Source organism: Kitasatospora sp. GP82, from assembly GCF_029892105.1.
Classification (GTDB): Bacteria; Actinomycetota; Actinomycetes; order Streptomycetales; family Streptomycetaceae; genus Kitasatospora.
On the sequence record NZ_JARZAJ010000045.1, the window covers coordinates 1 to 52,375 of the forward strand.

Below are 52,375 nucleotides of genomic sequence, written 5' to 3' on the forward strand. Positions count from 1 at the left end.
CCTTGATCAACTCTCTTGGTCGAAAGTTGATCTACCGGGGTTCCGTTGTGTTCAACCCCCTTGACTTGCCGCCTTCAGCGCAAACTCAACGGCGTTGACTCCAGCCGTAGATCGTGATCACGGATGGGAAGGTCAGGCCCGGGACGCTCCGAGGAACCGCAGCACGGCCAGGACGCGGCGGTGGTCCGCGTCGACCACGGGCAGGTCAAGCTTGGCGAAGATGTTGTTGATGTGCTTCGCCACGGCGCTCTCGCTGACCACCAGCGCCTGCGCGATGCCGGCATTGGAGCGCCCCTCGGCCATCAGGCCGAGCACCTCCCGTTCGCGGGGGGTCAGCCGCGCGAGCGGGTCGCTGTCGCGCCGCAGCAGCAGCAACTGGGCGACGACCTGCGGGTCCAGGGCTGTGCCCCCGTCCGCCACTCGCCGGACCGCCGCCACGAAGTCGGCGACATCGGCAACCCGCTGCTTGAGCAGGTAGCCCACACCGCTGGTGTTCGCAGACAGCAGGTCAGCCGCGTACCGCTCCTCCACGTACTGCGAAAGCAGCACCACCGGCGTCCCCGGCCAGCGCCGACGGATCTCCATCGCCGCCCGCACCCCCTCGTCGGTGAAGCCGGGCGGCATCCGGACGTCGATCAAGGCAAGTTCGGGCCGGTGCTCCGCCACTGCCGCCAACAGCCCCTCCGCGTCGCTGGCTTCCGCGGCGACCTGGAACCCGCCCATCTCCAGCACCTTGATCAGGCCGACCCGCAACAACACCGAATCCTCGGCGATCACCGCGCGCACGGCAGCTCCGCGGTGATGGTGGTGGGCCCGCCAACGGGGCTGCTGACGTGGAAGGCCCCGTCGAGGGAGCCGACCCGCTTGGCCAGCCCGGTCAGCCCCGTGCCGGCGGCGGCGTCGGCACCGCCCAGCCCGTCGTCGGTAACGCGCACTCGCAGCACCTCGCCGACCTGACGGACTATCACCTCTGCATGCATCGCGTTGGCGTGCTTCGTTGCATTGGTCAGCGCCTCAGAGATCACGAAGTACGCGACTGACTCCACGTTGGGCGCCACCCGCTCCTCCAGATTGACCCGCAGCCGCACCGGCAGGGGCGTGCGGGCAGCCAGCCCGGACAACGCCGCGTCCAGACCTCGGTCTTCGAGCACGGCCGGGTGCAGCCCCCGCACCAGGTCATTGAGTTCGGCGATCGCCTCCTTCGCCTCCAGGTGCGCTCTCGCGATCACCTCGCGGGCATCACTCGGCAGGTCCGGGCGGGTGGCAATGGCCAGACCCAGGTTGACCGCGAGAGACACCAACCGCTGCTGGGTGCCGTCGTGCAGGTCACGCTCGATCCGGCGGCGCTCCGCGTCGACGGCCTCGATCAAGTCGGTCCGGCTCACGGCCAGCTGATCGACCCGCTCCTGGAGCCGCTGCGCCCGGCTGGGCCCGAGCAGGACCAACGCCAGCCGCGCCTCGGCCCGGGCTACTGCCCGCGCGGTCCAGGGCAGGGCGCACAGGAGGAGGAGTCCAGCCGCTGTGTAAGCCGGCAGCTGGGTCAGGTAGCCGAACCAGTCCTGGCGGATTCCGGTTGGCAGCGCCCATGACCAGGCGTAGGCGATGACGCCCGCCAGGCACGCCGCTGCCACTGCGAGCACCAGCAGCTCCAGCAGCGCGAGCAGCGGGCCCAGCAGGAGGTGGTAGCCGATCTTGCGCCAAGGCCGCGTCGCCGCGAGCCACCGGGCGGTCGAGGCCCACGTCCATTGTTCCGGCGCGGTGGGGGTGAGCCGGGGGACGTCCACGCCGATGAGCACCCGGTAGCGAGCCCGCTGAACGGCCGTCAGCACCGGGGTGCCGAGCAGGACCAGGGCGGCCGACATGGAAACCGTAAGGAGCCAGTTCCCCGTCCTGGCGGTAGTCGCCGCCGCCCAGGCCCACACGGGCACCAGCGCCAGGTGCGGCAGCACACCAGCGGCAAGAAAGCCGGTGTCCCGCCGCGCCCGGAGGACCGTGCGTCTCAGTCCAGCTGGAATCGTCATGGCACGACGCTAGGGCACCGCAGGAGGACGGTGCCATGAAACCTGTACCCGATCTCATGGTGAACCTAGTACCAGCTGTAGATCTTGATCTTGGCCTGTGGGCGGACAGCATCTCGGGTCGGTAGGTCGGCTTCTGCTGGCCGCTGGCAGGTAGACCGGGCCCGGTGGAACAGGCACTATGCCCCGGTGCGAACGCGGTGGTGATCAGCGCCAGTTCGCCTCCCGCGACGAACTGGCCGCGGCCATCGACACCTTCGTCTTGGCCTACGACGAACACGACGCCAAGCCCTACCGCCGGACCTACGACGGCAGCCCACTCAAAGCCGCATGAACCCCCGAAGGATCAACGCGGCGCTGCACTAGGACTGGAAGGCTACTTCCGGATTGTTCGGCGAGGGGCCGTCCAGCAGCGAACTGTGGATCCCCTTCAGCGTCTGGTCGAAGAACGCCGTCACGTACTCGCGGGTGATCACCACCCCGCGTTCCGGGGAGAGGGGCCCCGTCGGGAACCCGGCCTGCTCCTGAAGCACGTCCAGGTCGGAGAAGCTGAAGTGGTCGGCGCCGGCGACCGTCAGCCACTTCTTGTAGCCGCCGAGGGCGGCCCAGGCCCGCCCCACGATGCCGTCGCCGCTGCCGGGCGTGTGGCCGTCGCTACCCAGCATGAGGAAGGGCCGGTTGATCTGGCCGGGCATCGGGACCGGGTGGAAGGTGCCGTCCATGTCCACTCCGGCCCGTACTCGCGGGTCGGCGATCATCGTGGCGGCCGCCGCCGCTCCGCCGAGGGAGTGTCCGGCCATGCCGATCTCGTGCTTGTCGATGAGGTGTGCCAGGCGCCACGCGGTGTTGCCGTGCGTCAACTGGTCGATCACGAAGGACACGTCCCGCCCGCGGCTGACAGCTTCGGCGTCGAAGTCGATCGTTTCCGGGTGGTCGCAGATCGCGCACGGCGGCGTCTGGCCGTTCGCCAGCGTCTCGCCGCTGTCCTCGTAGGTGTGGCCGACGAGCGCGACGACGTAGCCGTGACTGGCCAGGTCGGTCGCGAGCGAGGTGAGCATCATGCGCGGGTTCTCGGACGCGGCTGAGAGGACCACCAGCGGATGCTTGCCGCGTTGCGGCCGCGCGCCGTCGAAGGCGTGAGTGGTGACGCTGGAAAGGGTCTGCGGGGTGACGCCGTAGCTCGCCGGCATCTTCCGGCGCTCGGTGATTCCGGCTGCCTCGGCGACGGTCATGTAAGGGGCCGGAGTCCCGGTCCCGGGGACGGCGGGGTAGACCATCGTGACGGTCAGTTGGCGGGGGCCGGACGACGGCACCCACGGGTCGAGGCGGCTCGTGTCGGTGAGGTGGATGATGTCCTCGCCGGCGGCGTAGGGGCCGATCGGCGCGGGGAGCGTGCCGTGGAAGGACGGCGTGGGCGCGGTGGCCGTGGCCGTGGCCGGTGCGGTGTCGAACGCGTGCGTGGCCACCGGTGTGGCCGACGGTGTGGTCGTGGCGGCGAACCCGGCGCCGGTTCCGGTGATGAGGGCGGCGAGCGTCAGCACCGCGACAGCGCTGATACGGCGATTGCGTTTCATGGGATCGACGCTAGGACACCTCGACGGGGGTCTGCCATGAGCCTGGCACCCGAATCCATGGTGGCACCAGTGCCACCGTTGCTGATTCTGTAGTCGGACAAGAGAGGCGCGTTGACGATGCCGTTCTCCTGGGTGAAGGCGGCGATGAGGGACTGTCAGGCGATGTTGTTGACCGCTGCCCACCCAGCCCCTGCCCAGCCCTCATGTCCACCCCCGGTGACGCCGACCCCGCCTACGTGCTCACGCAGAGATTCGTCCAACAGTGCGTCAGTTCGGGGCTGGGAAGAGGGATTCCTGGGTGGCCTGGTAGCGGTAGGACTCGGTGCCGGTCTGGATCAGGGTGCAGCGGAAGGTGATCCGGTCGGCGATGGCCGCGCAGAGGCGGGCGTCGCCGAAGGTCTTGTCCCATTCGGTGAAGGGTGAGTTCGTGGCGACCGCGGTGGCCTTGCGCTCCTCACGCTCGGTGAAGATATTGGAACAGCAGTTTGGCTCCCTTGCGGTCAAGGTTGAGGTAGCCGAACTCGTCCAGGCACAAAAGGTCGATCTTGCTGTAGCGGGCGATGACAGAGAACAGGCGGCGGCTGGCGTCGGCTTCGGCGAGCTCGTTCACCAGCGCGCTGGTGGTGGTGTAGCGCACCGACAGGCCGGTCTCGGCGATGGCGGTGCTGATGCCGATCAGCAGGTGGGACTTGCCGGTGCCGGAGTCGCCGATCAACACCAGAGGCCGGCCTTCGCGGACCCAGGTCGGGGACTTCAGGTCCGCGACGACCTCGGGGGTGATGTTCGGGTTCTTGGAGAAGTCGAAGTCCTCCAGCCGCTTGGGCCGCGGGAAGCGGGCCAGCCGCAGCAGCCGCTGCTGGCGGCGAAGGTCGCGATCGGCGAGCTCAACCTGCAGCAGGTCCAGGAGGAACTGCTTGTAGGTGGCCTGTTCCCGCCGGGCGGTGGCGGCCAGGTCGATGAACCGCTCGCGGAACGCCGGCAGGCGAAGCTGCCGGCATGCCTCGTCGATGAGCATGTCCTCCGGGTCACCGGGCAGGGAAAGCCTGCGGCCGGGGACTTTGCCGGTGTCCGGCTCGTCGTCCTGGTCGGTGACGGTGATGGTCGGGATCATGCGCCGTGGCCTTTCTGGGTCTGGCTGTCGCGGCCGGCGACCGGGCTCAGCAGCCGGTCGTACTTGCTCATGTCGGGCAGTGCCGGGCGTGGGTCGGGCGGCAGACGGCGGGCGTGCAGGGAGATCACCTGGGCCCCGGCGCGAGCGGGTGGGGCCGTGGAGCCGTCCGCGGCCTCTTCATCGGCGCCGGCCAGGAGCTCCGCGTCGTCGGCGTCGGTGCCCTCCATCGCCTTGCGGGCCTCGATGGCGACCAGGTCGGTGGAGACCGACCCGATGCGAAGGCAGGTCTCCATCGCCGCGACCAGCGCCTCCGGCGGGAGCTGGCGGTGCAGCAGCAGCACCTCGATCAGCATCCGGGTGCCCTCGCGGTCGCCGGCCTTGTGCTTGGCCGCGGCCCAGAACGCCTCGTGGACCTTGGTGAAGCCGCCCTCCGCGCGGGCCTGCGCAAGCGCGGAGGCCCCGGCGAACGCGCCGGGCTTGACCAGCAGGATCTCCAGGTAGTGGTCCAAGAGGTCGTGGTAGGTGTAGCGGCGCGTCAGCCTGGGATGGCGGGCGACGACCTTGCGCCCGTCGAACACCCACAGCTCGTTCGCCCGCAGCTTGACACGCACCTTGGTGCCGATGAACTTCGCCGGTACCGAGTAGTAGCACTGCCGCACCGTGATCCGGGAGTTGCGCGCGACCGTCGGTGTCAGGTCGATCCCGCAGTCGTAGCCGTCCGCTGGCAGCGGCCGCAGCCGGTCCCGCTCGGCCTCGAAGTCGAACCCGATCGAGGTCGGTCGGCCGTGGATGTGCCGTGCGTCCTCCGCGACGTCGATCGCGGCTAGACGCTCGTTCAGCTCCGCCAGCGAGTCGACCGCAGGAGGCGGGACCAGGTGCTTGCGGCGGAACCGCCCGCCCTCGTGCTCCACCCCGCCCTTCTCGTGGGCACCGTCCTCGCCGGGCGCACAGTAGAACGCGGAGAACTGGATCTTCCGTGAGTTCAGAGATTCTGAAGTGTAGGCCGGGCGAACCCACGGAAGCCTACGTGCTATTGGGGTATGGCGAGGCCGAGTTCGGTCCGGAAGAAGGCGGGACTGCTGGGTCGGTGTCCGCGTACTCGTTGAAGTGCAAGCCAAGTACAGATGAACGTGCTCAGCGAGATGGCCGCCAGGGCCTGTGTGTGGTTGTGAGCAGTCTTCGGGTTCTGTCCTCATCCGGCGGGCGAAATCCGGTACGACGGAAGGATGGACAATGGCACAACACGGGCAAGGACGCCCCGACCCGATGGGAGCCGTAGCGTGAGTGACGACCAGTCCGCCGCAATCGCCGCCATGGCGAGCATCGGAGAAGTGCTGTCGTGCATCGGGCCCACCCGCGGGGACGCTGTCGACTGGAGTGCGGCGGAGAAGGTCCATGGAACGTCGTTCCCGGCCGACTACCGGGCTTTCGTCGCAGCCTTCGGCAGCGGTTCGATCGAGGAGATGGTCGGTGTTCACATCCCCGCCGTCACTTCGAACGAGCTGCAGGTCATCGCGGTCTCAAGGCTCTCGGAGGCAGCACTCGCGGACTACGCGGTGAACCAGTGGGCTCCCGCAGAGAGGGGCCGGCACCGGCTGGAGGACCTGCTCATCTGGGGGGGAACAGTCGCGGCCGACACCCTGTGCTGGATCACGACGGATCCGGACCCGGACCGATGGCCGGTCGCGGTGTATTCGCGCGGGACCCTCGAGTGGTCGGTGTACCCGTGCGGCATGGCCGAGTTCCTACTCAAGCTCCTGCGCAACGAGTGGCAGCCGTGGCCGATCAGCGACGACTCGCTCCAGGACGTGGTGAACCCGCGCTTCCTGCACGACAAGGACGAGGCGGCGGGATGGGAGTCGGGCAACAACCCCTGGGAGTAGCTGATCCGTTCGGTGACATCCCCTCGGGGTGGGATGTTGAACAAGGCCGGGCCTGTTGGGGTGGTGGCCCCGGTCCGTATCTGCCGGTCGCCAGATACGGACCAATGAACCGTGCTGCCAGCGGGGCGTCGAAGTGGCTGCTCAGGGCTTTCTTTCGGTCTGTTCTGCGGCAGACTCGGAGGCTGCATTGGCGTAGCGGAGGCTGGCCCTGGCGCTGAGTGCGAAGACGTGGGCGAGGTGCAGGGGGTCGGCTCCGGTGGCGGCGGCCTCTTCGAGGATGCGGTCCTGTCGGAGTGGGTCCAGACCGACGGGCAGCCGTTTGACGAGGCGGTCGAGCCAAAAGGTGCCGACTGCTGTCGTGGTGGTCGCCGTGTTTCGGCTGGTCAGCAGGTGGGGGTTGGTGCTGTTGGGCCAGCGGCGGCGACGGTAGGCCAGGTAGTCGGCGATCGCCTCGGCGGTGTAGTCGTCCAGCGGCCGGTCGAATCCGTCCGGGTCGAGGCGGCGGCCGGCCAGGTCGACCTCGTCCAGTTGGAGCGCACGGATGCGCCGGGCAGGCAGTGCGTGGACGCCCGCGAGGGCGACGACCACGCGCAGGGCGGGATCTTGCCGGGCAGCGAGGGCGACGGCGTCGACTTCCTGCTTGGTGAGCGGAATCGGCACCGATGCGTGGTTCTTGCCGGTTGTCACCCCTCGCATCGGGTTGGCGAAGACGAGCCGTTCCTTCTTCAGCACGTTGAACAGGCTCCGCAGGGCACTGGCCTCGTGCACCCGGTTGGGGCGGTCGGCCAGCCAATTGGTGACGTCGCCGCGGGTGACCTGACGCAGTGTCGTGTAGGTTGACGTCCGCTCGCGCAGGAACGGCCGGACCAGCCTGAGCTGGGTAACGACCGTGGATCGGGAGCGAGGGAGCCGGCGCCGGGTGCCGTTGCGCGAGATCGCGACCCAGACGTCGACCTCGGCCCGTATCCCGGCAGGAAGGAAGTCCAGGCGCCTGTCGCACCAGGTCTGCAGGGTGTCGGGTCGGTCGTCCAGCAGCACGTCCAGGTCCTCGAAGACCTCCAGGACGTGGTTGGAGGGGATCGCATTGTGGGTGAGTTGGGCGATCGTGGAGGCTCGGATCGGCTCACCGATCTCGTGAACCGCGCAGAGGATGCGGATCCCCCTGCGGACGGAGCCGAGCGTGCGCGGAGGCCAGCCTCTCAGCTCGGCGATCCGTGCGGCGCGCGCCTCCAGGACGGCGGACAGTTCCGGGTCCAAGAGCGGTGCCAGGCTGCTGACTCCGCGCAGGTCACGGGCCATCTCGAACAGCGGCAGCTGCCTCCAGCGCGACCGCACGGAGTGCAGCCGCCGGTCCGGTGGCCCGTCCACGGTGTTCTGCGGACGGGGCGGCAGGCCGCCGCGAGAACGCAGGGTACCGATGATGAACAGCTGGTGGCCGGTGCACGCGGCAACCGTCAGGTCGACGCGCGTCTTGTTGTCCGGCCCGGCGATCAGGCTGGCCTGCCGACGGCAGAGCCGGCAGACACCGTCCTGGACGGCCACCTTGCGGTCGCAGACCTCGCAGTGATCGCCGGTGGCCTTGGCGACGAAGCCCCAACATGCCTTGCAGCGGGGGCGGTCGAGCCATCCCCAGCCCAGGCAGTCCCGGCAGCTGCGGGTCGCCCAGGGACGGCGGCGACGTATCGGCGCGCTCACAACGGCGGCCCGGACCGGCCCAGACGGCGACGAAGCACGAGCGAGCTGCCGCCCACCACCTTCCGCTCGGCCTGCTCATCCACGTTGTCCGGCTGGCGGTGGTCGATCGGCTCGGGAACCAGGAGGTCAGCGGGCGTGCACTGCAGCACCGAGCAGATCACGTCCAGGTCATCGAGGCGGACGGTCAGCGGGCGACCCGACCACAGGTACGACATCTTGCCCGCCGAGATGACCAGCCCGGCATCCGCGAGCATGCGCTGCAACTCGGACGCCTTCCAGATGTCGCGCTGGGCGGCGACCATCCGTAGGTTCCACTTCACCGTGTCCTCCCGAAGCGTGCGGCGGCCCGCTGGCCGGCCCGGACCCACGCGTCCTCGACGTGGGATTGCTCGACGTGAACGTAGATCATGGTGGTGTTGAGCCACTCGTGGCCGAGGATTTCCTGGATGGCCACGACGTCCATGCCGTTGCGGTAGAGGTCCGAGGCCGCGAAATGCCGCAGGACGTGCGGCGTCAACTGGCCTATCTGGTGCGGGAGATGGCGCGCGACAGCCTCGGCAAGCCCGGACCGCAGCCCGTCGTCGGTCACCGCCCGGCTGGAGCCGTCGCCGTAGCGGCGCTCGGGGGGAAACAGTGGGGCCATCGGGTCCTCGGCCCTGTCGTCGAACTCCCAGCGAGGGCCGGTGACCCACCACTCCAGCAGGTCCCGCGAGCCGTTGATCAACGGAACGAGCCGCTCCTTCTTCCCCCGGCCGACACTGCCCTTGCCCTTGAAGAGGATCTTGCCGAACCGGCCAAGGTCCCACCGGACGTCACCGATTCGCAGCAGGCACAACTCCGAGATGCGCGGGCCGATCAGACTGGTCAGGCGGGCGGCGGTGTAGTTCCGCGCGGCCGGCGCATACTTGCGCGCGGCCTCTATGTCCGCCCGCCACCCGGAGAACAGCCTCGTCGCCTCATCCGCCGAGGGCGGGATCCGCAACCGCGAAGCGGTGCCGCCACGAGGCCGGTTGACCTCGTCCAGCGGCGACTCGACGACCGTGCCCGTGGCCGCGTGGATCGCCGCCTTGTGCCTCAGCTCCAGGAACTCGAAGTAGACGGCAAACGCGGCGACCTGGCGGACCTTGGTGCCCGGTGCCGAGCCGCGGCGGTGCCGGCCGAAGTACCGGTCCAAGTCCTGCGGCTGCATCTCCCACAACGGCCGGCCGAACCACTCCCGCAGCCCGAGCACCCCGCCGACGTCTGCACGGATCGTCTCGTCCAGCACCCCGGCGGAAGCGCGGGCGAGCACGAACTCCGCCAACAGGTCCTGCTCGAACGCGGCGACCGCTTCGGCGGACTCCAGTCGCAGATCGGGCCGCAGGTCGCGCACGACGGCCAGCGCCATCCGTCCTCCCCTTCAGCTTTCAGGCGGCCTCACCATAACAGCTGATGAGACTTCAGGAATCCTGAGGGATGGACGGAATTCACCAGCGTGGGCGCAACCTCGATAGACCTGCAGATCAGGCGACTGCCGAGGCCACCAGAGGGCTGGATCGGATCAACGAACCCACGGGAACATGGACATACCAGGACTTGAACGACGCCCACCGCGCCGACTCCAGCCTGGAGCGGCCGAACAGCACCTGCTTGACCGCCGGCTTCAAGTTGTCGTAGCGGATGTGCACCGACGGCACCCCGCCCAGCACGGTGAACGCCTCGACGTGGCCTTCCAGGAACGCCTCCTGGGACGCTGTCGCGTAGACCCGGTGCACCGCCTTGCCCGAGTAGGAAAGCCGCAGCGTGAACAGCACGCACTTGCGCCGCTGCCCGGCCAGGTCCAGCCAGAAGTCCGCGAAGTCGACCTCCGCCTCCTCGCCCGGCCTCTTCGCCTGCGGCACCATGCCATCGAGATGCCGTCGGCCCTCCAGAGCCTCCGCGCGGATCTGCGGGCGCCGCTTGGACACGTAGTCCCAGACCGTGGTCGAACGGGCCAACTCGAAGTCGTGCTCCGCAGCCAGACGCTCCATGATCCGCGGGATCGTGTGCTTCTGCTTCGCCGGAGCGTCCAGGTCCTCGCGCAGCATCGCGTCGATAAAGCCCTTCACCGGCTCCAGCACGCTCTTGCGCGGCGGCGGCGCCTTGCGCCTCGGTGGCACCGGCGACTCCAGCGCCTTTCGCACCGTGTTCCGCGAGACCTTGAACCGAGCGGCGAGCTCCCGCCCCGACAGCCCCTGCTCGCGATGAGCCTGGCGGATCCCACGTGACCTGTGCACCAGCGGTCTCCCTGACCTGGACCGTGATCAACAGGCACAGCGTGACGGCCAGACGGCGCAAACCTCCACGATTACTCCGAAAGCGGCATGTTCCACACCATCACATCGGCTGGCTCCCGATCTCACCGGAGAACCCCTGGCTCCCATTCACCCCGAAGCCGTGGCTCTATTTCACCCCGGTAAAAACAGAAGCGCCCTCCGCGTTGCAGCGCGTTGCACAGACCCGACCGGCGAGGCGGGAGCGCTGGGAACTTCAAGGACGTCAGTCCTCCCGCGCGTTGACCATCTGGAGCGCTTCCATCCCGATGAACGCAAGGAAGCCGAAGGAGATGGCGCCCCATACCATCCATTCCTGACCGGAGGTGCGGCGCAACAGGAGTACCCCGGTGCCGAGGATCAGCATCCCCATGACGCAGAAGATGATATGGCGGTGGTAACTGCGCGGCGGGTCGTAATGGTCGACACCCACAAGGGCCGGCTCGACGAGCACGGCATCGGCTGTCAGGTAGCCGCTGCCCCGGGCCAGCCGCGATGCTATACCCCCAGCGGTCACACGGAAGCTGGCGAACCGGTCCAGGTACACCCACGCAACACTTTGCGGCGAGCTACCGGTCGGCAACCACCCGCTCTCGCGGGCCGTGTCGAAGGTCGTGCCGATCTGATCTGCGAGCTCGACCCACTGCTGCACGCCGGTCAGTTGGGCCAGATCGGCGAGCCGGGGCAGGACGTCCGTGATCCCCACCGGGCCCGACCCGCCGGTTTCGATCGGGCGGGGGTCGAAGAGCAGGACCAGTCGTCTCAGGTAATCGGCCAGGTCGTGCCAGCACTGCGCCGGGTTGTCTCCGTTCTTGGACGTCCCCGTGGGCAGTTTCTCGTCCAGTTCCGCCAGCAGTGACTCTGCCTTCAATGACGCGACCAACCGGGAGTCGAGGGCTTGGACCTCGATCGTCCGGAGCATGGCCTCGGCCTCGGCCGCGTTGGCCTGCAGCACGTCGCGGCTCTGCGGGTTGGAGCGCTGGATCAGGTCCGTCCGGCCAGCCTTCTCCAGGTGCCGGCGAACGGCCGCCCACTTCAGTTCCCACTCCCCTACGTCTTCACCGCGGTACCCGGCGAGCGCGGCGACCAGGCCCAGGGGTGGGAGCTTGTGGGCGTTGAACGCCTTGGAGAACTCCGACGTCGACCATGGGAGGGCTGTCTTGAGATCCTTGAGGGTCTGGTCCCTCTTCAGCTTCTTCAGCTCTCGCGCGAACTCGCGCAGAATCGGATCAAGGCCTGCTATGTCCAGACTCTTCTCCGGTCGCCCGCGCCGCCGGCGTACCGGTCCTCCCGCGTTAGTGCTCGAGTCCCCATCTGCTGACATGCCCTCAGGCTAGCCAATCAGCGCGCGACGGGTTAGGGCTGTTCACCAGCTCACCGGAAGGGAAGTTGCCATCGTCCCCTGACCTGCAGGAAAAAATTCGCACGGCCTTCGGAACCGTCTCCTGCGAACCGGAAACAAAGATCGGTTCTAAGGCCTTCGGCCCAGGGCTACAACCGAATCAGACCCCGAAAGGCGGGGTCCGACTCGGAAGGCAGGACACCATGACCATGCACCGGAAGCTCCCTCAGGACAACCGCTACATCGACATGATCGTCCTCCTGGCCATCCTGGCCACCGGCATCCTGCTGGTCCTCTTCCATGTCCCAGCCGATTCCCTGGCCACCGTGGCGGCCGCCCTGTCCGCGGTCTACGGCACTTGGGCCAGCACGCGGCACGCACCACCTTCGGGCAACCAGTCCCCTCACAGCGGCAACCCGCCCGCTCCGACTGGCACCACCGAAACGAAGCGGCCCGTCAGCTGAGCCAGCCGATCGCCGGGCGGGGCGGCTCACGCCGTCCCGCCCGGCGATCTCACTGCTTCGCGCTGCCAGGCAGTGCGAAGCATCCCACAGGGCCGAACTGATAGGGATCACATGATCAGGCTGCGGCCCCAATCGTAACGCTGTCACGAATCAGATATCCGCTGACCCGCAGGAGAAGGGGCCGAGCAGGACAACCAGGGAGGACAGGGGTGTCGGCGCGGGGCAGTGAGATGATCTAGCAGAAGACGGTGGTGTAGTAGCCGTTGTGAATCGTGGACCAGTAGTGCCAGTCGACGCCCCAGGCATAGCCAGTACTGCTGTCGCCGTAGGGCGCGAGTTTCACCGCCCAGCTAGTGAACTTTGACAGCGCGCCATTGACCGTGACGGCCGGACAGACCACCACCCATTTGTTCTCACAGTTGATGTAGTAGTGGTTCATGGGCGCGCCTCCAGGACTACTGGGGTTGAAGCTCGTCCAGCAGGGGCTGTACCAATCCGAGGCGTACAGGCCGTCGATGGTGTCCGGTGCCGAGCCAGTGTCCTGGGGCCGCACGACGCTTTGAACACTCGTGATGCTGCCGACAGTGCTGCTTGTATTGGCGCTAGCAGAGCCTGCCAGTGTAACGACGGTCCCGGCCACGATCATCGCCAAGAGCCCAGAGAACGTTTTCCGCAGCATGGTGGACGCCTCTCACGATGTGGAACCAGGTACCACAAGCGGGACCTGGTGGGACAACTAATCGTGCGCACTAGAAGCCCCGCTGTCATCAACCCAGCGTGATATTCGGCCACGCGTCCGCGTCCTACCCCGAGACGGTGGTGGGGGTGGTTGGGTGGTCGGCCGTCAGTCTTCGAGGTGGCGACGGAGGGCTGCTTCGCGGGCTTCGGTGGCGGCTCGGCCGTTGAGGGTGGTGGCGGCGCGCTGGCTGGCCGCCACGGCATTGGAGCGCGCGTGTGCTCGGCTGCAGGAAGGCCGGTCAGGAGGTCTCGCGAACGATCCAAAAGCGGGATTGGCGGTACGCAGTGCCGTTGGGGTCGTCAGCCGCGACGCGAACCGGAGTGTGGAGACACACGACCCGACCGCCCAACTGCTTCTCCTCGGCCGCCAACCACCGCGACTGCCAGAGCATCGCGGCCGCCATACCCGCCAGAAACATGCCGACCGGTATCCCCGTCGCGTAGCTGGCAGTGAGTCCGATCAGCAGTACCAGGAGCAGCGGCTTGGTGAGGCTGCGGGAGAACAGGTCGAAGGTCTTGTCCCCCGCGACCATCTCAGCGGTCGGCGGAGGAGGAGACAGTCGTTCCAGCCTCGTCTCGTACCAGGGCCGACGGACCTTCAGAAGTCCCCAGAACGTCGTCACGAAGAGGATCAGAGTGGTTCCCACGCTCGTCGCGGGGTCCAACTGGTGGGATCCCCCCGTGTAGGCCGGCACGCAGCTCACCAAGCTCACAGGGAGCAGCAGGGACGCCTGAATCCGTACCGACGCGACGAGTCCTACCAGCCGCAGACCACCGCTCACGAAGCATCCCCCCAACTCGACCAAGATCCGCACGATCCTAACGCCGACGAGACGCCCACCCGGGCCTACCCCGTCACCGCCCAGCGGTTCCCCCGATACCGCCACCGCCCAGGAAGAGCAGGACCCCGGCACGGACCTTTACCTCACCGGGCTGCATCATCGCCTACGCACCAATGACACTTCAGTGAGAGAAGATCAGGACATCCAGCTGAGACTTCGCACCCGCATTCGACCCGAGCGGCCGCTGACCTACGCCGGGCAGACTGGTGAGCCGCCGACGACCAGAGAGTGGTCGATCAGCTCGCACAGCCGGGGCAGGTCGGCGGCCAGGTCGCCTGTCGCGGTGCCGGGCGCGGAGGCGGTAGCCGCGCCGATCGCGGCCAGTGCGACGCGCTCGCCGAGCACGATTTCCCGGGCGAGGATGCGCTCCAGGGCCCGCGCGTACGTTCCAGACAGCGCCGGCTGCCTTCGTCCCCGGACATCCCGGGACGGACACCCAGGGGAGCGGCGGCGGTTCACCGGTCCTTGAACTCCTCGATGGTGTCGCGGACCAGTCGCATCATGCTCTCGCTGCCGACATGTCCGGAGTCGTCGGAGATGTGCAGCCGCGCGTCCGGCCAGGCCCTCGCCAGCTCCCACGCGGTCCGCGGCGGACATCCCATGTCGTGCCTCCCGGTGACCACCAGTCCCGGAATACCGGCCAACTTGCCGGCTTTGCGTATCAGTTGGTCCTCCTCCAACCAGGCGGCGTTGCTGAAGAAGTGGGCGCAGATCCGGACGAACGCGATCTGCTCGTCGACCTCCCGGTCGCTGTACATGCCGGGCACGCCGTTGGGCTCACCCGTGATGACCGCGTCCTCCCAGGCCAGCCAGTCGGCGGCGGCCTGCGCCCGGATCGCCCGGTCGGGGTTCTCCATCAGCCGAGCGTACGCCGCCAGCAGGTCGCCGTCCCGTTCGTCCTCGGGGACACCCTCGCGGAACCGGTCCCACGCCTCGGGGTGGAACCGTCCGGCGCCCCGGTACAGCCAGTCGATCTCCGATCGGCTGGACGTCATCACAGCCTGGAGCAGCAGCTCGCTGACCCGATCCGGATGCCGCTGCGCGTACGCCAGCGCCAGCGTCACGCCCCAGGAGGCACCACTCACCAGCCACTTCTCGATGCCGAGGTGCTCGCGCAGCCGTTCCATGTCATCGATCAGGTGCTGCGTGGTGTTCAGGCGCATGTCCGCCGCCGGATCGCTGGCGTGCGGGGTGCTGCGCCCGCAGTTGCGCTGGTCGAAGCGGATCACCCGGTAGCGTCCGGGGTCCCACGCCCGCAGTGGCCGCCGCGGCGATCCCGCGCCCGGGCCGCCGTGGACACTCACCACGGGCTTGCCGTCGGGGCTGCCTATCTGCTCGAAGTAGACGCAGTTGCCGTCTCCGGTGTCGAGGAACCCGGTGTCGTAGGGATCGGTCGGAGGATAGAGGGCCATGACTGAAGATCCTACGAGAACGATCGTATGAACGGTCAGCGATTTCCCCCACTTCTGAGGCTTCGTGGTCACGGAATGGGCCAGGGGCACGGTCATGAGTCCCCAAGGGGAAGTTGACCACGGCGAAGCCTCGAATACCCCAGATCAGGTGGTTTGACCTGTGAGTGGTCGTTCCATCCGAATCGTTCAGGTTCCCCTTGGACATCTCCGGGCCGGGTTGAGGGTCCTGACCCTCTCGGAGTCGTCACCGTCCCTCGACCGACAGGCCGAGAGGTCGACGGACACCCTGGATGGCAAGGAGAACGTTCACCGTGGTCGACAACGTCGAGATCTACGTCCACTGGTACGCGGGCCGGTCGAAGAACCAGCTCGCAGCCTCGTTGGGGGTGGACCGCAAGACCATCAGGAAGTATCTGGCGCCGGCGGAGGCGTCCGGAATGGCCCCGGGCGGGCCGCCCATGAGCGAGGCGGACTGGGACAAGCTGATCAAGAGCTGGTTCCCGGAGCTGGCCCGGCGCCGGCTGAACCAGGTCACGTGGGCGGAGATCGAGCCGCACCGCGACCTGGTCAAGGGGCTTCTGGAGACGACGACGGTGACCACGATCCACCAACGCCTCAGATATGAGGGGAAGTTGGCGGTGTCGTTGTCGACGTTCCACCGGTGGGTGACCGAGAACCTCCCGGACGAGTCGGCCCGCTCGAAGGTGACGGTGCTGCGGGACGATGTCGAGCCGGGCGCGGAGGCCCAGATCGACTACGGCTTCCTGGGACAGTGGATCAACCCGTCGACCGGGAAGCGGCACCGGATCTGGGCGTTCGTGATGGTGCTGCCCTGCTCGCGGCACATGTTCGTCCGCCCTGGCCAAGCTCTACGACCTGCGCTCACGCCTCATCCACGGCGGCGGCCTGTCCGAAAAAAGACCTCCGCAAGCTCATCATGAGCATCCCCACCGTCCCGGACGACGCAATGTTCGGCGTAGCCCTCGCCTTCGCCGTCGACCGGATGCGCGACCTGGTCCGCCGTTCCTTCCTCGCCCGCCTGTGCCTGGTATCCGGAACAACGCCCCTGTGGCCCTTCGCTCAAAGCACACCCGTCGACGCCGCCCTCGCCGACGACACCACCCGCACCCACTGGCGAACCCACTGGCACGACCAACTCACCGCCCTCGGCACCCCGCAGCCGCCGACCCCGCAACCCCCGGCGCCGACCCCATCACCCGACGCAGCACTTCATGACACCCAGCAGCTCCTTCTGGAGCTGAAGTTACAACTGCACAGAATCCCGCTCCATCTCACACAATCCGCGATTCCCACCACAACCATGAAGACAAGCAGGCCACCAGCCCGCCGAAGACAGCCGACCGAAGATCAATGATCAAGAAAAAGGGGCAGCCCGAACCGCGAAGCCCGAAAGACACTCCCACTCGATCTGCGAAACACCAGCTCACAAACAAGATCAACAAGAGAACCAGCCGCCAGTCACAGCCGGCTGACGGCCGCGTGCTGGCCACTGCCGGTCGAGCGGCTGTCACATGGTCTCCGGCTCACGTCAGTCCGCACATCGGTACGATCATCGCCGCATCAGGGACCGGGCGAGGGAGCGGGCATGTTCGCGGGACTGCGGGATCGAGCACACAAGCGGGACCTTCGGCTTGCCACCGAACTACACGGCGAGGGCGACCGGCTGATGGCGAGGGCGCGCTGGGCGGAGGCCGAGCGGGCGTTGCGGCGGGCAGTGGAGCTGCGCGCCGCCCGGCTCGGTGCCGAGGCCGCACCGACCCTGGAGACCCGCGGCCGACTGGCGACCGTGCTGAGACAGCTGAGCCGGCGGGACGAGGCGGAAGCCGAGCTGCGCGATCTGCTGGTGCACTGCCCGGCCGTGCTGGGCGAGGATCACGCGATCACCAACGAGGTACAGATCAGTCTCGCTAACGTCCTGATCACGCAGAGCCGTCCCGATGAGGCCGCGGACCTCGCGCTGGCCGTGCTGCGCCGGCATCCGGCCCCGGACGAGCTTGGCCTGGCGGCCTGGGACACCAAGCTCAGGGCACGCGCCGCCCAGGGGCGCCACCGCGAGGCGGCCGAGGAAGCCCAGGCGTTGCAGGCGCAGAGCGCCCATGTGTACGGCGAGAACCACATCCACACGCTGAAGGCCGGCTCCGACCGGGTCCAGAACCTGATCTACCTGGGGGAGTTCGAGCTGGCCGAGTACGAGTGCCGCGCGCTCATCGACCGGCACGGCAAGCAGGATCTGCTCTGGCTGGCCGTCATCAACGCCCTCGTCATCGCGCTCAACGGGCTCGGCCACCACGACCAGGCCGAGATCACCGCACGACACGCACTCGAACAGCAGGCCCAGGTCGCCCAACCGAGTGGCGACATGCGCCTCAGCCTCAGCCTCGGACTCTCCCGCAGCCTCGGGAGCAGCGGACGCCACGAGGAAGCCCTGCGCGTCGCCTCGCAGGCCAGAGCGGAGTTCCTGCACACCCCGGGCATCCGGGTCACTCTCACCGCGCCGATCGCCACTGTCACTGCCAAGGCCCTACTGGGTCTCGGACGGCTGGAGGAGGCCGAGGCCGAGGCCCGGCGGGCGGTCGCGTTCGCCGAGTCCCACCTCAGCCCGATCCACCACAGCTCCCTGGAGGCCGCCACAACGCTCGGTAGCGTGCTCGCCGCCCAGGACCGCCGCGCCGAGGCCCAGGAGCAACTCACCCTCTGCGCCACCACCTGGCGCGAGCACTACGGCCCCCGCCACCCACGCACCATCGCCACCGAAACCAAACTCGCCGCCCTGCTGCGCCCCTGACCCGCCAGCACGTACCGCCGCTGTACGGCGGGCGCTCGGCGTGGGCGGTGCAGGCGGCCTGCGCCGAGGACGTCAGCGCGCAGCGTGGTGGTCGAGCCGTTCGGGTTGGCAGCCCCGCGTACCAACGCGGCCCGGCCCGGCGCTCTCGCTACCGCTGTCGTCCGGACCGGGCCAGCCGTCCTGGTCGTGGCCGTCGTGGTCGGCGTAGATGGGGGTGCAACGCGGACTGCGTTGCACCCCCATCCCCGCCAGACACGGAACAGGTATCCACCTTCGGCCTGACGGTGCGACAGGCTAGCGTCACCGGAGACTGCTGCCCGACCAACCGACGCGATGAGTCGCGCTTCTCCACCCAAGGACCACTGGCAATGAGCCCCGACGCGCTGTTCGACGAGATCGCCTCTGACCTTGCCGCACGCGGCGCCACCGCTGGCGCGATGTTCGGCAAGCGAGCACTCAAGGCCCACGGCAAGGCGTTTGCCTGTCTCAAAGGCGACGCGCTGGCCTTCCGGCTGGGCAACGCCAGCACTGCGCATGCGCAGGCGCTCGCTCTGACCGGCGCCGAGTTGTTCGACCCCTCGGGCAAGAAACGTCCCTTCAAGGACTGGGTCGCCGTTCCCGTCACCCACGCCGATCACTGGCTCCGCCTCGCCGAAATCGCGCTCAACAGCACCACCTCCTGAGCTGCCGCTCGTGCCCTTCCCTGCGACCCGTCGCAGGCCTCCCCCGCCCCGTGGGCCCGGGCGACGGCTGCGAGCGTAAGGTGCCGACCGGATGCGGTCCTCGGTGAAGGCGGCGCGGCTACCGCAGCATGTCGAGCTTGGCGGTCGCCGCCACCGTCATGGAGTGGTCCGGCCCAAAGTGCTTGTGCCAGCCGGAAACACAGCTCTCAAGCTGGTGCTGTGCCTCGGTGCGCTGGCCACAGGCTGCGAGGACGGTTCCGAGCAGCGTCCCTGCTTCCAGCGCGGTGTAGTGGACAGCGCTATAAGTCGACAGTGCGTTGGCGAGGGCTCGGCGGACTTCGCTCTCCGCCTCCTCGAACCGTCCAAGGCCAAGCAGAGCAGTGGCGGTCACAATCCCGAGCGCGGCCTGGAGAGTCGCCCAGCTCCGGGGATCCGCCAGGAACTCCGTCTTCGCGTCCTCGGTTATCTGGAGCGCTTCCATATTCTGACCACAGGCGGCGAGGACCCGGGCGAGGCCGAGTTGCAGGACCAGACGCACGCTGCTGAGAGCAGGAATGCCTTTGTGGGCGTGCTTGAGCGCGGCCCGTGCGGTGGCCTCGGCCTCTTCGTAGCGCTTCATGCCCACAAGAGCCAGCACCAAGGCATTATTGACGGCCAGCCAGAACAGATTCCCAGTCGGGAGGATTCCCATCACGGTCCGGCACTCGCTCTCCGCCTGGGCATACTCGCCAAGGAAGATCAGATCCTGTACGCGGTCCGAGCGGACCTTCAGCGTGAGAAGACCGTGCTTGCCGTGCATGGCAGCGTAGTCCTCCGTCAACGGCAACGCTCCGTCGGCCGCCTCCCGGTGACGGCCCTGCGCACTGACGGCCCGAAGCCTGACATCCGCAGCCCTGAGGCGGAAGTCGTCCCTGCCATGACGCACGGCGAGCACCGCCAGCGCCTGCTCCTCCGCCTCCGCCGGACGGCCCGTAACGATGAGGTGATTGGCCAACCTAATCTCGGCCAAGCAGGTGGTGTCGTGGCCTTCGCCAAGAGCGGCCCGGCTACGCGAGACAACCTCGCGCAACTTGTCCACCGCCTCACCCTGAAAGCCGAGCTGACGCAGCGCCTCGGCCAGAGAGATCTCGGACTCCAACGTCAGGGCAGCCTCCGGCCCCAACCGCTCGGCACGCAGCCGCACCGCCTCCTTGAATGCGCGCTCGGCCTCCTCAGGCTGCCGCTTCCGCAGCAGCTGAACACCCTCCTGATGCAAATCAGCAGCACGCCGGATCTCCCGCTGCTCAGCTCTACGCTGCCACCAGCCCGCGATCATATTCCATCCCTTTTTCCGAATTTGAGAAGATCGTACTGGCGACGGGTCAAAGGGCTTCCGCGGGCACTAGACGCAATACCGGTGATTTGAAGCTTATGCCGTCCAGTTCCAGTCTCCCTGCGAGGACCACAGTGGAGCGTTTGCCGAAGCGGGAATAAGCTCGGACATCATCCGATAGCCCCCGGTCAGCAAGGTGGCCAGGAAATCGGTCATACAGCAGCCAATCCTATCCCATTCCTCAATTTCCTGATACCAAATAACCACTGGCCATTTATCGGGATCGTCACCCTCTGTCAGCCAGAAGCATCGAGAGCCGTTCGCATTATTTCCCCAAGCCAAAAGTCCGCCAGCTTCAGGAAAGACCGGGTATGGCTGCTCGTCGGGATCGTCCTCATAGGCGAGAGCTAGCTCCTCGGCGACCTGGGCCGTATCCCACACAAAGCCCTCGAATCCGCTTGGTGAACCTTTCGAGCTGGGTCGCAACGACGGGATCCAGAGGGATAGTTCACCTAGAATCCGGACTGACCCATATCGGTTCACAAACTCCTTGTAGTCAGACGGGAGCTGAATATTGATTCGTTCCGGTGCGAGCTCCCATGGAACTTGGGCGGGAATAACTTCCGGGGCGCCAAGGATCTGCGATAGCCGTTCTACTGATAGATTCATCTATTGCTCCACTACTAATTCCACAGATCGACGAGCTGGCCTTGGCCATTGAGCGCAGAGTTCCATACCCATTGGTATTCCATAAGATCTGGTTCGCCATTGGCGTACTGCCCGTAGGCCATCATCGAGAACCCCATGGGGATAGTGCTTGTTTTGCTGGCATAAACAGGCATCACCTCATAGTCGACTATCTGCCCCTCCCGCAGTGCGTCGCCCGCGTGCCGCTCGAACTGTCGCATGCTGTTGAGCGGGCCTGCGTTAGCCGTTCGTTGGAAGCATGGGGCAAGGTTCCGCGGGTCGGTTCCGCTGCCACCAAACTCTCGTGGTGCCAGGTGGCACCTGGCGATCGGATTCGAGCTTTGGCTGAAGCCTCCGGCCACCGCGATGTTTAGTGCTTCACTGAAGCCGACTATATCTCCACTGGCTACCGTGCCACGCGAACCGCTGGGTTTTCCGGTCACGCACGCTTCAATCCCTGTGGAACGACCACCGCCGCCAGTGTCAACGGGCCCGTAGTTGATCCACCCGGTCGCGCCGTCGGTCACTGCAGTGGACGGTCGATTATCCAGGCAGCTGCGAGGGCGGTCACTACTGGACGTCACGCCACTATTCAGGGCCGAGCTTTGACTTTCCGACGCGATAGTGAAGGAGGTCGCTGCCGCTCCAGGGTTTCCGGCTGTCGCTACGACACCGGTCTGGCCAGTCGCGTGACCACCGTTCAGCTGGGAGGCCTGTTGGGTATTTTCGCTGTTGGGATTGTCGTCGCGAGGCTTGATTTTGGTCGGGACCGGCTTCGGCTTGGGCGCGGGCTTCGGCCGGGGCGTTGCCGTGTGCCTGTGGTACACCGGCTGATCGGTGTCGCACTCGTCGTATCCGGCGGCCAGGGCATAACCTACAGTTTCCGCCTCGACCATCGAAATGGCTTGGACCTCTGCTTCCACTTCGGCCGCGACGATCGCGCTTTGCGCATACCCAGCCGACCCGTCAATGCCGTAGTGGGCAAGATATTCATCCGCCCAGCCCCACATCGTGTTGTACTCGTTGTTCGATGAGGACTCCTGGTAGCTCAGCGAGTTCCACAGCGGGTTGTAGTCGTCGTTGTAGTCGTCGGCGCCCCAGTCGCGGTGGTGCCCAATGGATGGCGGGGAGTCCGGCGGGCTGTCCGGGTTGGGGTCGGGTTCGCTCGGCTCGCACGAGGTGTGGCCGCTCGGGTCCGCGTTGTTGAGCGGGTCGGCTGCGGCGTAGGCGTAGCGGTTGGCGCCGGCGGCGGTGGTGGGGTCGAGGGTGGTGGTGTCTCGGCTGGTGAAGGCGGAGGTTGAGGGGTCGTACCAGCGGCTGGCGGTGCTGACCTGGCCGGTGGTGGAGTCGGTCCAGCCGCCCTGGTATCCGAGGTTGTGGTTGGTGCCGGTGGTGGCGGTGGGCTTGCCCCAGGGGTCGTAGGAGCGGGAGTTGGCCACGGAGGTGTCGGTGGCGGCGAAGGTGCCGACGACGTCGCCGTGGCGGTCGTTGAGGGCGAAGCTGGCCGAGCCGCCGGCTCCGATGGCGATCAGGTTGCCGCCCGGGGTGCGGGAGTAGGTCTCGGTGCCGTCGGCGGTGGTGTTGCTGGTGGTGCCGTCGTAGGTCAGCGTGTGCCCGGAGGTCTGGGCGAGGCGGCCGAGGGCGTCGTAGGAGTAGGTGGTGCCGCCTTGGTTGGTGAGCTCGTCGAAGGCGTCGTAGGTGGAGCTGGTGGTGGTGCTGCCGCTGATGACGCTGGAGCGGGTGCCTCGGGCGGTGTAGGTGTAGGTGTTGCTGCCCTGGCCGGTGAGCTGGTTGCGCTGGTTGTAGGTGGAGTTGGTGACGCCGTTGGTGGTGAGGTTGCCGTCGCCGTCGTAGGCGTAGTTGGTGGTGGCCCTGCCGTTGTTCCAGGTGCTGAGTCGGCCGGCGGCGTCGTAGGTGTAGGTGTGGGTGCCGGCCCCGGCCAGGCCGTTGGTGGCCTTGGTCTTCAGGCGGCCTGACGGGTAGTAGGTGTAGCCGAGCGAGGAGACAGTTGCGCCGGAGCCCGACTTCAGGTTGTCGGTGGCGAGGTTGCCCTGGTCGTCGTAGGTGTAGCTGCGGGTGTTGCCGTTGCCGTACTGGACGGTGCTGACCTGCCCGCGGGGGGTGTAGTTGTAGACGAGGGTCTGCCCGGTCTGGGGCTCGGCGAGTGTCTTGAGGTGCCCGTCCGCGTCGTAGGTGAAGCCGGCGGTTCCCGAGGCGTCGGCGCGTGAGGCGAGTTGGCCGTTGGCGTTGTAGGTGTAGGTGGCGTTGCCCGTCGGTCCGGAGGCGGTCGCGATGGGGCCTCGGTCCTCGTAGGTGTAGTTCTGGGTGCCGCCCGGTGTGGAGAGGCTGGTGAGGCGCCCGTCGAGGTCGTAGCCCAACGTCCGGGTGGGGGCTGGGGCTTCGCCGCCGGTGCCGGTCTGGGTGGTGAGGTGACCGGCGGGGTCGAAGGTGTTGGAGATGGTCGTACCGCCGGGCTGGGCGACTGTGGCGGGTTGGCTGAGGATGTTGTAGCCGGTGGTGTAGGTGCGGTCGGCGAGGTTGGGGTAGGCGGAGGTCGCGGGCTCGATGGTGGACTCGGGCAGGCCGAGGGTGTTGAAGGTGTAGTAGGTGGTGTTGTTGTTGCCGTCGGTGTACGCGGTGCGGCGTCCTGCGGTGTCGTAGCCGAACGCGGTGGTGATGGTCTTCCCGCTGGCCACCGGCTCGATGTGCTGGAGGGGGCGGCCGAGTGCGTCGTACGTCGCGGTGGTGGTGTTCCCGTCGGCGTCTGTCGCAGAGATCGCGTTCCCGGCGACGTCGTATGTGGTGGTGGTGCTGGCGAGCGTGGATCCCGTGCTGGACAGCTGCGCGCTGCTGGTGGCCTGTCCTGCTTCGTTGTAGGTGATGGTCTTTGACGGGCCGGTGGAGCCGGGCTGGTTACCGGGCAGCGTGGCCTTGGTGGGCTGGCCCAGCAGGTTGTAGGACGTGGTGCTGGTGAAGGTGAGCGGGTCGGTGGTGCTGGTCTGTTCGCCTGCGGCGTTGTAGCCGAAGGTTCCGGTGGAGCCGCCCGGCGTGGTCACGCTGGTGCGGTTGCCCGCGTCGTCGTAGCCGAAGGCGGCGGTGTAGACGGCGGTGGGCTGTCCGGCCCGGCGCACCTGCCGGGAGGAGGTGATGGGCCGTCCGAGGTCGTCGTAGGTGGCGAGGGTGACGGCTCCGACCGGGTCGGCCATGGACTGCTTTTCGCCGTCGAGGTCGTAGGTGTACTGCACCTTGGGGACGGTGCCGTTGACAGCCGGTGCGTCGGTCTCCACCAGGTTGCCGAGCTGGTCGTAGGTGTTGGTGGTGAGCCGGCCCAGCGGGTCGTGGACTGTCGCCACCCGGTCGAGCGCGTCGGAGTCGAGCTGGGTGACAGCGGTGACAGCGGTGGTCTGTCCCGGAGCGGTGTAGGAGTTCAGGGACGTCGAGTCATGGCGGCCGTTGCTGTCGTAGGTCCGGGTGAAGGTGGTGATGTTGCCCGTCGGGTCCTGGGCAGACGTCGCGTTGTCGAAGACGCCGTATCCGGTGCGGGTGATCGACCGGGCCTGCGGCAGCACCACAGCGGAGCCGGTCGCGGGGTTGAACGTGGTGCTGGTGACCGGCGGGCTGGTGGTCGTGGTGAGTCGGCCGAGCGCATCATGGGTGAAGGTGGTGGTGTAGGCGCTGGGGTCGGCTCCGGCAACGTTGCCGAGCGGGCTGATCGTCGTAAGCGGCAGACCGCGCTGGTCGTAGGTGTTCTTGGTGACCGAGTCGGCGGGCTGGTTCTTCACGGTCTGGGTGATGACCTGGCCGAGCGCGTTGTAGCCGTAGTCGGTTTCGTGGCTTTCGCCGCTGCCGCTGAGTACGTCCGTGAGGACGTTGTCGCTGGCGTCGTAGGTGTAGGCGGTGGTGCGGCCCAGCCCGCCGGGGTCGAGGGTGGCGCTGCTCAGACGCGAGGCCGCGTCGTAGGAGGAGGTGACGGTGCTCTTTCCGCCGCCGGTGACCTGCTGGATCAACTGGCCCGCGGGGTCGTAGGTGTTCTGCTGCAGGACGACGTTCCGCGTGGAGCCGTCGGCGTTGTGGAAGCCGTCGAGATCGACCTCGGCGAGGGTGTTGTCATCGTTGTAATAGTTGTGGGTGGTGCGGCCCATCGCGTCAGTGACCGTGGCCAGACGGCCGGCCGGGTCGTAGGCGCGGGATTCGAGGACCTGGGTCTGGGACGTCACCGGGTTGGTCGGGCTGCCCGTGTAGTTGGTGATCGCGGTCCGCTGCTGGTGGTGGAGGGCGTCCCAGAGGTAGAGCCACTTGGTGCCCGCACCGTCGGTCTTGTTGGTGACGTTGCCGTAGCCGTCGTAGCCGAAGGTGGTGCTGTGACCGGCGGGGTCCGTGCTCTGGGCAACCAGGTTGTTGGCGTTGTACGTCCAGCTGGTGGTGCGAGGGCTGTCCCCGCCCGAGGTGTCGGCGACGGTCTGACTGGTTTCGTTTCCGTCGTTGTCGTAGGCCACGCGGATCTGACGGGTGTGGTTGGCACCGGTCACGGCGTCGGTTGTGCTCGGGTCGGTCTCCGTGAGGAGGTTGCCCAGCCCGTCCCAGGCGTATGTGGTGGTCATCGTGGTCAGACCGGTACCGCAGTCGGCGCAGTTGTCGCTCTGGCTGGTCAGACGCCCGAGGTTGTCGTAGGTGTAGGTCGTGGTCAGTCCGGACGGGTTGACCGACTTGGTGAGATTTCCGGCCGAGTCGTATGAGTACTGGGTGACCTGTCCGCCCGTGGTGGTGTTGGTGGCCATGAGCGCTGCAGGCTCGGTTCCGCCGGTGCCGACGGCTGGCTCGGTGCCGGCGGTGTAGGTGACCGTGCTGGTACGGCCGTTGGGGAAGTCGGTGGTGGCGGGCAGCTGTGTCGAGGTGAGGTCGCCGGTCGGGCTGTAGGAATAGGTGGTGGCGTAGGTGGTGGCGTTCGGGTTCTGCGCTCGTGCGTCGCTGGTGGTCAGTCTGTGGTCGTTCTTCGGGTTGAACGGGTTGACCTGGTCGACGTAGTACGAGGCGTAGGAGGTGTGGCAGCTGGCGGGCGTGGTGCAGGTCGTCGTGGAGACGGCGTTGCCGCGGTCGTCGTGGCCGGTGGTGACGGTGTGCCCGTTCGGGTCGGTGACGCTGTACAGGAAGCCGTGGGTGTCGTAGGTGTAGCGCGTGTTGCCGCCAGTGGCATCAACCGTGTTGGTGAGCTGGCCGGTTGCGGTGTCCCAGCGCCAGCTGACGGTACGGCCTCCGGGGTCCGTGACGGACGTGTAGGTCGTCTTGGTCGGCGAGGAAGCGCTGCCCATGGCCTTGTAGTGCGCGTTGACCTGGTCTGCGCTGAGGCGGGTCTTGTAGAAGGCGACTTCGGCGATCGAGCCGTTGAAGTGGCCGTCGGTGCTGGTGGGGTGGTTGGGCCATCCGCCGTCTGCGGTGCCAGCGCCGACGTACACGTAGGCGGAGCCGTTGTACCAGATCTGGCGGGCGGTATTGCTGCTGGCGGCCTGGGTGCCGTCGAGGTAGAGAGTCTGTCCAGTGTCGTCGGCGGCCAGGACGGCGTGGTGCCACTTCCCGTCATTGACGGTCTGTGAGGAGTTCAAGCCCGTCGAGGCGCTGCCGGTCCACAGGTCGCCGTAGAGCTTGCCGTCGCTTCCGACGTACAGGGCCGGGTTCCAGGAGTCGCTGTTGGTGTGGGCGGCCCCGAGCGGGAAGGACTGGTAGCCGTAGAGGGTGCCGGACGTGGTGGTCTTGAACCACAGCTCGACGGTGTTCGGGCCCTGCACGGCGGCCGCCGTGGCCGGGAGCTGTACAGATGAGGTGGTGCCGTTGAAGGTGGCGGCGGTGCCATCCGAGCTGCCGGAGGGGCCTGCGGTGCCGAGGGTGGTGTTGGTGTAGGTGCCGTGTTCCTGGTTGGGCAGGGCGGTGCCGAGTTCGTCCTGCGCGTTGGTGGCGCCGGTGGACTCGTCCAGGCGCCAGTAGGCAGACGGGGTGGTCAGAGTGACGGCGGCCCGGTAGGCGGCGGACTGGGAGACGGCCTCGCCGACCGGACCGGTGGCGGCGGTGTAGTGGTTGGCGACGGTGCTGGCCGCCATCGCGTACGGGTAGTAGGAGAAGTCGGCGATGGAGCCGTTGAAGTGGCCACTGATGTCGGTGGGCGCCTGGGGCGAGCCGTTGTCGGTGCCCGCGCCCAGGTAGGCGTAGGCGTCCCCGCAGTAGCGGGTCAGGCCGGTGACCGGGGCGCCGCTGGGCTGGCCGTCGATGTAGAGCTGCTGGGACATGCTGCTGCCCGAGCAGAGACTGCCGGGTGGCGATGCCTGTCCGAGAGCGCGGCGGAGATGGGGGTGCAACGCGGGCACTCTCTGCAGTTCGCCGCCGACCTTCTGAGATCCGCCAACATGCCTGAGGAGGCAGCTACCTGGCTCCGCGAGAAGGCTGACTCCGGCGACACCGGCGCCGCCATGCAGATGGCCCGCCACCTGCGCCTGGTCGGTGACAGCACAGCCGCTGCCCGCTGGTACCGGCGGGCAGCCGAGCTCGGTGCGGGGACCGACGCGATGCACCATGCTGCCAAGCTCCTGCACCGCAGCGGGCATACCAGCGAGGCTCTGGAGTGGCTGGCCCACCTCGCGGACGGCGGAGATCTGGAAGCACGCTGCGCGGCGGCGGACCTGTACTGGAAAGCTGGCCGCACTGGTAAAGCGCTGGAGACCTATCGCCGCGCGGCCGCCGGTGGCCACAGCACGGCCCTGCGGATGGCCGCAGACCACCTGCGCTGCTCTCACCGGCTCGACGAGGCCCTGACGCTTTACCAGGAAGCTGCCCGTAGTGGCGACGCCGCAGCCCTGCCCTACGTCGTCGAGCTACTGGACCTGCGCCTTTGGCCCCACGACGCGACCCTGGCCTGGTACCTGGAAGCAGCCGAACTCGCCAGGAGCACCGAGGCCATGCGGCTGGTCGCGATGCGCAAGGCCGCTGAGCTCCTCGCAACCGCCGGCGATCTCGACAACGCCCTCCACTGGCGGGAGCAGGCCGCAGCCCGCAGCGACACCAGATCGATGCGTGCCATCGCGGCCATTCACCGCCACCGCGGTGACGTTGATACCGCTCTCAACTGGTACAAGAACGCTGCCGACCGGGGTGATCCGCAGGCTGCCGAAGAAGCGAAATGGATGCTCAAGGAACTCGCTGCACAGACGAAACGGTCAACCGATCGGGCTGTGGCACTACCTCCGTCGGTGCCCGACACTGACGAACCGACACTACCGGCCTGATCCGAAACCACGGGGACAGACCCCGGTGCGGCGCAACCGACCCGGACGGTCAGTTCCTGGTCGGCCGTCGCGGATACCTTCGCCCCACCCTGCCCGTACGCTCCGGAGCCATACAGTCGGGCCGACGGGCCCCGTCCTGTACGCCTGCCGCCACGTCCAGCAGCTCGCGGGTCAGCGTGCCCAGGCGGGCGGCGAAGGCCTCGTACGCCGGGGCGGGATCACCGCCCACGGCCTCAAGGAAGGTGCAGGCGGCGGACTCGATCAGGGCGACGTTATCCAGCAGCTCGGCTGTCTCGCCCGTCTCGGCGAGCTGGCCACCTTGCTCTTGCACGCCTTTTCTCCTGCACTTGTGCTGTGTCTCATTAAGCGCATAGCCGAGGTGAAGTTCCACCCTGCGGTTGGACACTGTCCGTCTACGCCGCCAAGGCGTGACCTTGCTGGTGTCGCTGTCGGATCTCGACGGCTTGCGGGCCTGGCGGGTCAGGCCACGGCGTCGGCGCCGGGTCACGCCCGTGATGCCGCGCTCGCGCATGATCCGCTCCACCCTCTTCCGGTTGACTGCCCGGCCCTGGCGGCGAAGTTCCGCATGCACGCGCGGGACGCCGTAGGCGCCCCTGGAAGCGAGGTGGATCACGGTGATCTCGGCCGCGAGCAGTTCCTCCTCGCGCAGGCGGGCCCGGCGGGCGGCCCCGCCGGCCCGCCGGGCATAGAACGACGACCGGGAGATCCCCAGGACGGCACAGATCCGCTTGACGCCCCACGCGCCTTGGTGATCATCAACGAAACGGAAGCGGATCCGGACCCGTAAGGAAATTACTGCCGGTTTCGGGTTAACTCCACGGATCGGCATGGTAGATGAGCTGCTGTGGCGATTGCGGATGATGTCCTGGCGGTGTTGGATGCGAAGTTTGCTGCGGTGTTACCGCATCTGGACGAGCGGCAGCGCCGGTTGTACCTGGCCTCGGAGGCCGAGGCTCTGGGGCATGGTGGGATCGCGGTGATCGCCAGGCTGACGGAGGTGTCGGAATCGACCATCGCCCGGGGATGCGACGAGCTCGCGGTCGGGGCGGAGGTGCTGGGGCGGGTGCGTCGGGCCGGTGGCGGGCGCAAGCCGGCCGCTGAACGCGATCCTGGTCTGGTGGCGGCACTGGAGTCGCTGATCGAGCCCCGGGAGGTGGGCGATCCGGTCTCGCCGCTGCGCTGGACCACCGCCTCACTTCGGGACCTGGCCCGGGAACTGACTGAGGCAGGGCATCCGGTCAGCGCTCCGGTGGTGGGCGACCTGCTGCGCGGGCTGGGCTTCAGCCTGCAGGGCATGGCCAAGACCCGGGCCGGCAGCCACGTGCCCGACCGCGACGCCCAGTTCCGCCACATCAGCACCACCGTCGAACACTTCCTGGAGCAAGGCCTGCCGGTGGTGAGCGTCGATGCGAAGAAGAAGGAGGTGCGACACGATGCTGCACGAGATGAGTGAATGCGCTGGTCAGAGGCCCGACGACTGACGTCGGTAGCGTATTCCTGGCCAGTGCTCAAGGCCAGTCCCCACCCCGACGTGCGTTGCCGGTAACGGCTCGGTGCGGAGCTCGGGGGGAGAAGCCCAAGGGCCTGAGGGTGCTCATCGGCCGGCTTCCCGGAGAGCCCCGCGGTCCGTCGCACCGGCCCCCGCAGGACGGTACGGGCGGACCAGCCCGACGGCCGCCAGCGCGGTGACGGTGAGGAGACAGAGCCAGGCGAAGGCGTCGCCGATCAGGTCGTACACGGTCGTGACGCCGCGCGTCGGCACGTACGCCACGATCGTCTGCCGGTCGGTCGTGAAGTAGTCCGCGGTGGCGAGGACGTGCCCCCGGTCGTCGAAGGCGGCGGACAGACCGTCGGAGTCCTAGCGCACCAGCTCCAGCAACAGCTGGCGCACGTCCTCGGCCGAGCTCGAGTCCAGCGCGCCGGTGGGCTCGTCGGCCAGCAGCAGCGCCGGCCGGTTCATCAGGGCCCTGGCCACCGCCACCCGCTGCCGCTGACCGCCGGACAGCCGCTGCGGGTAGGCCTTGGCATGCCGGTCGATACCCAGCGAGCCGAGCAGCTCGACGGCCCGCCGCTTCGCTTCACCCTTGCCCATCCCGGCCAGCCGCGCCGGAACCATGACGTTGTCCAACACCGTCAAGTCATCAAGCAGATTGAAGAACTGGAAGATCATCCCGATCGAGGCCCGGCGGTACTTCGCCGAACCGGCCTCACCGAGCTGATCCACGCGCGTGCCGTTGACCGTCACGATGCCACTGGAGGGCTTGTCCAGACCGGCGATCAGGTTCAGCAGCGTGGACTTGCCGCTGCCGGAATGGCCGAGGATCGCCACGCATTCACCGGACGCCACGGACAAAGGGCTGTCCCGTAACTGATCTTTGGCACGATAGTGGTCGGCTGAGATCGGATCCTGGGTCCCACCCTTTGGAAGAGGCGCCGACCTCGGTTCACCCCTATGACCGCACGACACAGCAGCGGATGGCAGGGGCCGTCCTCCCGGCAACGTCTGGATCCACCCGCCCGGGGAGATGAGCAGGGCCCCTGTTATCGTGCACCGATGTCAACGATCAAGCAGTTCCAGGTGACCTTCGACTGCGCGGAACCTGCGCGCCTCGCCGCCTTCTGGTGCGAGGTGCTGGGGTACGTCGTACCGACAGTCCCGGAGGGCTTTGCCACGTGGGAGGAGTACCACCACTCGCTGCCGCCTGAGGACGAGGTCTACTTCGCGTGCGCTGATCCCTCTGGTGTGGGCCCGCGCGTGCTCTTCCAGCGAGTTCCCGAAGGCAAGGTCGTCAAGAACCGGGTGCATCTTGATGTGCGGGTCGGCACAGGGCTCGTGGGTGACGAGCGCCTGGCCACACTCGAGGCCGAATGCGCACGGCTGATGGCGCTCGGCGCGAAACACGTGCTGACGCAGCGTGCCGATGGCGTCAACGAGTCGTGCATCACGATGCAGGACATCGAGGGCAACGAGTTCTGCCTCGCCTGATTCTCCTCCGAGACTGCAAGGGGGAGCCGTCTGCCGGGGACCTCTCAGGTCTCGTATGCGGCAGAAGCTATCCCGTGAGAGCGAGGTTGTGCAGTCGGGCGATGGCGAGCATGGCGTGTCGGACCCCGTTGCCCTTGAGTCGGCAGTCGCGGAGGATCTTCCAGGTCTTCATGCGGGCGAAGACGTGCTCGACACGGGCTCGGACCCGCTTGTGGTCGTGGTTGTGCTCGGCCTGCCAGTCGGCGAGTTCCCCGCCTCTGGGCCGGCGGTGCGGGATGACCAGGCCGGTACCGGGGTAGCCGCCGTCGGCGATCGTGGTCGTTGTGCCGACGGCGGCCTTGGCCCCGGACTCCTCCCACGCCTTGCAGTCGTTGCGGTTGCCGGGCAGGGGTGTGCCGACCGCGACGACGAGGCGGGTGTGGGCATCTACGACGACCTGGTGGTTGGTGGAGTACCGGTAGTTCTTCGACTGCGCGGCGATCGTGTGGTCACGGGTGGGGACCAGCGTGCCGTCGACGATCAGCACGCTGTCCTTGCGGAAGCGGCGGCGTGGCTTGAGCGCGAGCAGCGGGCCGACGTGGTCGATGATGCGGTCGGCCGCCGACTTGGACACGCCGAACAGCGGCGCGAGTTGCCGCAGCGTCAGGTTCGTTCGCCAGTAAGCGGTGACCAGCAGGACCCGGTCCTCCAACGACAGGCTCCAGGGTCGGCCCGGCCTGACGGTGTCGGCGCCCTCGCGGCGCAGCACCGTCATTAGCTTGCGGAAGTCCCGCGGGCTCAACCCCGTGAACGGGGCTATCCAAGACGGCTCCGACGCCGTCATCACACCAGCCACCGCAAGATGATCTCACCCGCGACCAACAGTTACGGGACAGCCCTAAGCTTGTTCTTTATCCTCTGGCGCGTGGTCAGCCTGGGCCGACCATGGGTTTTGGCGTTCTCCGGACAGCAGAACGGCTCTCGCGTGATCATGTGCTTCGACCAAGAGGCGCAGCGATCACAACAAGAGCCGTGGGTATGAGTGTGCTGGATGACGCTGACCGCGTCGAGTCCCTGTCCGTGTTGTCCGGCTTCCGGGCCGACCTGTACGACTGCTTCACCGCGCGGGCGGACGCGCTGTTCGAGCTTGCCGACGCGCTGCTGTGCGCCGATGGACCGGTGAAGTCACTGGTCGACCTGACGCTGACCGCCGAACATCGGCGCGGTCACGGCGCCCTGTACGACGGGCTGAACTGCGGCCGGATTGAGGTGGACCGGCTGCGCGCCGACCTGGCTGCTCTGCCCCTGCCGAGGACGGGCGACGGCCGGATCGTGCTCGCGGTGGATGTCAGCCCGTGGCTGCGCTCGGATGCCGCGACCAGTGCGGACCGGCTGTTCTGCCACGTCTACGGGCGAGCGAAGAGCAGTTCGCAGTTGATCCCCGGCTGGCCGTACTCCTTCGTGGTCGCGCTGGAGTCCAGGCGGACGTCCTGGACCGGGATCCTGGACGTGGTCCGACTCGGCCCCGAGGACGACGCGACTGCGGTGACCGCCGACCAACTGCGCGGCGTGGTCGAGCGCTTGGTCACGGCCGGGCACTGGCAGGCCGGCGATCCGGACGTTCTGATCGTGATGGACGCCGGGTACGACGTGACCCGGCTCGCGTTCGTCCTGGCGGACCTGCCCATCGAGGTCCTCGGCAGGATTCGCTCGGACCGGGTGCTGCGGCGTCCGAGGCCGCCCCGGGTGCCGGGTACCAACGGCCGTCCGCCCAAGCACGGTCCCGAGTTCGCCCTGGCCAAGCCCGCCACCTGGCCCGAACCGGAACACACCACGACCACCGAGACCACCCGCTACGGCACCGCCACCGCCCAGAGCTGGGACCGGCTGCACCCCCGGCTGACCCACCGGACCTGCTGGCTCGACCACGACGGCGAACTCCCGGTTATCGAGGGCACGTTGATCCGCCTGGAGGTCGACCACCTACCCGGCGACCGCAACCCCGACCCCGTGTGGCTGTGGTCCTCGGCGACCGGTGCCACCCCTGCCGATATCGACCGCTGGTGGCGCTCCTACCTGCGCAGATTCGACCTCGAGCATACCTTCCGGCTCTTCAAGCAGACCCTCGGCTGGACCCGCCCCAAGATCCGCACCCCCGACGCGGCCGACCGTTGGACCTGGATCGTCATCGCGGCCCACACCCAGCTCCGGCTGGCCCGGCGCCTCGCCGAGGACCTTCGCCGCCCCTGGGAGAAGCCGGCCGCCCCGGGCCGGCTCACCCCCGCCCGCGTCCGACGCGGGTTCAGGAACATCCGCGCCACCACGCTCCACCCGGCCAGAGCGCCGAAACCCGCAAAGCCCGGCCCCGGACGGCCACCAGGGTCGAAGAACCGCCGACCTGCACCTCGCTACGACGTGGGCAAAACCGTCAAACGCGACCTCACCATGGCCGACCACCAAGACCGGAAGGGATAAAGAACAAGCTCAGGGCGCCGGCCCGCCCGCCCCGGGGGACTACAGGAGGTTCAGCACGTCCAGGGCGAGGTAGGCGGCGGCGGTGTCGGTCATCTCGCCGCTGCGGAGCACGCGGCTGCGGAACTCCGCCAGGCCGAAGGTGACGACGTCGATGAACTCGGTGCGCTCCGGGGTCGGTTCGGCGACCTTGACGCAGCCGGTGGCGAAGAAGGCGAAGTGGCGGACATTGGAGTAGGCGTCCAGCCAGTACGGTCCGGCGGCGTGGACCTCGCCCTGGTAGCCGGTCTCCTCCAGCAACTCCCTGACGACGGCGTCCAGCGCATCCTCTCCCGGTTCGAGGACGCCGCCGGGCAGCTCGTAGAGCACCCGGTCCGGTCCGGGCCGGTACTGGCGGGCAAGGATGACACGCTGGTCGGTGGTGAGCGCGAGCACCGCGACGCCCGGACACTCGCGCTTGAGGTAGAACTCCTCCTTTCTGCCGTCGGGCAGCTCGAACTCGACGCGGTCCACGGACCGGCCGAACTTGCTGAACACGGTGGTGCGTTCGATCTCGCGCCACGACGCGGAGGTGTCGGTCGTCATGGCCAGGACTGTACGGCCCCGGCCGGTGCGTGGCGGCCGTTGCGCCGTCTGGCTCGGCTGCGAGGGCTGGCTGACCTGGGAGCAGATCCACCGCGCCAGACCCCGCGTGCCGCTGACCTGCCCCGAGTGCGGCTGGGCCCTGTGCCCGAAGCCCTCGCCGAACCGCCTGCGGTACTTCGCCCATGACCCCGGGGCCCCCGAATGCTCCCTGCGGGAGGAGACCGAACAGCACCGCCAGCTGAAACGGGACCTCGCCGACTGCTGCCGCCAGGTGCCGGGCTGGATGGCCGAGCTCGAACAAGCCGGACCCGAGCGCGCCTGGCGGGCCGACGTGCTCGCCACCCACACCACCGGCAACCGGTATGTACCTGTTTCTGAACCTCGGTGGCTGCTGAACGCCCCTGACGGCATTCGAGTTCTGCCTCGTGCGGCAGGATGTGTGGACACGTAGCTGCGGATGGGGGCACCAAGTGACCGAGGCGTCAATGGAGTTGTTGGCTGAGTTGGTGGTGGACAGCATGGCGCCGCTGTACCCCGTGATCTCGCCGGACGGTTGCCTGGTCGCCTACGTGGTGAAGACCGTTGGCGTCAGAGGGGGCTTGGCGAGTGCGCTGTGGGTGGCGGATGCCGCCGGTAGTTCGGCTCCGCGGCAGTTGACGGACGGTAGGGCGTGGGTCGGGGCACCGCAGTGGGCTCCGGACTCGGGGTCTTTGTACTTCGTCACCGGTCGGCAGTTGCACCGCCTACGGCTCGATGACGGGTCGGTGGAGGCGGTAACTGCTTGGCGCGGCGGCGTTGCCGGTTTTCGGCCGCTGGCCGACGGCAGGACGGTCGCCGTGGCTGGCGTCGATGAACCCGACGCCGAGGATGAGCGCCGACAGGCTGAGGGCGATGACGCATTCGTGTGGGGCGAGCGTTCACACCCGGCGCGACTGCGGCTACTCGACCTCGACAACCGTGAGGCGCGCCTGGTAGTCGGCCTCGGTGAGCGGCACGTGGTGGAGGTGGTACAGCGGCCGGACGGCGGCCCGTTGACAGTGCTCAGCTGGGCGGACCCGGAGGAGGATTCCGGCTCCTTCGCCGCGGAACTGTACCTGGTCGATCCGCGCACCTCCAAGGTGCACGACCTGGGACCGGCCGGTGCGGACGCCTGCTCACCGACCTGGTGGCGTTCCGGGGACGCGTGGCATCTGTCCTATCTGGCGATCACACCGCCCGGGCCGGTCGGCGGGACGGCCGTCTTCGACATCACCGTGCCGAATGCCGGACCGCCGGCGGAGCACCGCAACCTGACCGCAGGGATGGCCGCGTGCCCGACAGAACTCGTGCAGGTCGCCCAGGGCACGCCGCTGGCACTGTTCGCCGACGGGCTGGACACCGCCCTGTTCCGACTGGATCCAGAGGACGAGGCATTCCGGCGGGTGGCCACCCGACAGGGCATCGCCCACGCCCTCACCGCGAGCCGCACCGGCGAGGCGGTTGCCATACTGGCAGGCACAGCCAGCGAGCCGAAAGACGTCCACGCCGGGCCGCCCGGCGCCCCCCTCGCCAGGGTGAGCGACACGCGCCCCGAGGTCCGCGAGATCCGGTGGGGCCACCAAGAACGCCTGTCTTACAAGGCCTCGGACGGCCTCACCCTGGACGGGCTGCTGCTCCTGCCACCCGGTACGAGTCGCCAAGACGGGCCGTTCCCGCTGATCACCCTGGTCCACGGCGGTCCTTATGGGCGGTACACCGACGAGTTCCAGTTCCACATCGCGCTACCACCGGCGCAGTGGCTGGCGGTCGCCGGCTACGCCGTCTTCCTGCCCAACCCGCGTGGTAGCCAGGGCCGTGGCCACGCCTTTGCCGCAGCGGTGGCGGGCGCGGTCGGCGGAGCCGAGTGGACCGACATCACCGACGGCATCGACGTGCTCGTCGCGGAAGGGGTCGCGGATCCGGACCGGCTGGGGATCGGCGGTTGGAGCCACGGAGGGTTCATGGCCGCCTGGGCGGTGGGGCAGACCGACCGGTTCAAGGCCGCGCTGATGGGCGCCGGGATCAGCGACTGGGGCATCCAGACAGCGTTCGGCGACCAAGGAGCCGAGCGGGAGTCCGCGCTGAGCGGCAGCTGCGGCTGGGAGGGACCGGGCCCGCATGCCCATGACCGGGTCAGCCCTGCCTCCTACGCCGCACGCATCCGCACCCCAGTACTGATCCTGCACGGCGAGGAGGACACCAACGTCCCCGTCAGTCAGGCCGTGCTCTTCCACCGGGCCCTGCGACACTTCGGTGTCGAGCACGAGCTCGTGGTCTACCCGCGAGAGGGGCACAGGATCACCGAACGGGCCCACCAACTCGACCTGCTCCGCCGTACCCGTGCATGGTTCGACCGTCGGCTCGGCTCCGCCCAACAGCACCGCATGCTGTCGGTCGAGGGTGCTTCGGCCTGATGAGCGGGGGTCAACGCTGAGGGCGCCGGACGAGCCTGGATGCCGCAGGAATGACCCGGCCGAATTTCGCGCCGACGAGTGCACCTGCGGCCAGCCTCGTGCACCACAGCTGTTGCACCCGCTATGGTCGTCTCGACCGCTTCTGAGCTGCGTGGATTCGAACTGCACGCTCGCGGCGCCCCGGAGAAACTGTGGCGATTTCGATGCATCGGGCGAGGGGATCGAGGAGGACTGGATCGGGTCATCCAGGTGAGCGGCGATCAGCTCGGTCCGACGGGCCGGGATCATCATGACCGACAGCCTGCCGACCGCCCGCACCGGCTGTTGGGACACCGTCGAGCGGGTGCTGCTCACCAACGAACAGCGAATCGCCTACGGGCTGCCGCCGACCGAGGGCAAGAAGGGCGACCCGCCCGTGATGGGCTATTCCTCCCGCTACTGCGCCTGGGCCCTCGACACAGTCCGTCCTCCTGTCGGAGGAGTTGCCGGTCTTTTCCGGCATCGAAAGTCAAAAAACGGGCAGATCAACAGTTTTCGACAGTCGGCTCATCGTCCCAGCGCACCGGGGTTCGCGAACCGCTGAGCCAATCCCGCCGCAGGATGCCGTAACCGATCGCGTCGTACACAGCACCGGTCGAGCTGGGCCACGCGTTGCGGTAGTGCGCTTCCTTCACATAGCCGTGGCTTCGGAAGGTCCGGCGCATGGCCGTGTTGTCCTGCCGCGTGGTGCCCTCGACCCGCGAGATCTCATCGAACTCGGTGAACAAATAACGCGTCAGCCAGCCCAGCGACTGCCCGCCGATCCCGCGGCCACAGTGCTCGGCCGCGAGCCGCAGGTCGAACATCGGCGTACTGCCCTCCAGATCCTCAAGCCGGATCAACCCGACCCGCTCCTTGCCGTCAGTGATCCAGAACGTGCGCGTCGACTCACTGCCGTAGTAGCCCTCGGCCAGGTTCGTCCGCACCAGCTCCTCGCTTAGTGAGTCGAACACGTGGTAGGGCCAGCTCTGCCGAGTAAGGAAGTCGACCAGGAGATCCGCCTCGGCCTCGCCGAACTGCCGGTATGCCAGTGCCATGGGAGTGCTCTTCCTTTCCGCGGTCCGCGATGGCGGAGCCTTCGAGAGTGGTTGGGCAGAACACTAGCCCTAGATTTCACGGGTGGGGCATGGGTTTCTAAACGAGCAAGTCCGATGTGAATCAGTGGACTTACGCGATCGGCGACCGGCCATGCCGTTGCGCCTGCCTCGTTGTTTCACAGCGGCTGGCGGGTTGAGTGTGTGCCCGTTATATCGCTTTCGCCGGTTCCCGGGGGCGGTGCCGGGTCAGGGCCGTTTCAAAGTCCCTGTGAGCACGTGAGTCCGCAGTTCATGGCGCTGCAGGGGTCCGGGTCGGCGCGTCGCCCGTCCAGGCCGCCTCCAGTGCGGCGGTGACGCGCAGCACCTCGTCCGGTGTGGTCGTCTCGGTCAGTGAGCCTGGCGGTCGACCTGTTCAGCGCGATCGTCGCGCTCACCGTCGCGATCGCCGAGAACCCCTGGCTCGAGGACAGCACCGGGCGCGACAGCGCCGGCGACTGGCGCAGGCTCCCGATCCCCCACGGACGCGGCCTGGTCGAGTACGTCATCGACACGAACAACCACGTCGTGCGACTGACCAGGATCATCCCCCTCTGACCCCGCGCGCCCGTAGCCGCAGAACCTCCGGCCGCTACGCGGGTCAGCCGAGATGACGGGGTGTCAGTGCCTGCTAGGATGCTGCCCTCCATGGACGACCACGGCCTGTGGGGCGGCCCCGCTGACGGGGCACTGGCAATGCTGCTGAGGACTGGGTGGACCGACGTCCACCCGGGCGTTGCGGATCGAGGCGTCTCTCTTCGGCCGCGTCTTCTGGGCCGTCGACCTGGACGACCGCCCGCTCACCGGCTACCTGTCAGAGGTCTCCGGCATCCGCGGCGCCGCCGTCTGACCCCGAGCCCCGCCCACGTCCAGAGTTTCGGTCGCGGGTCAGACCTGCCGGTCCGGGTCGGAAAACGTCAGGCCGCCAGCCACGAGGGAACGGCGGGCGGGCTTGGGCGCCGGGATGTCTTCGCCCGGCGGCTGGCGGAAGTCGGCGCCCTGTTCCACCGGCAGCAGCTGGCGCCCGCCGGACTGAGCGGGCACGAGAGCGTCGGTGGCGGGCTCGGAGAACGCGGGCAGCCCCAGGCTGCGACGGTCAGGGGTCATGGCTCCAGTCTCGCAGGCGAGCCCGCTCCCGACGGTTGGCCCTGCTGGCCCGGGCCGAACCGCCATCACCGGTGATTGCGCATTGGCCCGGGCCAGCAGGGCCAAAGCGGACGGTGAGCAGGCAGTCGACGTGTCCTGTACGGAACCACGCTGCGGCTCTACTCCTCGTCCCGAACTGCCTTGATGGTCCGTCGGCGCCTGGCGTCCGTGTTCCCGACCTTGCGGGGGGCTTCGGCCCTGGCGTCGGGAGTGATCTCGGGAGCTGCCAGCGCCTCGCCCACCAAGCGGCGGATCTCTGGATTGGAACTGAAGAAATACCTGGGGTTGATGCGGTAGCTTCCCGGGTCCGGGTGGTCGACCAGATTAAGCGACTCCAAGCGAGCGAGCGACTCGTAGACGGTCGACACGGACGTGCCGCAGTCGTGGGCGATCTGCTCCACGTCGGCGGCAATCGGATCGAACACCGCGCCCTGGCTGGTCAGCCACTCCAGGATGCTGCGCTGGGCAGCGGACAAGTTCAGGGTGTAGACCGCCGGCATCCCGAGGGCTTCCGGGTCGAAAGGACCGTGTCCGTAACCGTGGGTGGCGGCGCTCATCGACTCGTCCCTCCAGTCGTGGTGCGGCTGTCAACGCGGCGCGGGCCAGGCGTCTTCGCCGCAGCCTTCTCTTCCGCCTTCGCTGCGGCCTTCTTCGCCGCGTCGATAGCCTTCTTGTCCGGGGTGATGGCCGGCGGGTCCAGTCTGCGGCACGCCTGGACCTGGGCCTCGCCGCTGCCCTCCCAGAACCGGCGCGGGTTGAGCTGGTAGGTCGAGCTGCGCGGCGAGGTCTTCAGCAGGATGTTGAGCTTCACCAGGCGAGCGAGCGCCGTCTTCGCCGTGGTCTCGGTGACGTGGATGGCCTCGGCGGCGGCCCCGGCGGTCACCTTCACCGCCGCACCGGCCCCGCCGTTCGAACGCACCCAGTCGATCGTCGCCCACTCCGCCCCGGACAGCGCCAGCGAGTACAGCGGCGCGTCATCGGTGTAGGCGTTCAGCGTGTAGGAGCCGTCCATGGTGTGCGGCGTCCGCGGCTTCGGGGCCGGCAGCACCGCCCCCGAACCCAGGTCCACCAGGGCGATGTTGCCCCTGCGAGCCATCCCTGCTCCTCACCCCTGCTGATCCGCGCCCGGCAACCGGTCCCCCTGGCAGCAGGCCGCCGCGGCAGGTGCCCGGGCCCGGTACGGGCAGTGACCACCAGGGCCGAGGGCAACTGGCCAGTTCCCTATAGCGTCAGCGTGTCGAAGGGCCAGGCGCTACCTGGTGGCTGGCGACCAGCCCGCCACTACCGCCACGCACCGATCCGTGCCCGCTGACCGACATCAGCCACCGCCCGGCAACCGTCGCGTGGCTGCAGGCGATGCGGGGAGGGGACCAACAGTCCGCAGGTGGCGACCCGAGGGCCATGTAACTGAGTCTTTGAGGCTCAGCCCCTCGTGCGGTCACCACCTTCGACGGTGCTGTCGACTCTTCTCGGCCGGTACGGTCCGCAGTCCGGCCGCGCCAGCTCTAGATGATCGATTCCAAGGGGTTTAGTGGTCGTAGGCGGTCAGGGCTCGCATGATCGGCTGGTCGGTGTGATCGTTGTGCCAGATGGCGGCGGTGAGCGCGAGGATGCGTTGCAGAACGCGGACGGCCACGCCGCCGGGAGTGCGGCCGCGGTGTCGTTCGAGGTCGAGTTGGCCCTTGAAGGTCTCGTTGATCGATTCGATGACCTGCCGCAGCGGCTTGAACAGCTGTGATCCGGGCCGCTCGGCCTCGCCCTTGCGGGCCGGCCGCAGCAGTCGGATGTCCAGCTCGGCCAGCTGCTGCTCGAACTCGCGGCCGAAGTAGTTCTTGTCGCCGATCAACGTCTGCCCCGGGCGCTCATCGGTGAGCTGAGGTTCGACGGCGAGCAGGTCCAGGAGTGTCTCGCGCTCATCGGCTTTGGCCCCGGTCAGCGCGAAGGCGATCGGCAGGCCGTGCAGGGTGCAGACCAGGTGCAGCCGTAGTCCCCAGAAGTAGCGGGTGTGGCTGGCGCAGTACCCGTACTGGGCCCATCCGGCCAGGTCGGAGCGTTTGACGGTCTCGCGGGAGCGTCCGCACTCCACCGGTGTGGAGTCCACGACCCACACGTCGTCGCTCCACAGTGTGGTGTCGCGGGCCAGCACTCGGGTGACATGACGGACGAGTTCGGCGGCCTTGCGCAGCCGCTTGTTGTAGCCGGGCTGCTGGGGCAGATAGGGGAACAGATGCCGCAGGTGGGCGCGGGCGTGCCGCAGCCACCGGGCCTCGGAGGTGAAACCGAGCATCGCCTGCATCATCGCCAAGGTCACCAGCTCCGCGTCGCTGAGCTGCGGCGCGATGCCCATGGCAGGCCGCCACGGGGCGAGCTGCGGCAAATCCTTCAGTAGATCGTCGATTTTGACATAGAGTGCGGTCGCGAGGGAGTCCAACTCTGTCTTCACACACCGACGTTGGACTCCCTCCTCCCATGCGCGCAGGCAATCTGCAGATTCGCATCGCATCTGTCGCCATCGGCGGCGAGGCGGCGGATGAGGTCGGGCGCCGGGTTCACAGGCCGAGCGACACCGGTCTGCCCGGAACCCCGCCGGCGATCAGCGCCGCTAACGGTGAGGCGAGGTCGCGGGGCGAGAACAGCTCGGAACCACGGTAGTCGGCGATGTCCCGCAGTCGCCACCAGCGGAAGCCGTCGATGTTCTCGGCGGCGAGCTCGTCGTCAGACATCGCGCCTCGGGGACGGAACGACGCGGTGCGGACCAGGAAATAGTCGTTGACCACGCCGTCGTAGCCAGACGCGTGCCCAGGCGCGACGACCTGCTGGTGCCAGACATGCGGCGGGTCCGTATCGATCGCCAGCCCTATCTCTTCATGCAGCTCTCGGCGGAGCGCGGCGAGCGGCGTCTCGCCAAGCTCGACGCCTCCACCAGGGGCCGCCCATACGACCGTGCCGACCGGATCTGGGATAGCGAAGCGACACAGCAGGATCCGGTCGTCCTCGTCGAGGACGACCGCACGGACTGAGCGACGCAGGTTCACCGAGGACATCCGCGCATGCTATCCACCAGTGACCACCACGATCCCTTGGAATAGATCATCTAGCGGAGGGGCCGCCCCAGGACCACTGCGCCCCTACGGTCAGACCGTCGATGTGACCCGCGCCTTCCAGGCCGCCGAGACGCTGATGGCCGGGCCCCTCGCGATTCGAGGACGAGGGGCCGACGGCGTAGGTGGGTCGTCTGCCGGCCCGACCGATCTACCGGGCCTCCGGACACGCGGTCGACATCAAAGGGAGGCCGGGGGGATCTGTCGCAGGTCGCTCGGACCCACGCTGATGAGAAGGTTTCCATCGATGCGGCGTGTTTGCACGGTGGCTCCCACCGGGCGGATCGCTTCCTGCGCTGGCACACCTTGGACGCGGACCGCAATGGCTTCTTCTGAGCATCCGAGGTCTACATAGCCAAAATAGGGGGACGCAAGTATATGGCCTTGCGTGTACCTGCCGGAGAGGGCACTGCCGGGAAATGCATCGTGGCTGTCCGATGATTCTGCTGGCGATGGTCTTTTTGCACCGACAGATGTGGGTGCAGTAGGCAAGTTCTTACCTGGAATATCTGATACCAGGTATGCCTCGCAAAAGTCCCCTCTGACTGCCAGAACCAGGCTGACTTCGCCGATATCGACCAGTCCCACCATCTTGGCGTGTCCGTTCGACGGAGGAGCGTCGATCGTAGCCTGGATAGTCGGGGCCGCCTGGACAGTGGGGAGCTCAGCGAGCTTCCACGATGCTGGAGTACCGGACGGTGTCGAGGATGTGCACGCCGCCGCGAGCGCGGCGGTCGCCATGACCGCCGCGCCCGCAGAGAGTTTCAACCGCTGCATCTGTCGATGATGCCTCAGTTGGCCCAGGTTTCATAGCAGAAGCCGGCAGGGCGGAGAGCTTCCCCGTAGCCGACAACAGCGTTGAAGTTGGGGTCGATGACCTCGAAGCCGTAGACGTCGTAGAGAGGGTGAGCGATGATCCCTCCCCACTTGAGGGCCGGAACGGTGTAGGCCCCGCTCTCAGTCTGGGTGTACGTATTCGTGACGCTGAAGCCGACGGCCGAACTGATGATGCTCGCCGTCACGGTGGCGCTGGCGGTGTAGGAGGACGCGATGGCGCGGGAGTTGGTGAGGGTCAGAGTGATCGGACCCCCGCCGGTCACCTCATCGATGTTGTCCGTGTGGCACACCTGGCTCTCGTAACCCGTCGACACAGCTACGTTTCCGCCGCGAGGAGAGGCGACGGCTGGTGCATTCCCCAACCTCGGAGACGGAGCCCCCACCGCCGGAGCCGACACGGTGCGCTGCACGAACCAATGCGCGTGAGGGTGCGCAGGGTCGTGCGGGAAGACTAGGGCCGAACTGTGCCCCGGAGTCGCTGATGCGTTCGGAGCTGCGAGCCCGACAGCCGCACCAATTCCCATGATCACCGCAACGGCCTGGCCGATAGCTCGATGCTTCAGAACGTGCATTTCCCCCTCCAAATACCTGAATGACGTTCGCCTAGAAACCTTCTTGCCTCTAGATGATGCAAGTTCCAACGACTCCTGGCAAGCTATTTTGAATATTGCCCCCTTTGAGAACATTTGCATCAAGTCGCGACAATTGAGTAAACCTAGGAATAAATTCCAGAACGGAATGTTCCGCTCCTAAATTTTGAGAGTGCTCAAAAGGTGGACCATTTGTGTGCGAAAGGTGTCTTGCCGTCGGGGGCGGCCGCCAGCACCGGTCTCGGTAGGAGCGGTGACATGGTGGCGGGTTCGGAAAACGCGGGCAGCCCGAGGCTGCAGCGGCCGGGGATCATGCTGATCGCGTCGGGCCGGCGTCCAGGGCCCGCCCCCGCGCTCGCATCGGGGCGGGAAGGCGGTCGATTCGTGTCTACCACCGGTCCGCTGGACCTGACAGCGGGATAGGACTCGCCCCGACGACGCCGGCCACGGCCCGGCTGACTTTGAATCAGCCGGGGATGAACATGCAGCCCAGCATGCCCGCCTGCTCATCCACAGCCGCCCGCCACAGCGGCACGATGCCCTCAAGCATCACCGCCGCCTCCCGAGCGTCGCCGTCCCCGCTGTCGCACAACCACTCCACTACGCGCTGCTCCACCACAGGGTGCTCCTCCTCCCCCAGGTTAAGGGCCGCGACCACGTCAGGCAGGGCACTGCGGACCTGCTGGGAGGTCAGGACCATGTCGCCGAACCAGCCGGGTAGCAGCGCGAAGCGGCGTGGCCCCAGGCCGTGGGCCAGGGCCGCTGCCGGGAAGCCCTTGCGGCAGCCCGGGGCCAGCGCCAGGTGCCGCCAATGGGTGGGGATTCTGTCCAAGGCGGCGTAGATCTCTTCGCTGTACTCGTCCAGCGGGCAGGCGGCTGACAGCTCCTGGAAGGCCTCGCTGTCAGCGTCCAGGTCCATCTGCGCCCCCTGCGCGGCGCAGCGCAGCGTGCGCACGCCGACCCTTTCCGGCGCCGCGTTCCAGCGTCGCCACAACTCCTGGGTACGGGTGCGCTGCTGCTCGATCGTCGGTCCCAGCACTGGCGCGATGGCGGCCGCCACCTCGTCCGGCACCGGCGCCAGCACCCACATCCCGAGAAAGCTCACGGCTTCTCCCCGCCTCGTTCGTCGGGGAACAATAGCGGGCCGCGCCGACGATGTGGACCAGGGCCAGTTCCCCCAGGGGTGACCTGTGTTCTCAGCCACCCCGCCGCGATCTCGTAGCGGCGAAAACCGCTCCGACCGGAGGCTGGCGACTCCTGCGAGGCGCCCTGAGCTGCCGAAAGTCGCAGGAGTGACCAGAAGCCCTCGACCGGTCAGCGATGAACTGCTTCATCAGAGCAGGGTGAGCTTTGCCCCGATGAGCTGACCGGGTACCAAGCAGGTGGTCACCGCGTCCAGGGTGTCCGTCACCCTTCACGCCACGGAGTGAAAGGTGACGTCGGACCGCCTGGCAGAATCACCCCGCTACCTGATCGACAGTCACACCACCCCTGGAGGACCTGTGCAGCACCCGGCCCGTATCGCCCTGGCCGCAGCAGCTCTACTGCTGGCCGCCGGGTGTTCGAAGCCCGCGACGCACCAAGTCAAGTCCGACGACCATGCCGCACCGGCGCCGACCGCCGCCTCTGGCACCCCAGCCGCCGCTCGAAGCATTCCGACGGGGGCCGGGCCGCAGGCAACCTATACGGTCGCCGCGCAGCCCGCGGCGGGAAGCTGCCACTACCGGTACACCGCCGCGAAGGAGCCGCTGCCGGATCCGACCTGTACGCCGGGTGCGGTCAGCCCGGCGGTCACCCAGGCCAACATCAAGGACACGATCTGCAAGCCGGGCGGGTACACCTCCACGATCCGCCCGCCGGTGAACATCACTGGTAAGGAGAAGTCGGCCAACGCCGCCTCGTACGGGTACACGGGTCCGATGGGTGATGGTGAGTACGACCACCTGATCAGCTTGCAGTTGGGCGGTGACCCGAACGACCCGCGGAACCTGTGGGTGGAGCCGCCGTCGCCGGGTCATGTTCCGGGCAAGGGCCCGAACAACCCCAAGGACAGCGTCGAGACGCACCTGCACACCGCGATCTGCAAGGGGAAGACCACCCTCGCTGCTGCGCAGCAGGCCATCGCCACGGACTGGACGACCGCAGAATCGAATCGAAGCTCGGGATCAAGGACAGCATTCCCAGCGACGCGGCCGACTCGGAGTGACGGGGGCCCGACAGCGAGCGGCTACTCGGTCAACCGTTCAAAGGGGCCGCCGCCCCAACCCCGCCGCACTGCGGCTCCACGCGTACCTGCACCGGTCGGACCAGGCCCTGCGACCGCTCTACCCACTCCTCGATCTTCGGGACGAACGAGTCGATCAGCTTCGGCCGCACCGACCGGGCGGTCCCGCTGAAGCCCAGGTCCCTCATCCGTGCGTACCGGCTCACGGTCTTCGGGTCGACTCCCGCCAGTGCGGCAGCCGAGTGGACGCACTCGGTGGCGTCCAGAGCCTCGAAGATTTCCATGACTTCCCTGGCAGACTTCCTCAACGATCCCTCCGGCCGGACTCTCACTCGATGTCTCGTCAACACCGAGCGTGAGCAGCCGGGGCGGCAGGGGTGGCCGGGCGGACAGCCGGCGTTCAAGGCGCCCGAGTTCGCGTTGCCAGGCGAGTACGTTGTCAGCGGTCAGTGCGACGTTGCGGCAGGCCAGAGGCAGGCAGCCGCTGGGCAAGCGGCTCGACCTCGTCTTGCCAGTCTCCGTGCCCGGCCCACGCACCCCGGCGGATGCCGCTGGCCAGTCCCTAGCTGAAGGATCACGCCATGCCCGCTGAGCAGTGCGGACGCTGGACCAGCGCCGACACCGCCCTCGGGCTGCGGCCGCTCCACGACCTGGCTGCCGGCGAGGACGCATAGGATGCCACCGGCATTCGCCCAAGACCCGCATTCCGGGTCCCGAGCGTATGCCAATGTCCCCGGTCGTACGCCTCACACTGTCTTGATGCCGCCGCCCTCAACGACGTAGTCGGCGCCGGTCATGCTTGCCGCGCGGTCTGAGGCGAGGAACGCGACGACGGCCGCGACCTCGTCGGGTTCGACCATGCGGCCGGTGGTCATGCCCATCGCCATAGGCACCCCGGACACGAAGTCGCGGTGCCCGACGCCTTTCGCCTCGGCAAGGCGGGCGCCGAAGCTGTCGTCGTCCTCCCACATGCCGGTACGTGTCGGGCCGGGGGAGACGGTGTTCACGCGTACGCCCTGGGGTCCGAACTCCTCGGACAGTGCCTTGCCGAACGCGTTGAGGCCCGCCTTCGCGGCGCCGTACTCGATTGGGCCCGTGCCCGGCAGGCGCGCGGTCATCGACGAGATGTTCACCACCGAACCGCGGCGTTCCAGGATGCTCGGCAGCAGTCGGCGGGTGACCCGGACCGTACCGAACAGGTTGACCTCGAAGCTCTGCGCCCACAGAGCGTCGTCGGTCGCGAGGAACCCGTGCAGGTTGAACGCGTCTCCTCCGCCTAGGTTGTTGACCAGGATGTCCACGCCGCCGAGTTCTGCAAGCGCCTGGGCCCCCAACTCCTCGGCGCCTTCCGGTGTACTCAGGTCGACCGCGACCGGGTGGGCACCGGCCTCCTTAAGTTCGGCGGTGATCGTGCGGGCCGCGCCGACCACTCGGACCCCCTCGGCGACGAGCTGCCGCGTGATCGCGAGGCCGACACCTCGGCTGGCCCCAGTGACGACCGCGGTCTTCCCGACGAGATTGAGCTCCATGTCAGACTCCTTGCAGATTTTTGAACTACAGGTACAAAATTAGTCCACAAAAAGGGGCCTCCGGCCAGCAGCGCGAACTACAACGACCCCATCGCCGCGTCCACGATCCGCCTCAACCGCGTGGCATCCTTGGCGGTCTTCGCCAGTACCCGCATACCGATCACCGTCGCGAGCAGCCAGGCGGCCAACGCCGCCGCGTCACGATCGCCGTCGATCTCGCCGGCCCGCTGGCCTTCCTCAACGGTCGCCCGGAACGCGCTCTCCGTGCGCGCGAACATCTTGCGCACGGTGTCGGCCGTCTCGGCGTCCGCGAGGGCCGACTCGGCAGCCGTGTTGACCGCCATGCAGCCGCGCCGATCCGGATCGCCCAAGTCGAGCTCGACCAGCGCCTCCAGTGCACCCCGCAGCCGATCCTTCGCCGAACCGGGATGATCGAGAAGCGCCTCCAGCCACTCGGCCTGCGAGTCCCGGTAGCGCGCCAGCGCCAGTTCGAATAATGCGTGCTTACTGCCGAAGGCGTTGTACAGACTGCCCTTGCCGATGCCGATCTCATCCACGAGGTCCTGAGGCGTCGTCGCCGCGTACCCCTTGCGCCAGAACACGCCCATCGCGCGCTCCACCGCCACGTCCGGATCGAACTGCTTCGGCCTGCCCATGGCGCTACCGTAGCAGCATTTTTGACCTTGAGGTCAAATAGCTGTCACTTCTCGACGACCAGCCCCACGCCAACCCGATGGACACACGCCTCGTCACGATGTCACGGGGATAGAACCGAAAGGGTGGGAAAGCCGCTCGTCAGCCTGCGCACCGCCGTGATCCTGACGCTCGGCACGCTCGCCGGTACCGGCGCTGGCATCCTCACCTACCTCGGCAGCCGCTCCGCCGCCAACACCATCCTCGCCGGCGAAGCCGCCTTCGCCGGCGCCGTCTTCTCCTTCAACACCGTCATCAACTGACCGCCCGAGCAGCCCGCTGGGCCTCGGGCAGCCGCCGACGTCGGCAACTCCTTGCCTGCGAGCCAGAACACGCCGTACCCATTCGGCCGATGGTGGCAGATCGTCACCGACAAACGCCCCTCACCGTCATGGGCGACGTGGCTGGTCAGGATGCACCAGCTCACAGGGCGCCCCGCATGTGGGCGATCAGCCGCAGCCTGGCGAAGCGCGTGGTGGCCGTCGCCGCCATTTTGGCCGACACCGCAGACCGCGGGCAGACGGTACGCGGGTCTGATGTCGTTCACGGTGCCGGGCGCCAGCCTGCTCGCGGATGTTGCCCCTGCGGTCGACGCCGCGCAGCAGCCGACCGCCGGAAACGCCGCGCCCGGCCAGCAGGGCCCGCCAGGCGGCTAGGGCCTGTTCTGAGTTCAGTGGGCGTTTAGGGATGGTTTGCGACGAGTGTTTTGATCGGCTTTGTCGCATTCGTCGCCAAGGTGCATGGCGCGAAATGCCCGGAAGCTCCGCACTGGAAGGAACATTTCCCTCTATTGCTAAACCAGACGGGATCCAGCGTCGAGAAGCGGATCAAACGATCACGAAGGTTGGCGCCCGGAAGGCGGCGAAGGTGAACGTAAGGTGCGAATCATGTCGAAGATGTTGGCTATCGAGGCGACTTTCACCGCGAACCGTCCCTAAACGCCCACTCAGAGGTCGGTTTGTGAGTATTTGACTGGTTCTGGTGTCACCTGATGGTGTGAGTGTGGACTGGAGTTCGCTCGCTCGGCGCCGCTGCTCTGCTGGGGTTGGCGGCGTGAGTGAACGCAAGCCGTACCCAAGCGACTTATCCGACGAGCAGTGGTCGTTGATCGAGCCGGTCATCACAGCGTGGAAGGACCGGCATCGGTCTGTGAGCGGCCATCAGGGCGCCTATGCGATGCGGGAGATCGTGAACTCGATCCTTTACCAGGGCAGGACCGGTTGCCAGTGGGCTTACCTCCCGCACGATCTGCCGCCGAAGAGCGCGACGTACTACTACTTCGCCGCCTGGCGCGACGACGGGACCGACCAGGTCATCCACGAACTCCTGCGCTGCCAGGTCCGCGAGCGGGCCCGCCGATTAGAGGACCCGACCCTGGTGGTCCTGGACACGCAGAGCGTCCACGTGGCCGCCGGGGTCCCCGCCTTCACGACCGGCCGGGACCCGGCGAAACGGGTTCCCGGTCGCAAACGGGCCCTGGCCGTCGACGTGTTGGGCCTGGTCATAGCCGTCATCGTCCTGGCCGCGAACACGCACGACAACGCCGCGGGCATCGCCCTTCTGGACCAGGTCGCCGAACACGCCGGCGGCACCGTCCGCAAGGCGCTGGTCGACCAGGGCTTCAAGAAGCAGGTAGTCGCGCACGGCGCCGGCCTGGGCATCGACGTCGAGATCGTCGAACGCAACCCGCAGGACAAGGGGTTCGTTCCGCAGCCGAAACGCTGGAGGGTCGAGCAGACCTACGGGATCCTGCTACTGCACCGGCGCCTGGTCCGCGACTACGAGCACCGACCGTCCTCCTCCCCGCCTCGCGTGTCTACTGGGCTATGACCCAGGTCATGGCCCGTCGCTTGACCGGCGCGAACACGCCCACCTGGCGCGACCCGCAGGCGGTGAGCGCGTGACCATTCCATGAACCCGCCCGGTGCCCGCCGGGTCAGTCCGGCCGGCCCCGCCCCGCGAACCGCGCCGTCAGGCACCGACGTGCATACTTACCGGACGATCAGTAGGACGTAGAGGTGATGACGCGGTGAAACTGGCTGAAGCGCTCGCGCAGCGCGCGGCTGCGGTGCGGCGGGTGGAGCAGTTGCGGGTGCGCGTCGTCGGCAGCGCCCGCTACCAGGAGGGCGAGGAACCGGCCGAGAATGCGGCGGAGGTCCTGGCCCAGGCCGGAGAGGTGCTGGACGAGCTGGAGCGGCTGATCCGTCAGATCAACCGGACCAACTCCACCGTGCTCATCGAGGGCGGCGGCACTCTTACCGACGCCCTCGCCCGCCGGGACGTCTTGCGGCTGCGCCACTCGGTGACCACCGCGGCCGCCGACGCCGCCTCCGGACGCGACCAGCGCGGAGCCGTACGGCAGTTGCGGTCCGAACTCAGGATCCTCTCCGCCCTGCCGGTCGCCGAGCTCCGCGCCCAGGCGGACGTCCTGGCCAAGGAGATCCGCGAGGTGGACACCCTGATCCAGCGCACCAACTGGGAGATCGACCTGATCGAGGACTGACCCCACAAGCTGGGTGTGGGAAGCAGGTAGTCGTCACGGAGGCGTGCACACACCGCGGGTCGGCGGTTTATCCGGCCCTTGGCGCGTGAAGAGCAACGCAGGGGTTCGATTCCTCGCCAACAGTGCAGCTCAGCATCGCGTACAGGTGACAGAGCACACCGCACAGCTCACCACCATGTGCAGATCCGGACGACGAGGGCGGGAACGGGGCGCCCCACACCCGATGCGAGGGCCGTGCACACCACCACGGCCCTCGCACCTGCTCCACCCCAGGGCCACTCAAGAAGCGCCATCAGGGTTCGTTACTGCGATCTCTGCGTGATGTCGTACCTCCGTAGTCCACAGCCGCAGCTGAACGGCCTGCTTCGGACGCCACGCCGACACCGAGGCCGTGATCACTCTCCATCGACTCCTCGCCGAGTTCTTCGACGCGCGAGAGCAGCCGGACAGCCTCGCCAGGATCTTCAGGGACTACCAGTCGTGGCTGACCACCCGGCCCTGGTACCAGTTCGAAACGGCATCACCGGACCAGATCAACTGAGACAACACCCGGCACCCCACCGCCCGGGACCAGATCAGGCGGCGGCTGCGCTGGGCAGCCGTGCCACAGAACGATATCGCCACGGGAGGCGGGCTCTGGCTCCGGTGGCCAAGTAGCGGGAAAAATCTGGCCATCTACGGTGCACAGTCACAGGCCAGTCGCTCAGTCGATGTTACTTTGCGCGGTAGTTGGCCACTTTGCAGCTAGGCCGTGTCTCATAATTGATCACGTGGCTGGTAGAGGTGAGTTGACGGATGCGGCGTGGGAGCGAACTGGCGTGGTGGAAGCCGTGACGGTGGGGGAGGCCGAGCGACTCGCGCGCGCCTACCTGCGCGGTCAGATCCGGGGGTGGACAGACGATGGCTGGACACTCAGATGGGACGAGTGGGCGTCTGGCGAGGACGGGTATGTGTTCGAGTTCGGCAGGGACGGCGGGCTGCCCGCCGGGGCTCCAGTGTTCGTCGCCCGGACCGGCGGCGAATGCCGGCTGATGCCAGCCAGGGAGTACTCCGGGCGTAGACGCCCGCGCCTCGGCGGGATCGCCTTTGCTCCTGTTGCGCCGCAAAAGTCTGCGTGCTAATTGATCTTGTGGTGGGTCGTGGAGAGATAACGGATGCTGCGTGGGCTCGGATTGAGCCGTTGCTGCCGCAGCGGGATGGTGCGGGGCGTCCTTGGCGGGATCACCGTCAGGTGGTGAACGGGGTGCTGTGGCGGCTGCGCACGGGTGCCCCATGGCGTGATCTGCCCGAGCGGTACGGCCCGTGGCAGACCGTCTACCGGCGCTTCGCCCAGTGGGAGAAGGACGGCACCTGGGCCGCGCTCCTGCGGGAGGTCCAGGTCCGCAACGACGCGGTGGGGACCGTGGAGTGGACGGTCTCGGTCGACTCCACGGTCGCGAGGGCCCACCAGCACGCTGCCGGCGCCCGCAAAAAGGGGATCAGCCCGAGGACGAATCGGATGATCCGGCAGCAGTTGCGCGCCGCGAGGCGCTCGGCCGGTCCCGGGGCGGGCTGACCACCAAAATCCACATGGCGGTCGACGGCCGGGGCCTGCCGCTGTCGATTGTGCTGAGCACCGGCAACACTGCCGACTGCACGATGCTGCCCGCCGTCCTCGATGCCATCCGCGTCCCGCGTGTCGGGACCGGGCGGCCGAGGACCAGGCCCGACGGGGTCGTGGCCGACAAGGCCTACTCCTCCCGGAAGATCCGCGACCTGCTGCGGCGTCGACGGATCAAAGCGACCATCCCCGAACGCCGCGACCAGATGGCAAACCGCGCCCGCCGCGCAAGCCGCGGCGGGCGACCGCCGGCCTTCGACAAGACCACCTACAAAGGACGGAACGTTATCGAGCGGTGCTTCGCGAAGCTGAAGCAATTCCGAGCAGTGGCAACCAGGTTCGACTGTGAGGATGGTCGGGTGCCGCCCCGGGCGGTGGTCTGGCCCGAGGTACGACTGGCGCTTATGCCTTGAGTTTGATCTGCCGACCACTGCCC

General features: G+C 67.7%; 51 protein-coding genes and 4 pseudogenes. 21 read left to right on the forward strand and 34 right to left on the reverse strand.

The genetic code is table 11. The annotated features are described in order from the left end of the window. Nucleotides 1-132: 132 nt before the first annotated feature. Together P3T39_RS30845 and P3T39_RS30850 are read right to left on the reverse strand one after the other, a co-directional pair. Nucleotides 133-786 (reverse strand): response regulator transcription factor, encoded by a 654-nt coding sequence (locus tag P3T39_RS30845; protein ID WP_280702506.1) that lies wholly within the window; start codon nucleotides 784-786, stop codon nucleotides 133-135. Then, entirely contained in the window at nucleotides 774-2,021 is a 1,248-nt protein-coding gene (locus P3T39_RS30850; protein WP_280702507.1) for a histidine kinase, read from the reverse strand. Before P3T39_RS30850 ends, P3T39_RS30845 begins: the two co-directional genes overlap by 13 nt. 178 nt (nucleotides 2,022-2,199) lie before the next feature. Here P3T39_RS30850 and P3T39_RS30855 point away from each other — a divergent pair, with 178 nt between their 5' ends. Further along, nucleotides 2,200-2,352: a hypothetical protein gene (locus tag P3T39_RS30855; protein ID WP_218206587.1), complete on the forward strand. Its 153-nt coding sequence runs from the start codon at nucleotides 2,200-2,202 to the stop codon at nucleotides 2,350-2,352. Between the two features lie 28 nt (nucleotides 2,353-2,380). On the opposite strand, the gene P3T39_RS30860 is transcribed toward P3T39_RS30855, so the two are convergent. The 4 genes from P3T39_RS30860 to P3T39_RS30870 all read right to left on the reverse strand — a co-directional run bounded on the left by P3T39_RS30860 (nucleotide 2,381) and on the right by P3T39_RS30870 (nucleotide 5,614). Continuing rightward, nucleotides 2,381-3,592 (reverse strand): alpha/beta hydrolase, encoded by a 1,212-nt coding sequence (locus P3T39_RS30860; protein WP_280702508.1) that lies wholly within the window; start codon nucleotides 3,590-3,592, stop codon nucleotides 2,381-2,383. Nucleotides 3,593-3,859: 267 nt separating this feature from the next. After that, on the reverse strand, nucleotides 3,860-4,096 hold the full coding sequence (locus P3T39_RS37660; RefSeq protein WP_348534410.1) for an ATP-binding protein: 237 nt from the start codon (nucleotides 4,094-4,096) through the stop codon (nucleotides 3,860-3,862). Further along, complete coding sequence (locus P3T39_RS30865; protein ID WP_348534411.1) at nucleotides 4,047-4,703, reverse strand: ATP-binding protein; 657 nt, start codon at nucleotides 4,701-4,703, stop codon at nucleotides 4,047-4,049. Before P3T39_RS30865 ends, P3T39_RS37660 begins: the two co-directional genes overlap by 50 nt. Further along, entirely contained in the window at nucleotides 4,700-5,614 is a 915-nt protein-coding gene (locus P3T39_RS30870; protein ID WP_280702510.1) for a hypothetical protein, read from the reverse strand. Before P3T39_RS30870 ends, P3T39_RS30865 begins: the two co-directional genes overlap by 4 nt. 369 nt (nucleotides 5,615-5,983) lie before the next feature. Here P3T39_RS30870 and P3T39_RS30875 point away from each other — a divergent pair, with 369 nt between their 5' ends. After that, nucleotides 5,984-6,586, forward strand: coding sequence for an SMI1/KNR4 family protein (locus tag P3T39_RS30875; RefSeq protein ID WP_280702511.1), 603 nt, complete (start codon nucleotides 5,984-5,986; stop codon nucleotides 6,584-6,586). 141 nt (nucleotides 6,587-6,727) lie between these two features. Here P3T39_RS30875 and P3T39_RS30880 read toward each other — a convergent pair whose 3' ends face one another. The 5 genes from P3T39_RS30880 to P3T39_RS30900 all read right to left on the reverse strand — a co-directional run bounded on the left by P3T39_RS30880 (nucleotide 6,728) and on the right by P3T39_RS30900 (nucleotide 11,896). Continuing rightward, nucleotides 6,728-8,281 carry a hypothetical protein gene (locus tag P3T39_RS30880; RefSeq protein ID WP_280702512.1) on the reverse strand — a complete coding sequence of 518 codons (1,554 nt, stop codon included), beginning with the start codon at nucleotides 8,279-8,281 and terminating at the stop codon, nucleotides 6,728-6,730. Next, a complete protein-coding gene (locus P3T39_RS30885) occupies nucleotides 8,278-8,601 on the reverse strand; it encodes a helix-turn-helix transcriptional regulator (protein ID WP_280702513.1) in 324 nt (107 codons plus the stop codon). The genes P3T39_RS30880 and P3T39_RS30885 overlap by 4 nt, the downstream gene beginning before the upstream one ends. Next, complete coding sequence (locus P3T39_RS30890; protein ID WP_280702514.1) at nucleotides 8,598-9,668, reverse strand: tyrosine-type recombinase/integrase; 1,071 nt, start codon at nucleotides 9,666-9,668, stop codon at nucleotides 8,598-8,600. The genes P3T39_RS30885 and P3T39_RS30890 overlap by 4 nt, the downstream gene beginning before the upstream one ends. Nucleotides 9,669-9,783: 115 nt before the next feature. After that, on the reverse strand, nucleotides 9,784-10,536 hold the full coding sequence (locus P3T39_RS30895) for an HTH domain-containing protein (RefSeq protein ID WP_280702515.1): 753 nt from the start codon (nucleotides 10,534-10,536) through the stop codon (nucleotides 9,784-9,786). 262 nt (nucleotides 10,537-10,798) lie between these two features. Then, a complete protein-coding gene (locus P3T39_RS30900; protein WP_280702516.1) occupies nucleotides 10,799-11,896 on the reverse strand; it encodes a hypothetical protein in 1,098 nt (365 codons plus the stop codon). 221 nt (nucleotides 11,897-12,117) lie between these two features. Here P3T39_RS30900 and P3T39_RS30905 point away from each other — a divergent pair, with 221 nt between their 5' ends. After that, a complete protein-coding gene (locus P3T39_RS30905; protein ID WP_280702517.1) occupies nucleotides 12,118-12,378 on the forward strand; it encodes a hypothetical protein in 261 nt (86 codons plus the stop codon). A 235-nt stretch (nucleotides 12,379-12,613) separates the two neighbouring features. On the opposite strand, the gene P3T39_RS30910 is transcribed toward P3T39_RS30905, so the two are convergent. The 4 genes from P3T39_RS30910 to pip all read right to left on the reverse strand — a co-directional run bounded on the left by P3T39_RS30910 (nucleotide 12,614) and on the right by pip (nucleotide 15,370). Next, nucleotides 12,614-13,030 (reverse strand): hypothetical protein, encoded by a 417-nt coding sequence (locus P3T39_RS30910; RefSeq protein WP_280702518.1) that lies wholly within the window; start codon nucleotides 13,028-13,030, stop codon nucleotides 12,614-12,616. A 325-nt stretch (nucleotides 13,031-13,355) separates the two neighbouring features. Beyond that, nucleotides 13,356-13,763 carry a hypothetical protein gene (locus tag P3T39_RS30915; RefSeq protein ID WP_280702519.1) on the reverse strand — a complete coding sequence of 136 codons (408 nt, stop codon included), beginning with the start codon at nucleotides 13,761-13,763 and terminating at the stop codon, nucleotides 13,356-13,358. A gap of 384 nt (nucleotides 13,764-14,147) precedes the next feature. After that, nucleotides 14,148-14,303 carry a hypothetical protein gene (locus P3T39_RS30920; RefSeq protein WP_280702520.1) on the reverse strand — a complete coding sequence of 52 codons (156 nt, stop codon included), beginning with the start codon at nucleotides 14,301-14,303 and terminating at the stop codon, nucleotides 14,148-14,150. A gap of 110 nt (nucleotides 14,304-14,413) precedes the next feature. Further along, nucleotides 14,414-15,370 carry a prolyl aminopeptidase gene (gene pip, locus P3T39_RS30925; RefSeq protein ID WP_280702521.1) on the reverse strand — a complete coding sequence of 319 codons (957 nt, stop codon included), beginning with the start codon at nucleotides 15,368-15,370 and terminating at the stop codon, nucleotides 14,414-14,416. A gap of 290 nt (nucleotides 15,371-15,660) precedes the next feature. Between pip and P3T39_RS30930 the strand changes: the two genes are divergently transcribed. The 4 genes from P3T39_RS30930 (at nucleotide 15,661) to P3T39_RS30945 (ending at nucleotide 18,859) form a co-directional block, all read left to right on the forward strand. After that, nucleotides 15,661-16,311: a hypothetical protein gene (locus tag P3T39_RS30930; RefSeq protein ID WP_280702522.1), complete on the forward strand. Its 651-nt coding sequence runs from the start codon at nucleotides 15,661-15,663 to the stop codon at nucleotides 16,309-16,311. Then, entirely contained in the window at nucleotides 16,308-16,745 is a 438-nt protein-coding gene (locus P3T39_RS30935; protein ID WP_280702523.1) for a hypothetical protein, read from the forward strand. Before P3T39_RS30930 ends, P3T39_RS30935 begins: the two co-directional genes overlap by 4 nt. Nucleotides 16,746-16,976: 231 nt before the next feature. After that, nucleotides 16,977-18,176 (forward strand): tetratricopeptide repeat protein, encoded by a 1,200-nt coding sequence (locus tag P3T39_RS30940; RefSeq protein WP_280702524.1) that lies wholly within the window; start codon nucleotides 16,977-16,979, stop codon nucleotides 18,174-18,176. Nucleotides 18,177-18,544: 368 nt separating this feature from the next. Beyond that, the gene (locus P3T39_RS30945) at nucleotides 18,545-18,859 is read left to right on the forward strand and encodes a hypothetical protein (protein WP_280702525.1); all 315 of its coding nucleotides are present in this window, start codon (nucleotides 18,545-18,547) and stop codon (nucleotides 18,857-18,859) included. A gap of 118 nt (nucleotides 18,860-18,977) precedes the next feature. Here P3T39_RS30945 and P3T39_RS30950 read toward each other — a convergent pair whose 3' ends face one another. The 3 genes from P3T39_RS30950 to P3T39_RS30960 form a co-directional block, all read right to left on the reverse strand. Then, nucleotides 18,978-20,174 carry a tetratricopeptide repeat protein gene (locus P3T39_RS30950; protein WP_280702526.1) on the reverse strand — a complete coding sequence of 399 codons (1,197 nt, stop codon included), beginning with the start codon at nucleotides 20,172-20,174 and terminating at the stop codon, nucleotides 18,978-18,980. 93 nt (nucleotides 20,175-20,267) lie between these two features. Next, nucleotides 20,268-20,840 carry an SMI1/KNR4 family protein gene (locus P3T39_RS30955; RefSeq protein ID WP_280702527.1) on the reverse strand — a complete coding sequence of 191 codons (573 nt, stop codon included), beginning with the start codon at nucleotides 20,838-20,840 and terminating at the stop codon, nucleotides 20,268-20,270. A 14-nt stretch (nucleotides 20,841-20,854) separates the two neighbouring features. Next, nucleotides 20,855-27,136 carry a LamG-like jellyroll fold domain-containing protein gene (locus P3T39_RS30960; RefSeq protein ID WP_280702528.1) on the reverse strand — a complete coding sequence of 2,094 codons (6,282 nt, stop codon included), beginning with the start codon at nucleotides 27,134-27,136 and terminating at the stop codon, nucleotides 20,855-20,857. 117 nt (nucleotides 27,137-27,253) lie between these two features. Between P3T39_RS30960 and P3T39_RS30965 the strand changes: the two genes are divergently transcribed. After that, nucleotides 27,254-28,129 carry a hypothetical protein gene (locus P3T39_RS30965; RefSeq protein ID WP_280702529.1) on the forward strand — a complete coding sequence of 292 codons (876 nt, stop codon included), beginning with the start codon at nucleotides 27,254-27,256 and terminating at the stop codon, nucleotides 28,127-28,129. 49 nt (nucleotides 28,130-28,178) lie between these two features. Here the strand turns inward: P3T39_RS30965 and P3T39_RS30970 are convergent, their stop codons facing one another. Next, complete coding sequence (locus P3T39_RS30970; protein WP_280702530.1) at nucleotides 28,179-28,979, reverse strand: IS3 family transposase; 801 nt, start codon at nucleotides 28,977-28,979, stop codon at nucleotides 28,179-28,181. Nucleotides 28,980-28,994: 15 nt separating this feature from the next. Here P3T39_RS30970 and P3T39_RS30975 point away from each other — a divergent pair. Beyond that, nucleotides 28,995-29,573, forward strand: a pseudogene (locus tag P3T39_RS30975) (ISAzo13 family transposase); the annotation flags it as partial. A gap of 171 nt (nucleotides 29,574-29,744) precedes the next feature. Here the strand turns inward: P3T39_RS30975 and P3T39_RS30980 are convergent. Both P3T39_RS30980 and P3T39_RS30985 read right to left on the reverse strand, forming a co-directional pair. After that, the gene (locus P3T39_RS30980; RefSeq protein WP_280702532.1) at nucleotides 29,745-29,912 is read right to left on the reverse strand and encodes a hypothetical protein; all 168 of its coding nucleotides are present in this window, start codon (nucleotides 29,910-29,912) and stop codon (nucleotides 29,745-29,747) included. A 105-nt stretch (nucleotides 29,913-30,017) separates the two neighbouring features. Next, nucleotides 30,018-30,551, reverse strand: a pseudogene (locus P3T39_RS30985) (ABC transporter ATP-binding protein); the annotation flags it as partial. 153 nt (nucleotides 30,552-30,704) lie between these two features. On the opposite strand from P3T39_RS30985, the gene P3T39_RS30990 reads away from it, so the two are divergent. Then, a complete protein-coding gene (locus P3T39_RS30990) occupies nucleotides 30,705-31,136 on the forward strand; it encodes a VOC family protein (protein ID WP_171166537.1) in 432 nt (143 codons plus the stop codon). Between the two features lie 67 nt (nucleotides 31,137-31,203). On the opposite strand, the gene P3T39_RS30995 is transcribed toward P3T39_RS30990, so the two are convergent. Then, a complete protein-coding gene (locus P3T39_RS30995; RefSeq protein WP_280702534.1) occupies nucleotides 31,204-31,971 on the reverse strand; it encodes a transposase in 768 nt (255 codons plus the stop codon). 182 nt (nucleotides 31,972-32,153) lie between these two features. Between P3T39_RS30995 and P3T39_RS31000 the strand changes: the two genes are divergently transcribed. Next, the gene (locus tag P3T39_RS31000; RefSeq protein WP_280702535.1) at nucleotides 32,154-33,590 is read left to right on the forward strand and encodes an NF041680 family putative transposase; all 1,437 of its coding nucleotides are present in this window, start codon (nucleotides 32,154-32,156) and stop codon (nucleotides 33,588-33,590) included. A 39-nt stretch (nucleotides 33,591-33,629) separates the two neighbouring features. On the opposite strand, the gene P3T39_RS31005 is transcribed toward P3T39_RS31000, so the two are convergent. Further along, nucleotides 33,630-34,172, reverse strand: a complete 543-nt coding sequence (locus P3T39_RS31005) for an NUDIX hydrolase (RefSeq protein WP_280702536.1) — start codon at nucleotides 34,170-34,172, stop codon at nucleotides 33,630-33,632. Between P3T39_RS31005 and P3T39_RS31010 the strand changes: the two genes are divergently transcribed. From P3T39_RS31010 to P3T39_RS31020, 3 genes are all read left to right on the forward strand, one after another. Next, nucleotides 34,171-34,623: a hypothetical protein gene (locus P3T39_RS31010; protein WP_280702537.1), complete on the forward strand. Its 453-nt coding sequence runs from the start codon at nucleotides 34,171-34,173 to the stop codon at nucleotides 34,621-34,623. The two genes, P3T39_RS31005 and P3T39_RS31010, sit on opposite strands and share 2 nt — an antisense overlap. A gap of 19 nt (nucleotides 34,624-34,642) precedes the next feature. Beyond that, the gene (locus tag P3T39_RS31015) at nucleotides 34,643-36,604 is read left to right on the forward strand and encodes a prolyl oligopeptidase family serine peptidase (RefSeq protein ID WP_280702538.1); all 1,962 of its coding nucleotides are present in this window, start codon (nucleotides 34,643-34,645) and stop codon (nucleotides 36,602-36,604) included. A gap of 289 nt (nucleotides 36,605-36,893) precedes the next feature. After that, entirely contained in the window at nucleotides 36,894-37,187 is a 294-nt protein-coding gene (locus P3T39_RS31020; RefSeq protein ID WP_280702540.1) for a hypothetical protein, read from the forward strand. Here P3T39_RS31020 and P3T39_RS31025 read toward each other — a convergent pair. Further along, nucleotides 37,129-37,680, reverse strand: coding sequence for a GNAT family protein (locus tag P3T39_RS31025; RefSeq protein ID WP_280702541.1), 552 nt, complete (start codon nucleotides 37,678-37,680; stop codon nucleotides 37,129-37,131). The genes P3T39_RS31020 and P3T39_RS31025 overlap by 59 nt on opposite strands. 390 nt (nucleotides 37,681-38,070) lie before the next feature. On the opposite strand from P3T39_RS31025, the gene P3T39_RS31030 reads away from it, so the two are divergent. Further along, the gene (locus tag P3T39_RS31030) at nucleotides 38,071-38,274 is read left to right on the forward strand and encodes a hypothetical protein (RefSeq protein WP_280702542.1); all 204 of its coding nucleotides are present in this window, start codon (nucleotides 38,071-38,073) and stop codon (nucleotides 38,272-38,274) included. Nucleotides 38,275-38,604: 330 nt separating this feature from the next. Here P3T39_RS31030 and P3T39_RS31035 read toward each other — a convergent pair whose 3' ends face one another. The 7 genes from P3T39_RS31035 to P3T39_RS31065 all read right to left on the reverse strand — a co-directional run bounded on the left by P3T39_RS31035 (nucleotide 38,605) and on the right by P3T39_RS31065 (nucleotide 44,495). Further along, nucleotides 38,605-38,823, reverse strand: a complete 219-nt coding sequence (locus P3T39_RS31035; RefSeq protein ID WP_280702543.1) for a hypothetical protein — start codon at nucleotides 38,821-38,823, stop codon at nucleotides 38,605-38,607. A gap of 158 nt (nucleotides 38,824-38,981) precedes the next feature. Beyond that, entirely contained in the window at nucleotides 38,982-39,419 is a 438-nt protein-coding gene (locus tag P3T39_RS31040; protein ID WP_280702544.1) for a helix-turn-helix domain-containing protein, read from the reverse strand. Next, nucleotides 39,416-39,958, reverse strand: coding sequence for a MarR family transcriptional regulator (locus P3T39_RS31045; protein WP_280702545.1), 543 nt, complete (start codon nucleotides 39,956-39,958; stop codon nucleotides 39,416-39,418). The genes P3T39_RS31040 and P3T39_RS31045 overlap by 4 nt, the downstream gene beginning before the upstream one ends. Before the next feature lie 432 nt (nucleotides 39,959-40,390). Next, entirely contained in the window at nucleotides 40,391-41,305 is a 915-nt protein-coding gene (locus P3T39_RS31050; RefSeq protein WP_280702546.1) for an IS982 family transposase, read from the reverse strand. A gap of 106 nt (nucleotides 41,306-41,411) precedes the next feature. After that, on the reverse strand, nucleotides 41,412-41,906 hold the full coding sequence (locus P3T39_RS31055; RefSeq protein WP_280702547.1) for an NUDIX domain-containing protein: 495 nt from the start codon (nucleotides 41,904-41,906) through the stop codon (nucleotides 41,412-41,414). Nucleotides 41,907-42,754: 848 nt separating this feature from the next. After that, nucleotides 42,755-43,063, reverse strand: coding sequence for a hypothetical protein (locus P3T39_RS31060; RefSeq protein ID WP_280702548.1), 309 nt, complete (start codon nucleotides 43,061-43,063; stop codon nucleotides 42,755-42,757). Nucleotides 43,064-43,856: 793 nt separating this feature from the next. Further along, nucleotides 43,857-44,495, reverse strand: coding sequence for a hypothetical protein (locus tag P3T39_RS31065; protein ID WP_280702549.1), 639 nt, complete (start codon nucleotides 44,493-44,495; stop codon nucleotides 43,857-43,859). Between the two features lie 439 nt (nucleotides 44,496-44,934). Here P3T39_RS31065 and P3T39_RS31070 point away from each other — a divergent pair. Continuing rightward, a pseudogene (locus P3T39_RS31070) lies at nucleotides 44,935-45,534 on the forward strand (hypothetical protein); the annotation flags it as partial. A gap of 91 nt (nucleotides 45,535-45,625) precedes the next feature. On the opposite strand, the gene P3T39_RS31075 reads toward P3T39_RS31070, so the two are convergent. The 3 genes from P3T39_RS31075 to P3T39_RS31085 form a co-directional block, all read right to left on the reverse strand. Further along, nucleotides 45,626-45,898 carry a hypothetical protein gene (locus P3T39_RS31075; RefSeq protein ID WP_280702557.1) on the reverse strand — a complete coding sequence of 91 codons (273 nt, stop codon included), beginning with the start codon at nucleotides 45,896-45,898 and terminating at the stop codon, nucleotides 45,626-45,628. Nucleotides 45,899-46,360: 462 nt separating this feature from the next. Beyond that, on the reverse strand, nucleotides 46,361-47,143 hold the full coding sequence (locus tag P3T39_RS31080; RefSeq protein WP_280702550.1) for an oxidoreductase: 783 nt from the start codon (nucleotides 47,141-47,143) through the stop codon (nucleotides 46,361-46,363). A 77-nt stretch (nucleotides 47,144-47,220) separates the two neighbouring features. Next, nucleotides 47,221-47,799, reverse strand: a complete 579-nt coding sequence (locus tag P3T39_RS31085; RefSeq protein WP_280702552.1) for a TetR/AcrR family transcriptional regulator — start codon at nucleotides 47,797-47,799, stop codon at nucleotides 47,221-47,223. A 123-nt stretch (nucleotides 47,800-47,922) separates the two neighbouring features. Between P3T39_RS31085 and P3T39_RS31090 the strand changes: the two genes are divergently transcribed. From P3T39_RS31090 to P3T39_RS31110, 5 genes and pseudogenes are all read left to right on the forward strand, one after another. Beyond that, nucleotides 47,923-48,099 carry a hypothetical protein gene (locus P3T39_RS31090; protein WP_280702553.1) on the forward strand — a complete coding sequence of 59 codons (177 nt, stop codon included), beginning with the start codon at nucleotides 47,923-47,925 and terminating at the stop codon, nucleotides 48,097-48,099. 790 nt (nucleotides 48,100-48,889) lie between these two features. After that, nucleotides 48,890-49,740: pseudogene (locus P3T39_RS31095) on the forward strand (IS5 family transposase). 125 nt (nucleotides 49,741-49,865) lie between these two features. Next, entirely contained in the window at nucleotides 49,866-50,339 is a 474-nt protein-coding gene (locus tag P3T39_RS31100) for a DIP1984 family protein (RefSeq protein ID WP_280702554.1), read from the forward strand. Nucleotides 50,340-50,730: 391 nt separating this feature from the next. Then, nucleotides 50,731-50,880: a hypothetical protein gene (locus P3T39_RS31105; RefSeq protein WP_280702555.1), complete on the forward strand. Its 150-nt coding sequence runs from the start codon at nucleotides 50,731-50,733 to the stop codon at nucleotides 50,878-50,880. 588 nt (nucleotides 50,881-51,468) lie between these two features. Further along, nucleotides 51,469-52,352, forward strand: a protein-coding gene (locus P3T39_RS31110) for an IS5 family transposase (RefSeq protein ID WP_280702556.1) whose coding sequence is annotated in 2 segments (ribosomal slippage) — nucleotides 51,469-51,826 and nucleotides 51,826-52,352 — 885 coding nt in all. Because the reading frame shifts where the segments join, the coding sequence is not laid out codon by codon here. Nucleotides 52,353-52,375: the final 23 nt, after the last annotated feature.

Bases quoted from the DNA above. Each gene is read 5' to 3' on its own strand.
- P3T39_RS30850 (WP_280702507.1), bottom strand. From the start codon at position 2,021: ATGACGATTCCAGCTGGACTGAGACGCACGGTCCTCCGGGCGCGGCGG.
- P3T39_RS30855 (WP_218206587.1), top strand. From the start codon at position 2,200: ATGCCCCGGTGCGAACGCGGTGGTGATCAGCGCCAGTTCGCCTCCCGC.
- P3T39_RS30860 (WP_280702508.1), bottom strand. From the start codon at position 3,592: ATGAAACGCAATCGCCGTATCAGCGCTGTCGCGGTGCTGACGCTCGCC.
- P3T39_RS30865 (WP_348534411.1), bottom strand. From the start codon at position 4,703: ATGATCCCGACCATCACCGTCACCGACCAGGACGACGAGCCGGACACC.
- P3T39_RS30890 (WP_280702514.1), bottom strand. From the start codon at position 9,668: ATGGCGCTGGCCGTCGTGCGCGACCTGCGGCCCGATCTGCGACTGGAG.
- P3T39_RS30900 (WP_280702516.1), bottom strand. From the start codon at position 11,896: ATGTCAGCAGATGGGGACTCGAGCACTAACGCGGGAGGACCGGTACGC.
- P3T39_RS30905 (WP_280702517.1), top strand. From the start codon at position 12,118: ATGACCATGCACCGGAAGCTCCCTCAGGACAACCGCTACATCGACATG.
- pip (WP_280702521.1), bottom strand. From the start codon at position 15,370: ATGGCCCTCTATCCTCCGACCGATCCCTACGACACCGGGTTCCTCGAC.
- P3T39_RS30930 (WP_280702522.1), top strand. From the start codon at position 15,661: ATGGCAAGGAGAACGTTCACCGTGGTCGACAACGTCGAGATCTACGTC.
- P3T39_RS30935 (WP_280702523.1), top strand. From the start codon at position 16,308: ATGAGCATCCCCACCGTCCCGGACGACGCAATGTTCGGCGTAGCCCTC.
- P3T39_RS30940 (WP_280702524.1), top strand. From the start codon at position 16,977: ATGTTCGCGGGACTGCGGGATCGAGCACACAAGCGGGACCTTCGGCTT.
- P3T39_RS30945 (WP_280702525.1), top strand. From the start codon at position 18,545: ATGAGCCCCGACGCGCTGTTCGACGAGATCGCCTCTGACCTTGCCGCA.
- P3T39_RS30950 (WP_280702526.1), bottom strand. From the start codon at position 20,174: ATGATCGCGGGCTGGTGGCAGCGTAGAGCTGAGCAGCGGGAGATCCGG.
- P3T39_RS30955 (WP_280702527.1), bottom strand. From the start codon at position 20,840: ATGAATCTATCAGTAGAACGGCTATCGCAGATCCTTGGCGCCCCGGAA.
- P3T39_RS30960 (WP_280702528.1), bottom strand. From the start codon at position 27,136: ATGTCCCAGCAGCTCTACATCGACGGCCAGCCCAGCGGCGCCCCGGTC.
- P3T39_RS30965 (WP_280702529.1), top strand. From the start codon at position 27,254: ATGCCTGAGGAGGCAGCTACCTGGCTCCGCGAGAAGGCTGACTCCGGC.
- P3T39_RS30970 (WP_280702530.1), bottom strand. From the start codon at position 28,979: ATGCCGATCCGTGGAGTTAACCCGAAACCGGCAGTAATTTCCTTACGG.
- P3T39_RS30990 (WP_171166537.1), top strand. From the start codon at position 30,705: ATGTCAACGATCAAGCAGTTCCAGGTGACCTTCGACTGCGCGGAACCT.
- P3T39_RS31000 (WP_280702535.1), top strand. From the start codon at position 32,154: ATGAGTGTGCTGGATGACGCTGACCGCGTCGAGTCCCTGTCCGTGTTG.
- P3T39_RS31010 (WP_280702537.1), top strand. From the start codon at position 34,171: ATGGCCAGGACTGTACGGCCCCGGCCGGTGCGTGGCGGCCGTTGCGCC.
- P3T39_RS31005 (WP_280702536.1), bottom strand. From the start codon at position 34,172: ATGACGACCGACACCTCCGCGTCGTGGCGCGAGATCGAACGCACCACC.
- P3T39_RS31020 (WP_280702540.1), top strand. From the start codon at position 36,894: ATGACCGACAGCCTGCCGACCGCCCGCACCGGCTGTTGGGACACCGTC.
- P3T39_RS31025 (WP_280702541.1), bottom strand. From the start codon at position 37,680: ATGGCACTGGCATACCGGCAGTTCGGCGAGGCCGAGGCGGATCTCCTG.
- P3T39_RS31035 (WP_280702543.1), bottom strand. From the start codon at position 38,823: ATGACCCCTGACCGTCGCAGCCTGGGGCTGCCCGCGTTCTCCGAGCCC.
- P3T39_RS31040 (WP_280702544.1), bottom strand. From the start codon at position 39,419: ATGAGCGCCGCCACCCACGGTTACGGACACGGTCCTTTCGACCCGGAA.
- P3T39_RS31045 (WP_280702545.1), bottom strand. From the start codon at position 39,958: ATGGCTCGCAGGGGCAACATCGCCCTGGTGGACCTGGGTTCGGGGGCG.
- P3T39_RS31055 (WP_280702547.1), bottom strand. From the start codon at position 41,906: ATGTCCTCGGTGAACCTGCGTCGCTCAGTCCGTGCGGTCGTCCTCGAC.
- P3T39_RS31075 (WP_280702557.1), bottom strand. From the start codon at position 45,898: ATGGAAATCTTCGAGGCTCTGGACGCCACCGAGTGCGTCCACTCGGCT.
- P3T39_RS31080 (WP_280702550.1), bottom strand. From the start codon at position 47,143: ATGGAGCTCAATCTCGTCGGGAAGACCGCGGTCGTCACTGGGGCCAGC.
- P3T39_RS31085 (WP_280702552.1), bottom strand. From the start codon at position 47,799: ATGGGCAGGCCGAAGCAGTTCGATCCGGACGTGGCGGTGGAGCGCGCG.